Raw genomic sequence first — 56,728 nt, forward strand, 5'->3', positions numbered from 1 at the left:
TACCTTAAGTGGCGAGACCGTTATGAGGAGGTGTTTTAATGTACGCAGTATTAACTACAGGAGGAAAACAATACAGAGTTCAAGAAGGAGACGTATTATTCGTTGAAAAACTTAACGCTGAAGTTGACTCAACAGTTGAATTAACAGAAGTTCTTGCAGTTGCTAAAGACGGAGAAATAAAAGTTGGTGCACCAGTAGTTGAGGGTGCTAAGGTTGTAGCAAAAGTATTAGCTCAAGGAAAAGCTAAGAAAGTTGTTGTATTCAAATACAAAAGAAAGAAAGACTACAGAAGAAAAAATGGTCACAGACAACCTTACACTAAGATCGTTATCGAAAAGATCGAAGCTTAATTTTCTGATATGATTAGAGTTAATTTTCAATCAAAAGAAGATAACATAATTTCCTTCACTATTAAAGGACACGCAATGGAATGCAGAGATGCTATTCTAGCTGGAGAGGCGTACGATATGATATGTAATTCCGTATCAGTATTATCTCAAAGTGCAATCATTGGTTTAGATGAAGTTTTAAAACTTAATGTAAACTATGAAATGAGTGATGGATATTTAAAACTAGATCTGAATGGGTTTACTCAGGAAGAAATAGTTGAAGCTCAAGTTTTACTTAAAACTTTTGAAATGAGCTTAGCGAGTCTAGTCCTAGGACTGGATAGCAGTTTAGGAAAGAAAACGCGTTGTAAATATATAGAGATAATAAAAGAGGAGGTGTAGACTATGTTAAAAATGAACCTTCAATTATTTGCACATAAAAAAGGGGTTGGTAGCTCAAAGAACGGTAGAGATTCTGAAGCTAAAAGACTTGGTGTTAAATGTGCAGATGGACAATTCGTTCTTGCTGGAAACATCTTAGTAAGACAAAGAGGAACAAAGATTCATCCAGGTGCTAACGTAGGTAAAGGTGGAGACGATACTTTATTCGCTAAGATCGATGGTGTTGTTAAATACGAAAGACTTGGAAGAGACAAGAAAAAAGCTTCTGTTTACCCAGTAAACGTAGAAGAAGTTATAGCTGAATAATATATTTGGTTTTATAAAAGCACCCTTACTTAGGGTGCTTTTTGATTAATAATAAAAAATTTTAACTATATGAGAACATAGCATTAAAAAAGCTGTGTTTTTATATTAAAGTAAGGTTATAATATACTAAAAAGGAACATTTTATAGAGAAAGCAAGGTGAAAAAACATGTTTATAGATAAAGCCAAGATATTTGTGAAATCTGGAGATGGTGGTCATGGTTCTGTTTCTTTTAGAAGAGAAAAATACGTTCCACTTGGTGGACCAGATGGTGGAGATGGTGGAAAAGGTGGAGATGTTACTTTTGTAGTAGATCCAGGAATGACAACTCTTTTAGATTTCAAATATAAGAGAAAATTCGTAGCAGGTAGAGGACAAGATGGTCAAGGTTCTAAGTGTTATGGAAGAGATGGTGAAAATTTAACAATAAAGGTTCCAATGGGAACTATAATAAAAGATGCTGAAACTAACAAGGTAATGGCAGACCTTTCTCATATAGATGATACATATACAATCTGTAGAGGAGGAAAAGGTGGTAAGGGAAATTGTAAATTCTGTACACCTACAAGACAGGCGCCAACTTTTGCTGAGCCAGGAATGCCAGGAGAAGAAAGATGGGTTATTTTAGAATTAAAACTATTAGCAGATGTAGGGCTTGTAGGATTCCCTAACGTTGGTAAATCAACATTACTTTCAGTGGTGACTAAGGCTAAACCAAAGATAGCTAACTATCATTTCACAACTTTAAAACCTAATTTAGGAGTTGTTGCTGTACCAGGAATAGAGCCATTTGTTATGGCAGACATACCAGGTATTATAGAAGGAGCTTCAGAAGGGGTAGGTCTTGGATTAGACTTCTTAAGACATATAGAAAGAACAAGACTTTTAATACATGTTGTTGATATTTCAGGAGTTGAAGGAAGAAATGCACTTGAAGACTTCAAGAAAATAAATGAAGAATTAAAAAACTATAGTGTTAAACTTTGGGATAGACCTCAAATAGTAGTAGCAAATAAATGCGATATGTTATTTGATGAAGAAGTTTTTGAAAACTTCAAAGCTGAAGTTAATAAAATGGGATTTGATAAGGTGTTTAAAATGTCAGCAGCTACTTCACAAGGAGTAGATGAAGTAATAAAAGAAGCAGCTAGAATGCTTAAAGATATTCCTATTACTGACTTAGAAATCCCAGAAGATGAAAGATTCATTCCAGAGGATAAGAAGTTTACATATACTATAAATCCAATAGAAGAAGATGGATTAAAGGTTTATGTAATAGAAGGTTCATTTGTAGACAGATTATTATTAGCTGTTAATGTAAATGATCCTGATTCATTAAGATACTTCCATAAAGTTCTTAATAATAAAGGAATATTCCATGAATTAAGAGAAATGGGAATAAAAGATGGAGACATGGTAAGATTAAATGACTTTGAGTTTGAATACTTACTATAATTAATGGAGGATAAATAATGATAACAACAAAACAAAGAGCATATTTAAGAGGATTAGGTGCTAAATTAACTCCTATATTTCAAATAGGGAAAAATGGAATAGAGGATAACTTTTTAAAGCAAGTTGATGATGCTTTAGAAGCAAGGGAAATTTTAAAGATAAATGTTCTTGAAAATAGTGGATTAGAGACAAGAGAAGCTTCAAATTTCATATGTGAAAGATTAGGATGTGAAGGTGTTCAATCTATAGGAAACAAAATAGTTCTTTATAGAGAATCAAAAAATAATCCTAAGATAGAATTACCTAAAAAAGGGAAATAATATGAAAAAAATAGGAGTATTCGGTGGAACTTTTGACCCAATACACATAGGTCATATTTATATAGCTTATGAAGCCTATAAAATATTAGAACTAGACGAAGTTATATTTATGCCAGCAGGTAATCCACCTCATAAGAAGTGGAAAGATGTAACTGATGAAATAATTAGATATGAAATGGTAAAAAAAGCTATAGAGCCATATAGCTTTTTTTCCATAAATAACTATGAAATAGAGAAAAAAGGATTGAGCTTTACTTATGAAACTTTAAGATATTTACATCAAAGTTTTGAAGAAGTAGAGCTCTATTTCATAACCGGAGCAGATTGTCTTATAAATCTAAATTCATGGAAAAATATAAATGAAATTTTTAAATTTAGTAATTTAGTAGTTTTTAATAGACCTGGATTTGATAAAATAGATTTATTAAAGAGGAAAGAAGAGTTCGATAAAGAATATTATACTAATATAGTATATTTAGATTTACTTAATATAGAAATAAGTTCTACACTTATAAGACAAAGAGTTAGAAATTCTTTAGAGGTTAAATTCTTTTTGCCACCAGGTGTAGTGGATATAATAAATAAATATAATTTATATAGGAGAGAGTAACTATGTGGTCATTAGAGGAAATAAATAAATATGTTAAAGAGACTATTAAGGGAAGTAGGTACTCACATACTTTAGGGGTGGTTGAAACTGCTAAAGAACTTGCTAAAATAAATGGTGAAAACATACAAAAGGCAGAATTAGCTGCGTTAATTCATGATGTAGCAAAATATATTCCTGTAGATGAACAAGTGAAAATATTAGAAGAGCATGGTTATGAACTAGATGAAGTAACCTTAAAATCACCTCAAGTTTTACATGGATTTGTTGGTGCTATAGTAGCAAGAGAAAAATTTGGAATAGAAGATGAAATGGTTTTAGATGCTGTAAAATATCATACTTTAGCAAAGAAAAATATGAGTACTTTAGAAAAAATAATATATATAGCTGACTATATTGAACCAGGTAGAGATTTTCCGGGGATTGAAGAGTTAAGAGCAATAACAAGAGAGGATTTAGACAAAGGAGTATTAAGAGGGTTAGAAAATACAATTTTATTTGTAATAAAGCAAGGTAATTTAATACACCCTTTAACTATAGAAGCAAGAAATTTTTTAATAATGCAAAAAAATAATTAAATAATTGGAGAGGATTATATGGGAAATGAAGAAAATAGATTTAAAAAAAGACAAGATAAGAAAAATAGCAATAAAAAAAGTATAGTAAAAAGAATAATTTTAGGTACTTTAGCTTTTATTCTTATTTTTTCAATAAGTGTTTTCGGATATTTTTATTTTAAATATGGTAGTTTTTTAGGGGAAGTTTTTAATATAGTTAAAGATGTAAAACAGGATGTAATAAAGGTTGAAAAACCAATTAATGTACTTTTATTAGGAATGGATATTGGTGATACAAATGATGTGTCAAATAAAGATGCTAAAAGAACAGATACTATAATTTTAGCTAATTTTGATCCTATAACAAAAGAGGCTAATTTAATATCTATACCTAGGGATACTAGAGTTAAAATTGGAGGGAAGTCTCAAAAAATAAATTCTGCTTATCCAATTGGTGGAGAAAAGCTTGTTAAACAGCTTGTTAGTAATATATTAGGAGTTAAGGTTGATTATGTTGTTAAGGTTGATTATGAAGGCTTTAGAGGAATAATAGATGCTATAGGTGGAATTGACATGTATATAGATCAGGATATGAACTATGATGATCCAGGGCAGGATTTACACATACATTTCAATAAAGGAGAAACTGTACATCTAGACGGTAAAAAAGCTGAAGAGTTTTTTAGATGGAGAAAAAATAATGATGGTACAGGATTAGCTAATGGGGATGTTGATAGAATAAAAAATCAACAAAAATTTATGAATGCTGTAATAGATAAAGTCTTATCAGTATCTACTATAACAAAGATAGATAGTATAGCAGAAATTTTAAATAAAAATATAGAAACTAATATTCCTTTAGATGTTACTGTTGCATATGGACTTAAAGGTTTAGAATCTGATAAGAATAATATAAAAATGATGACTTTACCTGGAGAAGGGAAATATGTTGGAAATATTTCTTATTATATTTCTGATGAAAAGGCTACTAAAGAATTAAAGAGTAAATTAAACAGTAGTAATTTAAGTGGAAGAAAAAATGTTATACCTAGTGCTGCTAGAGGAGATTTATCCATAAAAGTTTTAAATTGTACAAAAATAAATGGCTTAGCTGCAAATTTACAAAAACAATTAAATGAAAATGGATATGATAAAGTTGATGTTGGAAATGGAGATCAAAAGGAAAAATCAGAGATTTTGATAAAGGATGAAAGTTCTAGAGTTTTTATGGAAAATGATTTGAAGATAGAGAATATTAAAAAGGGAATTTCATCTAAGTATGATGGAAATGGAACTTATGATGTAATAATATTACTGGGAAAAGACTATAAAAATTTCGGAGAGATGAAATGAGTATTTTAGAAAGTAAAATAACTAAAGAGTATGATAAAAGAAAAATAAGAGAATTTTTAAAAGAAGAGTTAGGGTTATCTTCAAGATTAATAAGAAGTGCAGCCATTGATAAGAGGATTAAAGTAGATGGGGTTTCAGTAAAAATGAATTATATTGTTAAAACTGGTGAAGAGATAAAAATTGAGCTTTCAAAAAAGGAATCTCAAAATATTGAGCCAGAAAAAATGGAGTTAGAAATAGTTTATGAGGATACTGATATATTAGTTTTAAATAAGAAGCCGTTTATGGTTGTGCATCCTACAAGAAGTCATCCTAAGGGAACTTTAGCTAATGGTATATTATATTACTTTAAAGAAAGTAATCAAGATTGTATAGTTAGACTAGTTAGTAGATTAGATATGAACACTTCAGGACTTATAATAATAGGTAAAAATCAATATGCTCATATGGTTTTATCTAATGAAATGAAAACTGATAAATTTCAAAAAAGATATTTAGCAATAGTTCATGGAAATTTAGAAGAAAAAGAAGGAACTATCAATAGACCTATTTATAGACCAGCAGAGGATACTATAAAAAGAGTTATAGATGAAAGAGGTCAAGAGAGTATAACTCATTATAAGGTTATAGAAAGTTATAATGGTGCTGATTTAGTTGAATGTTTATTAGAAACGGGAAGAACACATCAGATAAGAGTACACCTAAGTAGTTTAGGTCACCCTATATTTGGAGATTCTTTATATGGAACAGAGGATGAAGACTTTATATCAAGACAGGCATTACATGCTTATGGATTAGATTTTTATAGTCCAAAGACAAAGAAGCCTTTAAGTTTAAGAGCAGATCTTCCAGAGGATATGAAAGAGTTAATAAATAAATTAAAAAACAAGTAGTTTTAAGCTATAGCTTAAAACTACTTGTTTTTTTAATTATAAAAATATGAATTACGTTTCTTTCTATTTCTTATTCTTTTTATAGTTGATATAAGCCTAATTATAAATAGTATTAAGATGATTAAAAATATTAATCCTATAACACCTAGAGCTATGTAAAATCCACTAAACCCCTTTAACTTAAACATAAGTTTTTCAAACCTTGTATAAGTTATATCATTATTGTTTAAAAGATTTAAAGTTTTATAAGGCGTGTTTCCAATCATAAGTGTTCCAGTAAAAGAATTAGTATTCTTTAGTATGTCAGTACCTCTAGATATAGGTTTATTTGCTTTTACCGAAAAGTCTATGTTAAAAATTTTCTTTATCTCATCTGTAGATAAATCTTTTATTTCAGAGTTTTTAAATGTTTTATAAATATCTTCAGGAGCTACTAGAGATACGGTATTTTTATCATCAATGTAATATTCTTTTACAACATCATCTTTAGAATATAATTTAACTAAAGAAAAATTATCAAAGCCATAATCTAAAAGATTTTTTGTATCTTCATAGTATTGATCCTTATTGTCGTAACCTAATAGAGTAAGGATTAATTTTTTATCTCCTCTTTTTGCTGCACAAGTAAATGTATGTCTTGATTTAGTTGTATATCCTGTTTTGTTACAAAAAATATCTTTATTATAGTATGGACTTGTTGAATGAATAAGTTGATTATTATTATTTGCCCATATAGGTTCTCCACTTACAACACTTTTAGGCATTTCATAAACTGTTTTTTCTGTAATCTCATCAATTATTGAATTTTTTGAAGCTGCATTCATTATTAGAGCTAGATCATAAGGCGTAGTCATATGATCTTCTTCAAAAAGTCCGCTAGCATTAACAAAGTGAGTACTATTAGCACCTAATTCATAAGCACGCTTATTCATAAGCTTTGCAAATTCTTCTTCAGAACCAGAAATATGTTCTGCTAAGGCTATAGCGGCATCATTAGCTGATTGTATTAATAATGCATTAAGTAATTCTTCTACTGTATATTTATCTCCTTCTTGAAGTCCAATTCGAGTTCCTTCAGCTAAAGGAGGATTTTTTCCTATAGTAACAACATCATTTAGTTTAGCTTTTTCTACTGTAAGTAAAGCTGTCATAGTTTTAGTAGTAGATGCAGGAGCGAGTTTTTCATTAGCATTTTTTTCAGCTAATACTTCCCCAGTAGTTCCATCCATAAGAACCATTCCTTCACCCTTAATTTCTGGTACATTACTTTCAGCAAATACATTAGTACTTAAAATTAAAGAGAAGATAAAAGCTATAGATATTATAAAATTAAGTTTTATTTTTAAATTCTTAAACTTTATACTCATAGAGCCTCCAAAATTTTTTATTTTAATTTTAATAATTATTATAACAATAAAAGAGGATATTTTCTATAAATTTGTATTAATATGGTACTTAAAAATAAAGAAAATGTCAATAATCTTAAATAGTATGAGAACTTATTATTTTAAAATTTTATTTTTAATAAATTTATAATAAATGTATATGGAGGGATTATGAAGAGAAAAGAAAAGATTATAGGAAGTTTAATAATTGCTGTAATAGCTATTGGGTTTTTATTTATTGGTTACTCAAAGACAAATGATAAAAAAATAAGTGATAGTGATATGGAAAAGCTATTTTTAAATTCCGAAGAATCAGAAGAGAATAATGAATTAGAAAGTAATACGGAAAAAGAATCAGGTTCAAAGAAAGAAGGTGAAAATAACAATAAAGTAGAAAAAGAGAATAGCATAGAAAGTGTAAAAGAAATTAGTGTAAGTGAAGAAAAAATAGTTGTAGAGATTAAAGGTGAGGTGAAAAAGCCTAATGTATATGAATTAAAAAATGGAAGTAGAATTTATGAGCTTATAGAGGAAGCTGGAGGGCCAACTGATGAAGCAGATTTAAGTAATATAAATAGAGCATTATATTTAAGTGATGGACAATGTATAGTAATCAAAAATATAAATGATGCTGAAAGTGAAGAGGAAAGTTTAAAAGAAAGCTTAAATACTGAAAAACCTAATAGTAATTCTGCTAATTTATCTGAGGCAAAAAGCGAGAAAAGTGGAAGTTCAGTTATAAATATAAATACTGCGTCTAAAGAAACACTTATGACATTAAATGGAATAGGAGAAAGTAAGGCACAGGCTATAATAGATTATAGGGAAGAAAGCGGTGGATTTAAAAGTGTTGATGATATTACAAATGTAAGTGGTATAGGAGAAAAAACATTGGAGAAGATAAAAGATAAAATTTCTATAAAGTAATATGATATAATTAATATTATTATTTAGAAAAGAGGTGGAGTTTTATGATAGAAAAAAGATTAACTGAGCTATCAAAGACTTCTGGCTGAGCAGCCAAAATAGGGCCGGGGGCTCTTTCAGAAATTTTAAGTAAATTACCAAAGATGAATGATAAAAATTTAATTGTTGGAATAGATACATCTGATGATGCAGCAGTATATAAATTAAATGATGAAATGGCAACAATACAAACATTAGATTTCTTTACTCCAATAGTAGATGATCCATATACATTTGGACAGATAGCTGCAGCAAACTCATTAAGTGATGTTTATGCTATGGGAGGGAAACCTATAGTAGCATTAAATATAGTTGGTTTTCCTAATTGCTTAAATATAAATATATTAGGTGAAATACTAAGAGGGGGAGCAGATAAGGTTTTAGAATCTGGGGCTGTAGTAGTAGGAGGACATACAGTTCAAGATGATGAACCTAAGTATGGTTTATCTGTTACAGGAATTGTACATCCAGATAAAGTTCTTAAGAACTATGGATCAGAGACAGGTGATATTTTAATATTAACTAAGCCAATTGGTATTGGTATAGTAAATACAGCTATTAAAGCTGGTATAGCTTCTAAGGAAGCTTATGAAAAAGCAGTAAAAGTAATGGTGTATTTAAATAAGTATGCAGGTGAAATAATAACTGACTATAATATAACATCATGCACGGATATAACAGGATTTTCATTAATAGGTCATGCATATGAAATGGCAAAACCATCTAAAAAAACATTTAGAATCTTTAAAGATGCGATTCCATTTATTAAAGAAGCTAAAGAATATGCTATTATGGGATTAATACCAGCTGGTTGTTATGACAATAAAAGATATTTAGAAGGAAAATATCTTATGAATAATGTTGAAAGTTGGATGGAAGATATATTATTTGATCCTCAAACATCAGGTGGATTATTAATTAGTTGTAAAGAGAAAGATTACATAGACATACTAACTAAATTAGAAAAATTAGAGGTAGAAAGTGCTGTTATAGGACGTGTTGAGGAATTTAATGATGCATATATAGTAGTAGAGTAATTTTTAGGAGGATAACATGACAAAAGAACTTCTTAGAGGATTGCCTAAGATAGACGAAATACTTGGTATTTTTAATGAGGACTTTTTAAATGAAAATGGGAGAGAAACAGTTGTAAGTACTTTGAGAGATATAATAAGTGAAAATAGGAAAGCTATTCTAAATGAAGAGGTAGAGCATGTCCTAACTAAGGAAGAAGTTAAGACTAAATGTGAGAATAGATTATTGAAAAAGAGAGAAAGAAATTTAAAAAGGGTTATTAATGGAACAGGTGTTGTTATTCATACTAATTTAGGAAGATCTCTGTTAAGTAAAGAGGCTGCTGAAGCAGTTAAATTAGCTGCTTCAAGCTATAGCAATCTAGAGTATGATTTAGAAAAAGGGCAAAGAGGATCTAGGTACTCTCTTATAGAAGGTATCATAAAAGAGATTACAGGAGCTGAGTCAGCATTAGTGGTAAATAATAATGCATCTGCCATAATGCTTGTATTAAATTCTCTTTGTGAAAATAAAGAGGTAATTGTTTCTAGAGGAGAACTTGTAGAAATAGGCGGTTCTTTTAGAATTCCAGATGTGATGAATTTTTCAAGAGCTAAGCTTGTGGAAGTTGGAACAACCAATAGAACACATTTATATGATTATGAGAATGCCATAACAGAAGAGACTGGAGCATTTTTAAAAGTGCATAGTTCAAACTTTAAAATAGTAGGGTTTACTAAGCGTATAAGTGCTAATGAGATATGTAACCTAGCAAAGGAAAAGGATATACCTGTAATAGAGGATATTGGAAGTGGTGTTTTAATTGATTTAAGTAAATATGGATTAGAAAAGGAGCCTACAGTTATAGAAAGTTTAGAGGCTGGAGTAGATGTTGTAACATTCTCTGGAGATAAAATGCTTGGTGGAGCACAGGCTGGAATTATTGTAGGCAAAAAGAAATTCATAGATAAAATAAAAAAGAATCAATTAACTAGAGCTCTAAGAGTTGATAAATTTACTTTAGCTGCTTTAGAAATTACTTTAAAACATTACTTAAATGAAAAAGAGGCAATTGAAAAAATACCAACTCTTCATATGATGACTTTAGATTTAAAGGAAATAAAAGAAAGAGCTAATAGACTTTATAAGAATTTAGAAGGTTTAAATAAGTTCTATAAGTTTTCTATAGAAGAAGGTGAATCAACAGTTGGTGGTGGTTCAATGCCAGATAGTAAATTACCTACTTATTTACTTAGAATAGATTCAGATAGCATAAATGAAGTTAAATTAGAAAGAGAACTAAGAGAATATAAAATACCTATAATAACTAGAGTTTATAAAGGTTCGGTTTATATAGATCTTAGAACTATTTTAGAAGATGATTATGAAGTTATATTTAATGCTTTAAAGGAAATAGGTGAAAATAGATGAAACATGTGATTATAGGAACATCAGGGCATATAGATCATGGTAAGACAACTCTTATAAAAGCTTTAACAGGTAGAGAAACTGATAATCTTGATGAGGAAAAGAAAAGAGGTATATCAATTAATTTAGGTTTTACCTTTTTTGATTTGCCTTCAGGAAAAAGAGCAGGAATAATAGATGTTCCAGGGCATGAAAAATTCATAAAAAATATGTTAGCAGGAGCTACATCTCTAGATGTAGTTCTTCTAATTATTGCCATAGATGAAGGAATAATGCCTCAGACAAAGGAACATTTAGAAATATTAGAACTCTTAGAGGTTAAAAAGTGTATAGTAGCCTTAACTAAAAGAGATTTAGTTGATAAAGAATGGGCAGAAATGATAAAAGAAGACATAAAGAATTATTTAAAATCAACTAGTTTTAAGGATGTAACTATGATAGAGGTTTCTTCTAAAACTAAAGAAGGAATTGATGAATTAATATCTGAGATAGATAGTGCTGTAGAAGAAGTAGAGCAAAAAGATAAGGAAGGACATTTTAGATTAGCTGTTGATAGAAGCTTTTCAGTAAGTGGATTTGGAACAGTAGTTACAGGAACTATATTAAGTGGAAGTGTAAAATTAGGTGATTTAGTTCAAATTAATCCAAGTGGAATAGAAGCTAGAGTTAGAAATGTTCAAGTTCATGATGAGAATGTTGAAATAGGAGAAGCAGGTCAAAGATGTGCATTAAACTTATCAGGGGTTACTAAAGAGGAAGTAACTAGAGGAATGGTTGTTTGTACAGCTAATACTATTGAGCCATCTTATATGGTAGATTGTAAGTTTAGATATTTAAAGTCAAATGAAAAAAACTTAGTTAATAGACAGAGAGTAAGAATATATCATGGTACATCAGAGATATTTGGAAGAATAGTTATACTTGATAAAGAAGAAGTAAAGCCAGGTGAAGAGGCGTATATACAATTAAGACTAGAAAGTGAAATATGTGCTCAAAAAGGTGATAACTTAGTTATAAGAAATTATTCTCCTATGACAACCTTAGGTGGAGGTAAAATAATAAATCCTGTAGCTAAAAAAGCTAAAAGATTTAAAGAGGATTATTTAAATGAATTAAAGCTTATGGAAAAGGGAAGTATAGAGGAGATAGTTGAAAATGTAGTATTATCTTTAAGTGAAACCTTCCCAAATTCACAAGAGGTTATAAAAGGACTAGGAAGAAATATAGATGATATAGATTTTATATTGGAAAAGCTTTGTGAAGATAGAAGAATAATTTTAATAGATAATGGCAAATCTAAATTATTTATTCATAATAAATTTTTTACTAAAAAGAGTAATGAGATTTATGGAATTTTAAAAGAATTTCATGAAGAAAATCCACTGAAAGTAGGTATGAATAAAGAAGAACTTAGAAGTAAAAGTTTTTCAAATAAAATTAAGCAAAAAATATTTCAAAGTTTCTTAGAACTTATGAAGGAAAAAGAGATTATAAATGAAGGTAGTAATATAATTTCACTAAAGGATTTTCAGATAAAATTAACAAAAGCTCAAAGTGGAATTAGGGAAAAAATATTAAAAGCTTATTTAGAAAGAGGAATAGTTTCTCCAAAGATAAAAGATATTATAGAAGATAAAAAGTTAGAAAAGGAATATATAAAAATATATAATCTTTTAATTGAAGAGGGAACTTTAATTAAACTTCCAGAAGATGTTGTCATGCACAAGGAAGTATTACAAGGTGTTAAAGATAAAATAATAGAATGGTTAAATAAAAATGGTTCTATTACTTTAGGTGAAACTAAGGAGATTTTAGGAGTTTCAAGAAAGTATTTAGTAGCAATTTTAGAGTATTTAGATAATGAAGAAATAACTAAAAGAGTAGAAGATAAGAGAGTTTTAAGTTAAATAGGGGTTTGCAAGAGAAGTTTGGTTATATAAGCTTCTCTTTCTTATATTCATAATTAAAATGTAATAGTTTTGCCATAATAATACACTATAATTTAAATAGATTTGATTTACATAAGATAATAAATATAGTATATTTAATTAATGTATTTCAGAATAATATTTAATGCTTTTAGGAGGATATTATGGATAATAAGAAATTCACTAAAGAGCAAAAAGATGCTTTAAAAAGTGATGAAACATCAGTAACAAATGAAAAAATGGATTCATATGAAAAAGAAGCAGCAGTATTAGAGAGTATATCATTAGATACTAATACTATGGCTATTGATGAGGAATTTGTTAATAAACAAGACAAAGATAAAAAAGATATTAGTGAAAAAGATGAGAAAAACACTTCTTTCTTTAAAAGAATATTAGAAGGGATTATAGATCAAACAGTAATATTACTACTGTCTTTAGCAGCCTTCTTTATAGTAGATTTACTAATGAGACCTTTTGGTTATAAAATATCACAAGAAGGAAGAATTCCTTTTTATTTTATAATATTTGTTATTATGAACATACTTTATAGAGCTATAATGGAAGGTAGAAAGTTCAAATTAACATTAGGTGAAAAAATTTTTAGAAAATAAATAATTTATTAGTAAGGGAGACAACTAATGAGAAAAGGTAATGAAATAGAATTATTAATAGAGGGAATAGAGTTCCCTGCTAAAGGATTCGGATTTGTAGATGGATTAAAAGTTTATGCTAAAAATACTTTTCCAGGACAAAAAGTATTTGGTAGAGTAACTAAGAAAAGAAAAGAGTATGCAGAAATTAGAGTCTCTGAAGTAAGAGAAAAAGCTAGTTATGAGGAAGAGAAAAAGTGTCCACATTTTGGAGTGTGTGGAGGATGTTCTTCTCAAACAATTCCTTATGAGAAACAGTTAGAGCTTAAGGTTGAACAAGTTAAAGATTTATTTAAAGTGGCCGAAGTTCCAACAGGGGAATTTTTAGGTATAGAAACTAGTCCGATTCAATGGGAATATAGAAACAAGATGGAATACACTTTTGGAGACGAAGAAAAAGGTGGAGAACTTACCCTTGGAATGCATATGAAAGGAAAATCTTTTGGGATAGTAAATGTTGATAAGTGTGTATTGGTTGATGAAGATTTTAGAAGCATACTAGATACGACAGTTAAATATTTTAGAGAAAAAGGATTACCTTTCTATAAAATAATGCCTAGAACAGGGTATTTAAGATACCTAGTATTAAGAAAAAGTGTTAAGACAGAAGAGATTCTTGTGAATTTAGTTACTACAACTCAGATAGATTTTGATTTAACAGAGTTTACTGAGATTATAAAAGGATTAAACTTAAAAGGGAAATTAAAATCAATAATACATACAGAAAGTGATGCTTTATCAGAGGCTGTTATACCAGAGAAAGTAAACATTCTATATGGTGATGATTTTATAACAGAAAATCTTTTAGGATTAAACTTTAAAATATCTCCATTCTCATTCTTCCAAACAAATTCACTAGGTGCTGAAAAGTTATATAGCATAGTTAGAGATTTTATGGGAACTGCTGATAATAAGGTAGTATTTGATCTTTATTGTGGAACAGGAACAATAGGACAAATAGCAGCAGGAAAAGCTTCTAAGGTTGTTGGAATTGAACTTATAGAAGAGGCAGCTAATGCAGCTAATGAGAATGCTAAATTAAATGGATTAAATAACTGTAACTTTATAGCTGGGGATGTAGCAGAAGTTATAAAAACAGTTAAGGATAAACCAGATATAATAATTTTAGATCCACCAAGAAGTGGGGTACATCCAAAGGCATTAGACTACGTTATAAAATTTAATGCTCCACAAATAATATATGTTTCATGTAATCCAAAAACTCTAGTAACTGACTTAAAAGTTTTAAAAGCTAAAGGATATGGAATAGAAAAAACTTTACTTATGGATATGTTCCCTAACACTCCTCACGTTGAGACTGTTGTTAAACTTAAAAAGAACTGAAATGATTAAGTAAGGTTTATATAATTTTTAATATAGAATTTTTCTGTTAAAATTAATATAAGATGAGCTTTTGATTGTAGAAGATTATTATTTTGTATAATTATTAGTTAGATAAATAGACATTGAATTTATATATTTGATGTCTATTTTTTTATATAAGAAGATAATTTTCATTTGTTTTTATGATAAAAATAAGTTTATTTTAAAAAAATATTTGGTATTTATATGTTTATTTTGTATTAAGTTAAAAAATTTTATTTCTATAGATAAGATAAAATATCAAATCACACCTTTAGGTAAGTATAATACCAAAAAGTGCCTTCTTTTTTTTTGATAAATTAGAATTTATAATAAATTTGTGCTAAGGGCAAAGTACATAAACAAAAAATAAATAATATTTAAAGAAAAGATTATAAAATTAAAAAGTATTAATAAAGGAGTGTTTTTTATGCAAAGATTTACTATACCAAGAGATTTATACTTTGGTGAAAATGCTATAGACTATTTAAAAAGTGTTAAAGGGTCAAAAGCTTTAATAGTTATTGGTTCAGAGAGATTGATAAAAGATGGTACAGTTCCTAAAGTTCAAGATAACTTAAAAGAAGCAAATATTGAAACAAGAGTTTTCGTTGGTGTTGAAAATGATCCATCAGTTGCAACAGTAAGAAAAGGTGTTGCAATGATGAATGAATTTAACCCAGATTTAATAATTGGTATTGGTGGGGGTTCACCAATAGATGCAGCTAAAGCTATGTGGATATTTTATGAGTATCCAGAATTTACATTTGAAGAAGCTGCTAAGCCATTTAACTTACCAGAGTTAAGACAAAAAGCTAGATTCATAGCTATACCAACTACTAGTGGTACTGCTACAGAGGTTACGTCATTCTCAGTTATAACTGATAATGAGACTGGAGTTAAATATCCAATCGCAGACTATAACATAACACCAGATGTAGCTGTAGTTGATACTAACTTAGTTCAAACTATGCCTAAAACTTTAGTTGCCAACACTGGTATGGATGCTTTAACTCATGCTGTTGAAGCTTATGTTTCAACAGCTAGAAATCCTATAACAGATGCATTAGCAATGAAATCAATCGAAATGATTGTAGCTAATTTATATGATTCATTTGAAGGAAAAGATCAAGCAAGAAAAGATATGCATATAGCTCAGAACTTAGCTGGAATGGCATTCTCAAATGCTATATTAGGAATAGTTCATTCAATGGCACATAAAACTGGTAAGATATTTGATGTTCCTCACGGATTAGCTAATGCTATATACTTACCAGTAGCTATTCAATTTAATTCTAAAACTGCTATGGGAGCTTATGCTGATATAGCTAGTAGATTAGGATTAGAAGGAAATAATCAAGAAGAATTAGTAGCTTCATTAGTTAGCTTAGTTAAAGATTTAAGAAATAAAATGGGAATGGCTAATTCATTAAAAGAGTTTGGAATTTCAGAAGAAATGTTTAGAGAAAACTTAGATTCAATAGCTGAGACTGCTGTAGCTGATCCTTGTACCGGTACTAACCCAAGAGAAATATCAGTAGAAGAAATGAAAAAGTTATTCGAAGCTGTTTATTATGGAGAAGATATTGATTTCTAACATTTGATTTAAATAGATTAGATAATAATATTATTTTAGAAAGAAGATTATTTTAGGATAATCTTCTTTTTGTCTAAAAGGAGTTGAAAAATTAAAATGGAGAGATTAAAAGAATTACAATTAGAAGCTGATAGATGTTTAGGATGTAAAAATGCAAGATGTAGTAATAAATGTCCAATAAATACACCTATACCTCAGGTAATACAGTTATTTAAAAGTGGAAATATAGAAGAAGCTGGGGAGATATTATTTGAAAATAATCCATTATCATTAGTTTGTTCAATTGTATGTCCTCATGAGAGACAATGTTATGGAAATTGTATTAGAGGAATAAAGGGTGAGTCAGTAAAATTTTATGAAATAGAGAGATACATATCAGAAAAATATCTTGAAAATTTTAGTATAAAACCAGATTATAAATTATATTCAAAAGTTGCTATAGTTGGTGGTGGACCAGCTGGTATAAGTGTTGCTTTTAATCTAGCTTTAAAGGGATATGATGTAACAATTTTTGAAAAGAATCAGAAACTTGGGGGAGTTCTTAGATATGGAATACCAAACTTTAGATTGGACAAATCTATAATTGATTTAATAGAAGGAAAATTAATTCAATTAGGAGTTAAAATAAGAAATAATATATCAGTTTTAGATAATATTAAACTAGAGGATTTATTTAGAGATGGATATGATGCAGTTTTTCTTGGAATAGGTTTAGAAAAGGCTAAATCTATAAAAATGAAAGGTGAAACTAGACATAATGTTCATTATGCAATAGATTATTTAAAAGCACCAGATTCAATTGATTTAGGAAATAATGTAGGAATTATAGGAGCAGGAAATGTTGCTATGGATGCTGCTAGAACTATTAGAAAAACAGGAGCAAATACAACTATTTATTACAGAAGGGATTTTAGTGATATGACAGCAGTGTTAGCAGAAATAAATGATGCTAGAGAAGAAGGAGTTCAATTTAAAGTATTTGAGTCACCGGTAGAAATTGTTGATGAGGGATTAATCACAATAAGTACTAAAAAAGTTGAAGATGATGAATCAAAAATTGTAAATATTGAGGGATCAGAAAAATTAAATAAATTAGATTCAGTAATAATTGCAGTAAGTCAACAAGCTAAAGAGTATTTTCAAGAGGGATTAGATTTTAGTCAGTGGAGATTACTTGAAGTTGATAAAAATGGACAAACATCCATAGAGGGTGTTTTCGCAGCAGGAGATATTGTAAGTGGAGCTAAGACTGTTGTTGAGACGGTTAAAAATAGTAAGATTGTTGCAGAAAATATACATAAATATATTAATAATAAACAAAATAATGTGCATAGAGCTTAAAAAATATAAGACTTATAAATATTAAACATATTTATAAGTCTTAGTTTTTAAAACATTTTTACGAAATCTTTTCCCCATATATCCATTTCCTTTAATATTGGAAGTAGTTTTTTACCCATATCAGTAAGTGAGTATTCTACCATTGGCGGAACTTGGTTATATATTTTTCTGGATACTAATTTATTTTTTTCTAGATCTCTTAGTTGCTGAGTTAACATTTTTTGGCTGATTTCTGGTATTAGAGTTTTGAATTGATTAAATCTAATAACATCGTGTAATCCAAGAGTCCAAATTATAAGTGACTTTCACTTACCACCTATAACTTCTAATGTTACTTCTATCTCGCATCTATAATTATGACAACTAACCTTATTAGTTCTATCTGCTGGCATTAAATCACTCCTTAATAAAATCATATATTATATTATAACAAATAAAATTAACTTTTAAATTATATTATATAAATAATTATTTTGTATTAAAATTATAATTTAGAATATAAAAGAGAAGATATAAATTATAAAATATATGAATAACTTTAAGCTTTATTTATGCCATATCTTTTAATTTTATTATACAAAGCATTTCTACTGATTCCAAGGGCATTAGAAGCTTTAGTTATGTTTCCATCAAAGGTATATAAAGCTTTTTCTATAGCTTCTTTTTCTAAAATTACTAATGGTTTAATTAGATTTTCATCATAACTTTCAGTTGAATTTGATTCGTTAGGTTTAATAGGATTACCTAAATTATCAGTTTTAAGACAATGACATTCATCAAAATTAATTTCGTAAGAAGTAGAACCATTTAGATTTACTATATTTTCAACACAATTTTCAAGCTCTCTTATATTACCAGGCCAACAATAAGAAATCATTTTTTTATAGAGTTTTTGATTTATGTGAGGAATATCTTTATGCAATTTTTGACTTTTTATATGTAAAAAATAGTTTATTAAGATAGGAACATCTCCTAATCTATCCTTTAAAGGAGGAAGATGAAGAGGCATTACATTTAACCTATAGTACAAATCTTCTCTAAAAGTTCCTTTTTTTATTTCTTCTTTTAAATTTTTATTTGTAGCAGCTATAATTCTTACGTTTATAGGTATTTGAGTCTTTCCACCTATTCTTGTTATTACTCCTTCTTGAATAACTCTAAGAAGTGTTACTTGCATCTCTATTGGCATTTCGCATATTTCATCTAAAAATATAGTTCCACCATCTGCTAATTCAAATTTACCAGGTTTTCCACCTTTTTTAGAACCTGTAAATGAGGCTTCTTCATAACCAAAAAGTTCACTTTCTATTAAAGTTTTAGGTATAGCACCACAATTCAATGCAATAAAAGGACCGTTTGACACATTGCTAGCATTATGTATTGATTGAGCAAGTAATTCTTTACCACAACCACTTTCACCAGTAATAAGAACAGTTGATGGACTTTTTGAAATTAGTTCAGCATCTCTTAATACTTTTTTTAACTGTGGACTTTCACCTATTATATCATCAAATGTGTAAGCAGCTTCTTGGTTAGAGTATTTGTTTACGGTACTTATTATCTCTTTTAAGTCTTTTAGTATTAAAAGCCAACCTATAAATATATCTCCATTATTTATAGGACAAATGTCAAGGTTATACTTATTACCATCTAAAGATGTTATAAGTTTATCTTTTTGATTGTTCTTTTTTGAAGTTGAATTATTAATAAATTGGTTTAAGTGAGGGAAAACTGAAAATATGTTTATATTTTCAGTTGCTTTAGATTTACTATGTAAAAAACATTCAGCTTTTTTATTAATAAAATCTATTTTATTTTCTGAGGATATAAGAATTAATCCAAGTGGAATGTTATTTGTTAAATTTTCTAACAAAAATAGTTTTTCCAAATTTATATTCATAATAAAAACTCCTTTTTCAAATAAATTATTACTAACTTATTTGGATTTTATGCAATGATTACTGAAATAATATTAAAATATTAGTTGAAATTAATTTTAACATATTAATTTAAAATATAAAATTAAAAGTAATTGATAAAAATATGGCAAACAATAAAGAAAATGGAATATAAAAAGTGTTAAAAAAGATGACGGTGCTCAAAAAAAATACAGAAATATGAGCAAAATAGTTACTGTTAAGCATAAGAAAAGTATTTTAAATAAATAAAAAATTAACAAACTCAATACTTTCAGCCATAGTAATAAATTTGGCATGAAAATTGCTGTAATATAAAATGCTTGATAAAATGATTGGGATTTTAAAAGTGAAATTTATAACAAATTAAGAAAGGAATTTAATTATGGAAGTAAACAAAAGAAAGTTTCAAAAAGGTCTTATGTTTGGTATTTTAGTTGGTCTTGCTTGGGGACTTGATGGAGTATTAATGGGAAGAGTAGGTATGGATAAAATATTTACAGACAAAGCCTTTGCTTTAGCACAAGGTGTTTCAGAAATAAGTTTTGAGTTCTCACCATTAGTAACTGCATTCTTCCACGAAAGTTTTTGTTTTGTTTGGGTTGCATTAGTTTTAATATTTGGAAAACAATTTAAACATGTATTCCATTTACTATTTAAAACTAAAAAAGGTAAAGCAGCGGCTTTAGCAGCTTTAGTTGGTTCACCAATAGGTATGAGTGCTTACTTATTAGGTATTAAATATGCTACAGCACCATATGCATCAAGTATTTCAGTTATTTATCCTGGAGTAGGAGCGATATTATCATACTTTATACTTAAAGAAAAATTATCACTAAGAGCAGTAATAGGTATAGCAGTTAGTTTATTAGGATCATTCATGTTAGGATTTAATCCTTCAGGTAATGTACCACCAACTTTCTTTAAAGGTATATTATTTGCAGTAGTAGCTGTATTTGGATGGGCTTTAGAAGGGGTTATCATAGGATTTGCTATGAAGCATATAAAAGGTGAAGATCATATACAAGCATCACCACAACAATTTTTATGTTTAAGATATTTTATTTCAATGGTTTCATATGCAGTGATAGTATTACCATTTATAGGTGGATATCCACTAGCAGGTCAAATAGTTTCAAGAGGATTAGTATTTAAGTATGCTGGAATTGCTATATTAGGAGCTATAACTTATCTTTCATGGTATAAAGCTGTTGATTTAATAGGAGCAGCAATGGGTACTGCATTAAATAGTACAGCAGCATTATGGACAATAATATTCAGTGCATTATTATTTGGAGATAAAATAACTCCATCATTAGCAATATGGGGAATAGTAATAGTTTTAGGTGTATTTATATTTGCAATAGATCCAAAAACATTTAGAAAAAAAGAAAATAAATAAACATAATAATTAATAGAGATCAATAAGGGTGTAGAATTTTAATTTTTATTAAATTCTACCCCTTTGATTAATATATAGAGTTTGAAGAATTTTTAACAAAACATCATAAGATGAAAGTTAGTACGATATAGGAGGAATGGCAATGTTAAAAAAAGAAATCGTAGCTAATATGGAGAAGATAGTTGAAAATTGTATGGGAGAAGAAACAGCAGCTTGTGTTGCAACTTGTCCTATGCATACTGACGTTAAAGAATACGTTAGATTAATAAAAGAAGAAAAAGGCGAAGAAGCTATAAAAGTTATAAGAGAAAAATTATTCATACCAGGAACATTAGGAAGAATATGTGCACATCCATGTGAAAAGCAATGTAAATGGAATGAAGGAAAAAGTCCAATGGCAATAGCTTCATTAAAAAGATATGCAGCAGATAACTTTGATAAAGAAGAGAATTGGGATCTTTCAGTAAAAAATAGTAATGGTAAAAAAGTTGCTGTTATAGGTGCTGGCCCTTCAGGATTACAAGCAGCTTTAGATTTAAGAAAAGAAGGATGCGAAGTTACAGTATTTGAAAAACTACCTGTTAGAGGTGGTATGATGAGAGTTGGTATTCCGGCTTATAGATTACCAAGAACAGGATTAGAGCACGAGATAAGTTATTTAGATAAGTTAGGTGTTAACTTTGAATTAAATTGTGAAATAGGAAAAGATGTAGAGCTTAGTGATATTATTGATGACTTTGATAGTGTGGTTGTTGCTGTAGGTAAGCATCAAGGAAGAGTTGATAGAAGTTTAGAAAACTTCGACGCTGAAGGTATATTTAGTGCTGCTGGATATTTAAAAGAAGCATCTTTAACTGGAAATGTAGAAAAGGCTGGCAAAGTAGTATTGGTAGTAGGTGGCGGAGATGTTGCTATGGACTGTGCTAGAACTTCATTAAGAATAAATGGTGTTGAGAAAGTTTACTCAATATGTTTAGAAGATAGCTTTGATAACATGGCATCATCAAATCACGAAATAGAAGGTGCTATAGCAGAAGGAATAAAATTCAATCATGCCCAAGCTATAAAAAATATACATATTGATGAGAATGGAAGAGTTTCAGGAGTAACATTAAAAAAATGTCTTTCAATGTTTGACGAGAATGGAAGATTTTCTCCAAAATTTGATAATGAAGATACAAGTGAAATAGAAGTAGACACAATAGTATTTGCTATAGGTCAAGGTGTTGAGGGAGAATTTGCTAAAGACATACTAGTTCAAAGACCAAACACTACATTTGAATGTGATAAAGAAACATTACAATCATCTTCAAATGAGAAAGTATTTATAGCAGGAGATGCTTCAGGTGAATCAGTAATAGTTATCCAAGCTATGGCTACTGGTAGAAGAGCTGCTCAATCTGTTATAAGATTTTTAAATGGAGAAAGCTTAACAGAAGGCAGAGAGTTAAAGGATACTTGGACTTATGAAACTAAGTTACAAATGCCAACTGATTGGTCAACAATAACTGGTAAGAGAGAAGATATGGAAGAATTAGATCCAGCAGAGAGAATAAAATCATTTGATGAAGTTGCTTTAGGATATACAAAAGAAGAAGCTTTAAGAGAAGCAGATAGATGTAGACAATGTCAATGTAAGCTTTGTATGAAGGAGTGTATAATGCTTAATGACTACACAGATTGTCCAAAAGCTTTATTCAGAGAGTATTTAGAAAAAGGTTATGAAAACATGGATAAGATGATAGCATATTCATGTAATGAATGTAACCAATGTACATTAAAATGTCCAAAAGAGTTAGATTTAAAGGTTAACTTTAGAGCTATGAAAGAAGCATTCTCTGAAGAAAATGGTGGATTAGCACCATTAGAAGCATTAAAAGCAAGTGATGCTACTCAAGAAAAAGAGTGTGCAGAAGAATACTGTACAACAGTTGAAGCAGTTCCAGTTGAGGAAGTGAAAAAAGAGATGAAAGAAGAGAAAAAAGCTAAGAAGAAAACTAAGTATGTATTTGTACCAGGATGTACAGTACCAGCTTATACTCCAAGTGGAGTAGAAAGTGTTTTAAGACACTTAAAGGATTCTTTAGGAGAAGAAAATGTTGGTGCATTACTTCAATGTTGTGGTAAGGTAACTTACTTAATTGGAGAAGAAGAAAAATATGAAGAAAGAAATAAAAAGGCTACAGATATATTAGATGAAATGGGAGCTGAAGTTATAATAACTGTTTGTCCATCATGTTACAAAGTGTTTAGTGAAACAGCTAAGAATCAAAGAGTTATAGCTTACTGGGATTTAATGAGAGATTTAATAGGAATTCCAGCAGAGGCTAAAGGAATAGGAGAAGGTTCAGACGTTATATTTAATATACATGATTCATGTGTAACTAGAGATGTAACTTCACACCATGAAAGTGTAAGATGGATTTTAGACCAGTTAGGATACAATTGGGAAGAAGTTGAAAGAAACGGTAAAAACACTAGATGTTGTGGTGTTGGGGGAATGGTATGTAGCTCAAACCCAGAGTTATACGAGAGAGTATATACTAGAAGAGCTAATGATTTTAACCAAGATAGTATAGTAACTTATTGTGGTTCATGTAGAGGAACTATGGAAGCTGCTGGTAAAGATTCAATACACATTTTAGATCTTATGTTTGGACCAAAATATACTAAAGACCAAGCTAAAAAAAGAGGATATAAATCAGAAGAAGAAATGTGGGCTAATAGATTAGAAACTAAAGAAAGATTAAATAAATTTAAAAAATAGTTTTTTAGAATATTATTAGTAACCTAAATACAAAACACATAAATAGTTTTATTACTATTTATGTGTTTTTGCATTTTATGGAGAATAGTAGAAGTTATTTTTAGTAATTAATATAAGGGAATAATAGTTATCAACACTGAATTTAAAGCTAAGCTACTATTAGCGAAAGTAAAGATATTATTTGTAACATTATTTAAATTATAGAGTAAATTAAAATAAGAGTTAAATTAAAGAGGTGATAAGTCATAGAATCAGTACAATGTCCAAATTTTTTAAGTGAAGATTCTCCTGATTATTTAGTTGAATATAGAGGAAATTTAAAAGAAGAATTAGATAAGGTATCATATGCTTGTGGAGATGTAATTACTGATACATTAGGGGTTATTTCAACTCCTCCACAGTACTTAAAACAGCTAAGAAAGGATGTTCCATCAATTGTTTATATACAAACAAGAGTACCATATGTTTTACAAGAAATATCACCACAAGAAGTTGATAATATACCAACAGTGATAAATAATACTTATTTAGGTCTTGACGGAAGTGAAGTAATAGTTGGTATAGTTGATACTGGAATAGATTATCTGAATAAAGAATTTATGAGGGAAGATGATACATCTAGAATACTTACTATTTGGGATCAAAAGAGTACAAAAAAGCGTAGTGATTCAGTTTATGTAGGATCTATATTTACAAATGAAGATATAAATAGTGCTATTAAAAGTAATATGGATGGAGGAAATCCGTATGATATTGTTGATAGTGTAGATGAAATAGGGCATGGAACTAAGCTGGCTAGTATAATAGGAGCTAGGGGATTTAATAGACTTATTAAAGGAATTGCACCTAATTGTGATTTTGCTATTGTAAAGCTATTAAAATCTCTTAGTTATGAAAAAGAGTTTAAAGAAAATGGAATAGAAGATGTTCCTGTTTATAATGAGGCTGAAATTTTAGCTGGAGTAGAATACCTTAAAAATTTTGCTTTAAATCTCAATAGGCCATTAGTAATTTGTTTAGCAATAGGATGTACTGAGGCAAGTCATGATGGAAGAGGCCTTTTTTCTAGATATTTAACTACAATTGGGTCAATAAGAGGAGTAGCGGTAGTAGCTGGTGTAGGGAATGAAGGTGGAGCAGAAGGACATTCATCTGGAATAATAGAAAGTGAAAACAGTACTGAAAAAGTTGAATTAGTAATCCCGAGAGAAATAAAAAATTTTACTTTAACTTTTTGGATTCAAAGACCTAATATAGTATCCTTAAATATAATGTCTCCTAGTGGAGAAGAATCTTCATTTATAGATGCTAAAATTTCTCTAGAAAGATCATTTAAATTTATATTAACTGATACTAGTGTTAATATTAACTATTATGTTCCTGACACATTTACGGGAAATGAACTTATTTTTATAGAATTTAAAGATATTAAACCTGGAATATGGACTTTTGAGTTAAGGGGCGATTATATAACTAATGGAAGATATGATATATGGTTAGCTCCTAGGTCTTTATTGCCTGAAAATACAAAGTTTCTTAGACCTAATCCATTAAATACATTGATGGTTCCATCTACTGCTAGATATATAATAACTGTTGGATATTATAATAGTCAAACTCAGTCTTTGCTAGCTGAATCTGGCAAGGGATTTAATGTTAATGGATGGATAAACCCAGATATAATTACTGCAGGAAAAGATATTTTGACAATATCTCCTGATAATAGAGTAGTAAAAATGTCAGGAAGCTCTCCAGCAACAGCAATAGTTGTGGGAGTATGTGCTTTATTATTTCAATGGGGAATTATAAACAGAAATGATAGAACAATGAATTCTAGTAAGCTAAGAAGTTATTTAATATATGGTGCTACTAGAACTAAAGGACAAACATATCCTAATGAAGATACTGGCTATGGATACTTAGATTTTTATGAGATATTTAAAAATATAATAGCAGTACCATTAGCCCCTTATAGAAATAGCATAGATAAATCGTATACTGAATATTATTGTGGAAGGTTATTTGTTAGTGTACCTTCATCTTATTATTATGGAGGAGAATAGAATGGAATTTAAGTCTTCAGCTCCAGAAAGCGTGTTTAACAATGAAAATTATATAAATTATTTAGTTCAATATCAAGGTGATATTATAGGTGAGTTTATTGATAAAGAAGGAATATTTGTAACATTAATTAATAATAGATATGCCATAATAACTATTGATAAAAACTTGCAGGAATATGAAAATGATACATCTATGATTAAATATAAAAAAGAAAATGGAAAAGACGTAGAAATTGAGAGCATTACTTATATAAAGAATCCAGAAGGGTATGTTCTTCAGGAAATAAGTCCTTTAGAGGCAGCTAATATTGAATATGTTCAAATAGAGTCATACTTTAATTTAACAGGAAGAGGAGTAATTGTTGGAATTTTAGATACTGGAATAGATTACTTGAATGAAGAGTTAATGGATTCTAATGGAAATACAAGAATTTTAGGGATTTGGGATCAAACAATTCTAAATAATAACGCAGTTAATGATAATTTGCCTTATGGAACCTTTTATTCGGAAGATGATATAAATAGAGCAATAAGATTAAGTAGAGATGGTGGAGATCCTTACACAATAGTTCCATCAAGGGATGAAATTGGTCATGGTACATCAATGGCTGGAATAATTGGAGCATCAGGAAAAAATCCTAATTTAAAGGGAGTTGCACCTGATTGTAAGTTTTTGGTTGTAAAACTATCCCAAGCACTTTATTATAAAAAAGAATATGATATAAATATACCTGTTTATAATATTACTGAATTATTTACTGGAATACAGTTTTTATATTCATATTTCTTAAAGGGATCTAAAAGTATGATTATATATTTACCTTTAGGAACTAATAGAGGAAGTCATAATGGGACAAGTATTTTAGAAGAGTTTTTAGATTCTATACTAATAAGTAGAGGAATTGCAGTTGTTACTGGAGCTGGTAATGAAGGAGCAGCTTTATTACATGGATCTGGAATTATAAAGCCTGATGGACAAGTAACTACTCACGAATTCAATATAGATAAAAATCAAAAAAAGATTATTATTGAAATTTGGATACAAATACCTAGTATTGCTTCTATAGAGATAAATTCACCAACAGGAGGAACAACAGGAATAATTCAACCGTTTTTTGGAAAAGGAACTAGGTATGATTTTACAATTGAACGTACATCAGTATTAATAAGTTATTATATACCTGAAGAAATATATGAAGATTCTTTGATAGTGGTCATATTAGATAATGTTCAACCTGGGACATGGAGTTTTAAGTTTAGAGGACTAAAAGAAATAGAAGGAAGATATGATATATGGTTACCACCAAGAGGAATAAGTAAAGAAACAACTAGGATGATACCTGCTGACCCATATGGAACTTTAACTATTCCAGGAACTAGTTCTTCAGTAATAACTGTAGCAGCATATAATCAATTAAATAATACCTTATTAAATTACTCTGGAAGAGCATTTGAAGATAATTATATCGATATAATAGATGTTGCAGCAGGAGGAAGAAATGCACTTACTATTGCTCCAAATAATAAGACAACACTTGCAAATGGAACAAGTGTTTCATCTGCTATAGTGGCTGGAATTTGCCTTTTGCTTTTCCAATGGGGAATAGTTCAAGGAAATTATCCATATATGTTTTCTCAAACTTTAAAAGCATTTATTGCAAGAGGAACAAGAAAGAGAAAAGGTGATACCTATCCAAATCCAGAGTGGGGATATGGAATAGTTGATATATTTAATATGTTTAATCTCACTAATTAAGTTATTTTTAGTTTATAAAGTTAAGTTTTAAAAATTTATTATCATAGAGAAGAGAAAATAAAAAATGCAATGTAGTATCTCATAGATTTAGCTTGATTCATAATAATTTTCAGATAGATATTAATATAAATCTATCTGAAAATTATTAATAATCTAAATTAGGATAGCAGATAATTTTCTGTAAAACAAAAACTATCTAATTTCTTTAAATTTAGTTATGTTATTTTGAGAATATTGCAGTACACCATTCATTGGTTTGGAATTTTTTTCTTAATTTGAAGCCTTTATTCTCAACTTTTTCTTTAACCCAATCAAAGCTCCATTCAACTAAGCCTGAAACTAAAAGTTTTCCAGTCTTTTCTATGTGTTCTTCAATAAAATCCATAAACATTGCAGTTTCTTCTCCTCCAATATTTATAAATATCCAATCAAATTTTTCATCTAATTTATATTCTTCATCAAGAACATTTCTAACTACTACTTCTATGTTTTCTAGTTCATTTAAAGAAGCATTTAAAAGAACTTCATCTTCCACATCTCTTATATCTACTGCTACTATTCTTGAAGCTCCTTTTACACCAGCAGCTATAGAAAGTATTCCAGAACCTGTTCCTAAATCAAGAAGAGATTTTCCTTCAAAATCTTCTTCAACTATGAATTTTAATATGTCTTGAGTAGTTTCGTGTAATCCAGTTCCAAAGGCACCTTGAGGTGTAAAGAAAATTTCTTTTTTATTTTCAAAGTTATCAGTTGGGGCACATAAAACCCATTGATCATTTAAATGAATTGGATCAATATAAAACTCTTCAAATTCATTTTTTACTTTATCTATTGAAGAAGGAGTTTCTTTAAGTAGTGAAGAAACTTGAGATTTAAAGTTTTCAAAGTCTTCTAGAGTACCGTCGAAGGCAACTTTTAAATCAACAATAACATTTTCTTTTTCTTTATATCCATATCCAAACATATCTGTTGTTATGTCTAGTGGAGACTCATAATAAACATTAAATATATCATTGATTTGAAGTAATTCTATTTTTTCATCAACAAGTTCTTTGGATATTTTATAAGTAAGTATAAACATATATTTGTATCTCCTTATATTAAGTTTTAATTATGTATATAAAGATTATAGCATATTAGAAGTATTGAGAAATTTTATTTAAGATTAAGCTTCCTGTAAAATAAAAATTTAGTTTTATAAAGGGACTAATATTAAAATATATTTTGAAGAAAATAAGAAAATGAAGAGAAAAATTTTAACTGTTTGAGATATTTATAGAAAAAGATTACAATGAGAATATATAGGTTAAATGATTATATAATTTTAACTTGGAGGAATTTTAATGAAAAAAAATGCAGCTCAAAGAGAGTATAAAAAATTATCAGGTCAAATAAATCAAATAGAAAACATAGTAAGACATTCAAAAGCAGGAGCACTTTTTGAACATGAAACAACCTTAAGAAAAAAAATATTGCAATTAAAAGAGATGAAAGATCAGGGACTAAAAGGATATGAGGCTCTTTATGATAGATATGAAGAATTATTGGAAGAGGTAGGAAAGGGAATTCTAGAGAATTATAATAAGAAAAATGATACTAATTTTGATTTTTACGAAGTTTTAAGAAATAATTACAATGTATTTCTTAATTCAGGAATTATGACTCTTCTTGTAAAACATCATATTCCAGAATTAATATCCAAGGAATTTGATGAAAAGTTTCCAGCAAATCCAAAGGATGAATATATTCATACAAGGAGACTTAAAAGAAAGTTCTATTTGCACTTAGGAGAAACTAATACTGGAAAAACCTATACTGCTATGCAAAGGCTTAAAGAAGTTAGAAAAGGAGTATATTTATCTCCACTTAGAATTTTAGCTTTAGAGAACTTTGAAAGATTAAATAATGAGGGAATTAAATGTAATCTTCTTACTGGGGAAGAAGAAATATTATTTGAAGATGCAACACATGTATCGTGTACCATAGAAAAGGCTAATATACATGAAAGATATGATGTGGCAGTTATAGATGAAATTCAAATGATAGATGATTCACAAAGAGGTTATGCTTGGACTAGAGCTTTACTTGGTTTATATTGTACTGAAATACATATATGTGGAGCCTTTAATGCTAAGAATATATTAAAAGAAATTATAAAAGACTGTGGAGATGACTATGAGATTATAGAATATCATAGAGATATTCCACTTATTATAGAAGATGAAAGTTTTCATCCTAAAAATGTTCAAGAGGGAGATGCTTTAGTTTTATTTTCAAAGAAAAAAGTTCTTCAAATGGCTGAGCAGTATTCACAGATGGGAATTAAATGCTCCATAATTTATGGAGATTTACCACCAGAGGTTAGAAAAAAACAGTATGAAGAATTTATAACTGGAAAAAATAAAATTTTAATAACAACTGATGCCATTGGAATGGGGGTAAATCTTCCTATAAAGAGAATTATTTTCTTATCAATAAGTAAGTTTGATGGGGAACAAATGAGAGAATTGACTTCTCAAGAGGTTAAACAAATTGCAGGAAGAGCAGGAAGAAAAGGCATATATGATACTGGATATGTGGCTACTTATAGAGATAATAAGGAATTTATTGAAGAGAGATTAGAGGAAGAGGATATTAGTATAAAAAGAGCAGTTTTAGGACCTTCAGATGCAATATTAGAAATTGACAATCTTCCTTTAAATGAAAAATTAGCTTTATGGAGTACAAAGAAATGTGAAGTTCCATACTATAGAAAAATGGATATAAGTGAATATCTAATAATATTAGAAAGATTAAAATCATATAAACTTCTTGAAGAAATTCAATGGGAGCTTTTAAAAATTCCTTTTGATATATCTAAAGATGACTTAATGAATCAATTTTTAAATTTTGTTGATCAACTATTTATAAATGATCAAGAAGAACTATTTAAACCTAAATGTTACTCAGGAACTTTATACGACTTAGAAACTTATTATCAAATGGTAAATATGTATTATTCTTTTAGTAAAAGATTTAATTTAAATTTTGACTTAGAGTGGATTGAAAATGAAAGGCTTACTGTAAGTGAAGAAATAAACAATATTCTTATGAGAATTTAATAGGTGATTTTATGAAAGTTTTAAATTTAAAAGTAACTTTAAGAGCATCATGGGTACATTCTTTAAAAGAAAAAAGAATGGTGGTTAAAAGCATAGTTCAAAAATTAAAAAATAAATTTAATGTTTCTGTAGGAGAAGTTGGGAAGCAAGATATTCATCAGATTATAGTTATAGGAATTTCTGCTGTTTGCGGAGATCAAAAGCAAGTTGATTCAACCTTAGAGAATCTAATAGATTTTGTAGAAGAAAATACAGATGCAGAAATTATAGACATAGAAAGTGATAACTATATATTTAAATAATTGATTGTGTTTGTTGAAAATGGAAAAGTATATTCCAAAACTATATAAGTATAAGGCTTTTAGGTGAGGGAAAACTAAAATAAAATAAACAAGCGTAGGAGGCGATTAGTATGAATACATACGAAGCACCAGAAAATAACTATATTTTAGTTATGCCTGACGGAAGTGTAGTAGGCTTTGAAGAAAGTGATATGGCACAGGCATACATAAACAGATATTATCAAGAAAAAATAACTTCTTATTGCGATAAAGTAGATTATTCAGAATATGATATGACAGAGTGGAAATCAACAGAGAATATATGTGTAGCTTTAGGAACATATGAAGGTTTATGTATTTTATATAAGCTAGAAGAACTTATAGCTAGTATTCAGCAATCATCAATATTTGAAGATGAAAAAAATGAATTAATAGCAAAATTAAGATGTAGAAATATAGATGTAAATATAAATGATTATCAAATTGATGATATATTATCTAATATTGATGGAGTAATATATCAATAAAAGGATTAAAATTAAATTTAAAAAAATAGGCTTGTATCAAAACCTAATAAAAAAACTTACAAATAATATAAAGAGAATGCTTTTTAAGTTTTTAAAATTTATTTGATACACGCCTTTTTTTATTTTGTTAAAGAGTTTATAACAATTCAATTTGAAAAATGTAGTAAAATTAATTTAACTATGTGGGGAGGTAGGAAGGATGTGGAAGAAAAAATAATAATTGAGGATGAACCAGATATACAAAATATTTTAAGATACTACTTTATGAAAGAAGGATTTAAAGTTAGATGTATTGACAAAGGAAGGCTGGAAATAGGGGGTTTTTGATCCAACACAACATATTTTATGGAGCAATGATGATTTAATCATAGGAGAAAAAGGTAGTATAAAAATATTAAATATAAAAGTTTTAGAGTTAAATCAGTAAAGTTTGTGAGGGGATTTTATGAAAAAAAGAGAGATTTTAGGTGGAGTTTTATTTAGCTTATCCATAATAACATTAATTGTTTTAGTTATGTTTTTTAAAGAAAATACTACTAGTAAATTTATAAATTATGAAGCTACGAAAGAATTTAATAATACTGAATTTAACATTAAAAATGAATTAAATTTTAAGGTAGGAGATGATGATGACTTTTCAGGTGAATTACTTATTAGTGATAAAAAATTATATTTGCAAAAAAGAAATGATGATTATAAAGTTGTGGACAAGTATCAAATAGTATTTGAAAAGGGCGAAGCTAAAAAAATAAAGTGTGATAATTTAAAAGATGAAAGTATAAAAGAGGATATAGATGAAAGAGAATATATTAATGGTTATAGATATGAGGATTTAGGATGTGGAAAAGGGAAGTTTTTTGATTTAGCATATAATAAAGATTTTAAAGTTGATTTAGACAAATTTAATAAGGATGATATGGCTAAAAAAACTTATGGAGAATATAGTCATAGTAGGATAGTTAAAGATAAAATTTTCTTTTTTATTAGGAGAAACCCAGGAAAAATAAATTGGTTTTCAGAGGATCATAGTAGATATAAGGAACTAAGATGGTATAATTTTAATGAAGAAATTTGGGAAAGTGTAAAACTTTCAAAAAATCAACATGTTGAAAGTATTATAGGAATTGTAGATAATAAGGTTTATTTAACTGGAACTGAAGAGTGGGGAAGTCAGTATCCAAGTAAAATTTATAGTGCAGATTTAAAGAAAAAGAAAGTGAAGGAAGAAAAAATTTTAAATAATAATTATGATTCTTATTATGATAGGTACAATTTAAGTGAGGAAAATCTTTTGATGCAGGTTGGTAAAGAAGATGGAGAATATATAAGAAGTATAAATTTAAGAGAAAAAGTTTTTTATGAGCTTTTTAAAAATGAATATCCAGATAGATTAGGGTTAAGGGATATGATATCACCAAGTAAAAATAAAATTTTTTCTATATCAAATGATAATAATAAAAAGGAAGTTAGGGTTACTTTCTTAAGGGATGGAAAACCAGAAGGAACAGTAAATGTTTACGATTTTGAGACTGAAAATAATGAGTATTTACCTCAATTTACTTGGAGTGATTATGGGAAAAATTTAATAATAGCTGAATGCAAAAGGGATAAAATATATAATTTAAAAATTTTAGAATTTAATCAATAAATATATGTATATAAATTGATAAAAAGGACAATATAATAATGTAACGTGGAGGAGATAACTTAAACTTCATTCATAATAAGCCTTTACTTAAATGGATTGAGTTGAATTTATTTAGGTTCTACATACATAATAATTGATTTATCATAATATGTATTGCTAAATAAAGATTTCTGCCGAAAGTTACATTTTAAAAATTTTAGTGTATGGCAAGGTAAGAATTAATTTTCTTACGGAAGTGGCGTAACTAAAATTTTAGAATATTTAATTTTAATCAGAAGAGATAATTACCTTTACTGAACTAACATTAAATATTCTAATAAAAAAGCTCTTTGATGGATTATATTAATCTTAGAGTTTTATCTTAAATAAGGGTATTAGGTAATTTAATTTACATGAGTTTGTTTAAATTATTAGGTATTTTTATTTAAGAGAAGGGATAAGTTGTTTATTTACCAACTTATCCCTTTTTGTTTTTAAAGTTATTTTAAAAGCAATACTCACTTAAAATAGTGGATAAAATAAAAATAGATTAATAAAAAATTTTGGTGATGAAAGTTTTAATATTAATTATTTATAAAATAAATTTTAGGTTTATGATATAGAATATATTTAATAAATACAAATGAGTAGGTGAAATACATGTCAGTAGATAAGAACAGAATAAATCAAGATTTAAAGTTTATTTGTGAAAATATTAAAAAGTTAGAAATATTAAGTAGACTAGGAGAAGAGGAGTTTTTAAAAGACTTTAAAAATGTTGATAGTACAAAGTACTTATTAAGAAGTTCCATTGAAGCGGTTTTAGATTTATCAAACTATGCTGTTGTTTCTAATGGGTGGGATATGCCAGAGAATATTGAAAAAACTTTTAAAGTTCTTAGTGAAAAAAATATAATAAGAGATTTTAAATTTCAAGAGTATATGGAGCTTGTGAATTTAAAGGATAAACTTACCTTTATGTATGCTTCTATAGAAGATGAATTCATATTTAATGAGTTAAAAAAGACAATAATAAAGTTAAAAACTATAAAAAAATCTTTAGATAATTTAAAATGAAAGTATATTTAAAATGAATATTGATTTCTAGACAGAGTTAGAAGTAACTTAATTTTTTATAGTTTTTATTCTTTATTAAGAAATTTTCTTAGCTTTATCTAGAAGTCAATATGGATATTAAGAGATTTATTTCTTACTTTCTAAGAAGCTCAGAGGTTAATATATACGGATTTTTATATCTATTCTTCTTTTTAGTTTTATTTCCTATATTTATACACTTATGAGGACAGTTATTTATACATCCCATACAATCGCAACAATTTCCTTTCCATTTAGGGCGTTCATCTATAATTTCTATATTTTCATTTGGACAGATTTTAGCACAGATTCCACAAGCAGTACAAAATTCATTGGTATTAAAATTCTTATCTTTATTTTTAAAACTATCTTTCCAAAGTTTATATAAAAACAAATTAATTCTAGTATGTTTTTCCTTTAAATCTTTAGATTCTCTATTTAGTATTGAAAGAGCAAAATTTTCTATTTTGAAATTGTTTGAATCAATTACTTTTTTTGCATCTTCTCCTATCTTAGGATTTCTACCAATTCTTATATAATTTGAGTTAAGTAAAAACTTTTCGCCATTAGATAAACTTAAGTTCTTAGTATAGAGCAATTCATTTATCATAGAGAAGGTTATGCCTTTTCCACCACCAGTACATTCAGCTGCAAAAATATATGAATCTTTATTTAATTGCAATTTATAGATAAATTCACTTACCATAGGAGGAAGTCCAGAGGCATAAATAGGATATACAAAGCCTATTGTTTGTGCTTCATATTTGAAATCTTTTTTATAGAAAGCATCTACTATGGAGATTATATCTGCATTCTTTAGATGCTTAGCTATTTCCTTAGCTATGTAAAGTGAATTACCTGAGGTTGAAAAATAAAATATTAAGTTTTTTTTCATATAACATCCATCCTTATAAAAAATAATTCATCATATTCATTTTAATATTAAAAATACATAATTTCTATATAAAGGATAAATATAATTAAATAACAAATAAAATCAAAGTTGACAATTTTGATGGGGATTAATATAATTTGAACTATATTAAAATGGAAAGAGGTTAAGCTAATGAAGAAAAAATTAATGTTATTATTTCTAACAATAAGTATTTTAATGATGGTATTAGTTGGTTGTAGCACTAATAGTAATAACATTCAAAAAAATAGTACTAATAAAGAAAAGATAACAGTAGCAACTTCAGGAACATATTATCCATTTACTTTTTTAGAGGGTGGAGAACTTAAGGGGTTTGAAGTTGATGTATGGAATGAAATAGGAAAGAGGTTGGGATATGATGTTGAGTTTAAAACAGCTTCTTTCAGTGGATTATTTGGAATGCTTGAAAGTGGAAAGGTTAATACAATAGCTAATCAAATAACTATAACTCCAGAAAGAGAAGAAAAGTATTATTTTTCAGAACCATATGTATATAGTGGGGCTCAAATAATAGTTAAAAAAGGCAATGATTCAATTAAATCTTTTGATGATTTAAAGGGGAAAAAAGTTGGAGTTGATCTTGGAAGTAACTATGAGAAAATAGTTAAGGATAAAGATAAAAATAATGAGATAAAAATATTAACCTATCAAAATACAGATGCTGCTTTTAATGAACTTTTACTTGGAAGAATAGATGCTGTAGTAATAGATAGGGTGTCAGCTATAGCTGCCATAAAAGAAAAAGATTTAAATTTACAATTGGCTGGGGAACCAATAGATAAAATAGAAAATGCCTATCCATTTGTTAAGGATGAAAAAGGCAAAGAGATATTACAAAATGTTAATAAAGCTTTAGATGAAATGAAGAAAGATGGAGCTCTTAAGTCTATTTCTGAAAAATGGTTAGGAATGAATGTTAGTGTTCCTAATAACCAAGAACAGAGCAATAACATTATAGATAATAATAAAAATAATAGTATAGGTTTTGATTTCATGTATTCATTAGATTTAATACCTATGTTATTAAAGGCTATTAATGTAACTATATCTTTATCAGTATTTGGTATGATATTAGGATTAATGGTTGGTATAGCTCTTGCAATGATAAGAGTTTATAAAATTCCTGTACTAAAGCAAATAGCTGAGGTTTATATATCATTCTTTAGAGGTACTCCTCTTTTAGTACAATTGTTTTTACTTTATTTTGGAGTACCACAGGTAATACCTTCACTTCAAAATATGAGTGCATTTACTGCGGCATTAATAGGTCTAGGTCTTAATGCATCAGCTTACATAGCAGAAATATTAAGATCATCAATAGATGCTATAGATAAAGGGCAAATGGAAGCGTGTCTATCATTAGGTATGACAAGGGCTCAAGCTTTAAAAAGAGTAGTTTTACCACAAGCATTTAGAATAGCAATACCTCCTTTAGGTAATATATTTGTAGATACAGTAAAAGGATCTTCATTAGCATTTACTTTAGGAGTTGTAGAATTATTAGCTAAGGCTCAAATGGAGGCAGCAGCTAGTTATAAATTCTTTGAAAGTTATGTAGTAGTTGCAATTATGTACTGGATAATCATAGGCTTCTTTAATTATTTACAAAAGATTTTAGAGAAAAAACTTTCAGTTTATTAAGATGGAGGAGGAAGTCATGATAAGGGTTCAAAATCTTAAAAAGAGCTATAAAAATTTAGAAGTTTTAAAAGATGTTAACATTGAAGTTAAACAAGGAGAGGTAGTTGTTATAATAGGACCTTCAGGTTCAGGTAAATCAACTTTCTTGAGATGTTTAAATTATTTAGAATCACCAGATAAGGGAGAAATTCAAGTTGGTGATGTGAAAGTAAATGCTGAAAAAATAAGCAAAAAAGAAATTAATGACTTAAGAAGACAATCAGCAATGGTATTTCAGCATTATAATTTATTCAATAATAAAACAGTTCTACAAAACGTTACGGAAGCATTGATTGTAGTAGAAAAAATTGATAAGAAAAAGGCAGAGGAAATTGCTTTAGAAAATTTAAAGAAGGTAGGTATGGTTGATAAAAAGGATAATTATCCAAATACCTTGTCAGGAGGACAAAAACAAAGGGTTAGTATAGCAAGAGCTATGGCTGTAAATCCAAATGTTACCCTTTTTGATGAACCTACATCAGCCTTAGATCCAGAGTTAGTATCAGAAGTATTAGCTGTTATAAAGGAATTAGCTAAGGAGCATAAAACAATGATAATAGTTACACATGAAATGAGTTTTGCAAGAGATGTAGCAGATAGAGTTGTATTTATGGATGGAGGAATAGTTTTAGAAGAAGGTACTCCAGAGGAAATTTTTAAAAATCCTAAAAATGAAAGAACAAAACAGTTTCTTGAAAGATTTATAGTTAATTAAAAAAACTATAGTGGTATATGAATTTTAGTTATACCACTATAGTTTTTTATTTTATTTCTTTAAATAATTCAAAAGCTTTAGTTTTTGCACCTTCCAATATCTCATTACCATTATCTGTGATACTGTAATATTTTCTTATTTTACCATCTATTAAACTATCTTTTCTTAATAGTAAACCATCTCTTTCCATATTATGAAGTATTGGATATAGAGTTCCTGGGCTCATAGAATATCCATGTTCCCTAAGTTCTTCAATCATTTTTGAACCAAAAAAAGGTTCAACTTTAGCATGATGTAAGATATGGATATGTATAAAACCTAAAAATAATTTTCTTAAAACTTTTTCTTGCATGGGGTCATCTCCTATAAAACAATATATAAATACAATATCGAAAATAGATTATTATCAATGTTTTCTATTATATTATACTATTTAATTCATTCAAATTAAAAGATTAAATATGTGGTATTAAGTTGAAAATTTTATGCAAAATCATGAATTAAGGAGATTAGATTAGTTAAGATAATATATTAAGTGGTATTTCTAATAAATAGCTAATATATTAAATAAAAAGAGTGCAAATGCACTCTTTTTATTGTTTTTTATTCATTATAGCATTTCTTATTTTTTTGAATTGAGGGAAAGCTTTTTTATAAAGTGTGTATATTCCATTATCAACAACAATATCAAATTCTCCTATAAATTCTACGAAGTTTCCGTTAAATCCTTTTTTGAATTTATAAAGTCCATATAATGGATTTTCAGGATTTAAGTCTCCAGAAACACCTCTGAAGTCATATACATCACAACCTAAGTCAATAGAATCACAAATCATTGACCATTGCATAGCAAAGTTAGGCATTGTATCTCTTAATATATTTTCTGAAGCACCATAAAGATACCATGCTTTGTTTCCGTAATATAAGTATATTGACCCAGAAAGGTATATTTCTTGACCCTTGAAAGGTTCTATATCAGATATTTTCTTTTTAAAGCCTTCTATTTGTCTTTCGGCTTCTTTAAGTCTTTTATCTTGGTCATTTAATTTCTTTTCAATTCTTGATTTCTTATCATCATCAGTTTCAGCATCAAGCTTTACTTTAAGTTCTTCTATTTTATTAATAGCCTTAGTTTTAGCCTCTTCTTGCTTGTTTAATTTTTCTGATAATCTATTAAAGTCATTTTCGTAGCTATACTTAACCATGTATAATCTACAATGTGGATATAAGTAATCTATCATGTCCTTAAAATATTCTCTATGTCTTACTAAGAAGTTATCTCTCTTACCAGTTGTAACCATAATTTCATGGAATCTGTCTAATACATCTTCATTTAAAGTTTCTTTATCATAAACTTCAACTGATAATCCTCTTTCCTCAGCAACTTTTATATTATATCTAGTTTTACTAGAGAATTTTTTAAATACAGCTTTCTTAATATCTATTTTATTTCCTTCAGTTGGAAGTGGAAGTCTAAATACAAAGTTTGGTTGTATAGCTTCAAAGTTTTTGCTATCTGTGTTTTTATAACCTAAACTCTTAAGAAAGTTTTTTATTTCAGTACCTTCTGAAAGAGCCTCTTCATTTTCTTTTAAATGAATATCTGGATCTATTGTTATAAAGCTTATATTATTCTTTTTAGCAAATTCTCTTAGATATTCAGTAAATTCTATTAGTAATTTTTTGTTGTTGTAGTCACATGTAAAACTTCTAGGAATATATCCCATATATTTATTTATGTATGGTGCTTTTCTTAAAAGTATAGTAGCTGTAATAACAATATTATTATCATTATCGTAACCTGCTATAAATTTCTTATTCCAATCTTTTTTTAATTCAGCCCAATAAGATGTTTGGAATATGTGACCCTTTCTATCAGATTCATTAAATTTATCAATTTCTGATGAATTTATTTCTACAAATTTATACAATTTAGTTTCCTCCTTAAACTTCATCAGTTCTAAACATATATATACATTAAGACATAATAAGTATATTGTAATATGAAATAATTTTCTGTTCAAGTGTAACATTGCTATTATACAGGAATGTTACTGCTTTACATAAGTTTTGTAAAAAAATAAAGATGTTATATCAAAAGCTCCTAATAAAATTTACAAATTTATTAGGAGATTATAGTCTATCTCTTTATACTATTTGTAAGTTTTATTAAAAGTTATTTTGATATAACATCTTTTTAAGCTTCTAAACTCTTGGTTTCTAAGGTTTCTAAAAGATTTTTATTTAAAGACATTATTAAATAAGATATTATGCTTGCTATAAAAATTACCGTTGTTCCAGGGCTAATTTCAAATAGCATAAGTGAAAATAAAAATATAATTATATTTCCAATAGAAACTACTGGTTTAGTAAATGTTAAAATTACACTAGCTCTTAAAATATCCATTGAACTCATAGAAAATCTTGAGATTAATACAAAAATGTATGTTGTAGTTAATAGCGTTAATACCATTAATAGTATAAATAAACAAATAAAAGGTAAATTGTAGTAAACAGTTGAAAATATTCTTAAGTTAAAACTTAAAAGGAATATTAAAAATAATTCTCCACACCACATTAAGGTAGATTGTTTCCAATTATATTTTAAACCTTTAACAAAGTCACTAAATAAATCTAAATCCTTGTATTTAACTAATTTTCTCATACAGTAAAGTAGTGCTGTAAAACTTGCTCCAAAAGGAATTAGAGAAACTAAAAATAAAGGTAAGTAAGTTGTTATATTACTAAGTCCTACAAATAAGAAGAACAAGATTACAGGTATATTTAATATGGAAAAAAATATATTAAGCATAAAAAACCAAAAGATATAATTAAAAAAAGTAAGCAGTTTTTCAAGATTAAAAAATTCACTCATTTTTATCACTCCATAAAATAATGTAATGGTTTAACTAATTTGTAATTATAGTTTAAGATAAGTAGAAGGTAAAAACAATTTAAATATACATAAAATTTAAATAAAACCATAAAAAATACATAAAAACCATAAAATATCATAATTTGATAAGCTTTTCAGATAGAATAGAATATGATTTAATAAAAATTGACTAAGGTAATATGGGGAAGAGAGGAATTAAATGAAGTTTAGTAAGTCAAATCTTTATAAAAGACTATTTATAACATATACAATAGTAATATTGTCCGTAGTTAGTATTTTATATATTTATTTTTTAAGTAAAACCTCTGAAGAGATTAAGAGAAATACTCTTTATATAAATGATAAAATACTGCAAGATGTAAATGAAACACTAGATTATAATAGTAGAACATCAAGAAGAATAATGAATATGCTCTATGAAGATGAATTTAGGTTAAATGATGTTATAAAGTACTTAAATTTAGATTTAGGTGATTATATAAAAGGAAAATTAGATTATTATAGTGCAAGTGATAAACTTTACTATAATGGTATAGAAAGTTTTGTTAAGAGTTCGTTTCAATTAAATAACTTTTTAAAGAGTATATCTTTTATAAGTTATTCTAGAAATGAAATATCAATTTTTAATAGAAAAGGAGAAATAAAGACATATCCTTTTAATTCAAGTGAACTATTAGATAAAGAAAAGATTGAATATTCAATCTATAATAAAAATGAAGTTAGTATAAGCAGTGAAATAAGAGATTCGGCATCTTTAAAACCAGAAGGAATGCTTATGACCACTTATGATGTAGGGATAATTAGTGATGTATTAAAAAAATATAGGGATACTAATTCAGAGGTTCTTATATTAAATAAAAAAGGAATGGTTTTATATGATTCAGAAAATAAATATGATTACGAATATTACCCATACTTTGATAAGCTTAAAATAGGAAATCATGAAGTTTCATTAGAAGATAATTATTATGTAGATATTTTGCCAGATAATAATGGGTTAATATCTGTAGTTAGAATAAAAGTAAGTAATGCCACGAAAATACCGTTTCTTTTTAAAGTTTCAGCATTTTTAGTTAGTTTATTCTTATTCATAATTGCAGAGTGTGTTCTTTATATAAAATTTAAAAGCTTAAGTAAGAGAATGGATTCTCTTATTTTAGCTATGGAAAAAGTTGAAAAAGGAGATATAGATGTACACATTCCTTTAAGTAATGATAAGGATGAAATAACATTCATTGCAGATAATTTTAATAAAATGTGTGAGAAGTTAAATGATCATATAAAGAAGAGTTATCTAGCAGAATTACACCAAAGAGAAGCTGAGATTGTGGCACTTCAAAATCAGATTAATCCACACTTTCTTTATAATACATTAGAGTCAATAAGGATGAAAGCAATATGTAATGGAGATAAAGAAGTAGGAAAAATGCTTTATAGTTTAGCGTTTTTATTTAGAAGTCAAGTAAAAGGAAATCTTATAGTTTCAATAGATCAGGAAATAAAATACTGTAATAAATACTTGGAACTATTTAAGTTTAGATATGATGATAAGTTTAAGTTCAAAATAGAATGTGAAGAGGATTTATATGATAAGGCAATTGTTAAATTCACGCTTCAACCTTTAATTGAGAACTATTTTGTTCATGGTATAAGGTTAGAAAGAGATGATAATGAATTAAAAATATATATTTATAAACATTTAGAAGATATAGTTGTGGAAGTAATAGAAAATGGTAGGGGAATTCCTAATGAGAAATTAGATGATATAAATAGAAGAATTAGGGAATGTGATCATTCTGGTAAATCAATAGGGATGCTAAATGTTCATGAAAGGATTAAAATTAAATATGGGGAACCTTATGGGTTAATTGTTACTAGTGAAGAGAATAAGGGAACTAATATGATTTTAAGATTCCCGCTTAGAGAGGTGGAGTAGTAATATGTACAAGGTTATGCTAGCTGATGATGAGAATTTAATTTTACAAGGACTTGAGAATATAATTGAATGGGAAGACTTAGGATTAGAAATTGTAAACAAGGCAAGTAATGGGAAGGAAGCCATAGATAAATTTAATGAAAATCCAGTTGATATAGTGGTAACTGATATTAACATGCCACAGGTTACTGGATTAGAGTTATTAAAAGAATTAAAGAAAAGTAATTCTGATGTTAAATTTATAATATTGAGTGGATATGATGATTTTTCTTATGCAAAAAAAGCCATAGAATTAGGTGTTGAAAACTATATACTAAAGCCTATAGATGAAGAAGAGTTAGAAAAAACTTTAAAAAATACAATAAATAAAATAAAACAAGAAAAAGAGGAAAATAAATCAAGTTTAGGAAAAGATAATATACTTATTAAACTAATTAAGGGTAAATTATCTCAAGGTGAAATAGAGGAAAATAAAGAGAGCTTTTATATTAATTTAGATTCAGAAAGATATTCCCTATGCATTATAAATACTATAAGTAGATATGATAGTGAGGAAATGTTACATAATATAGTTAATGTAATAAAAGAAAATACTAAAAATAACTTTGAGATAATATACACTTTAGATGAGGAACTTATTTTAATAAACTCTTGGGATGAAGCCTTAAGTAAAAAAGATATTAAAAAATATTATGGAAAGTTAAAAGAACAAATAATAAATGAGTATGAAATAGATGTATTTTTAAGTGTTGGAGAGCCGGTTTGTAATCTTTATAAAATTAGTTCAAGCTATAAAGAATCCAATAACTTAAAAAAATATGTTCTTACTTTAGGATATAACAAGTGTATAACAACAGAAGATGTTAAAGATATAAATGAAAATAATATAAACTTTAGTTCAGTTTTAGATAAATTAAATAAAAGAATAATTGCTAAAGATATAGAAGGGGCAGAAAAAATTATTGAGGAGACTGTTGAGGATAAAAAGTTAAATCCAAGAAACATATATGATTTATCTGTAAAAATATTATTTTTATTAGATGGTATTGTTGAAGAATTTAAAGTTGAAAAACAATATACGGGAAATAGCTTAGGAGAGGAAATAGTTGCTCTTTGTAGTGAAGATACAAGGGAAGATATTAAAACTTTATTATGCAGTGAGATTAGGGAAGTTGTAGAACTTATGCATCCAACTACTATAAAATATAGTCCTGTAATTCAACAGATAATAAGTTATGTAAATGAAAACTATTATGAAGAGGTAAGCCTTAAGACTTTAGCTCAGAAATATAATATAAATACATCTTATTTAGGACAAGTATTTACAAAAGAAGTTGGATGTTCATTTTCTGAGTATTTAAATAAAACTAAAAATATGAAAGCTAAGGAGCTTATATTAAATACAAATATGAAGATAAATGATATAGCTAAAAAGGTAGGATATCTAGATACTAGTTATTTCTATAGAAAATTTAAGAAGTATTATGGAGTTTGTCCATCAACCTTAAGAAATATAAAAAATTATTAATTATGAATTTATGAAATATTAAGCTGTATTCAAATAGAGGATTTGAATACAGCTTTTTTCTAAAATTTTGTTAAAAAAATAATAATAGAGCAAATAATAATTAAAAGTATTATAATATTTAATTGTAGATATCCTTAAGTTTTATATATTATGTGATAAAAATCACATTTTCCAAAGTTTTGAAATGATAAAATTTAAACAATTAAAGAAAGCTATTATATTAAGAAATATTAGTTTTTATCTATATATTTAGAAATAAATAATAGTTTAAAATAAACTATTTTATTAAATTAAAAGGAAGGTGTTTTATAGTATGTATAAATTAGGAATAATAACTAGTAGTGATAAAGGATATTCAGGAGAAAGAAAGGATGAGAGTGGATTAGTAATAGCTCATATTGCAAAGGAAAAAGGATTTAAGGTAGAAAAATACATAGTTTTACCAGATGAAAGAGAAATGCTTAGAGATGAGATGATAAATATGGCTGATAATCTAAGTGTTGATCTTATACTTACAACTGGTGGTACTGGATTTAGTAAACGAGATGTTACTCCAGAGGCAACTAAAGATGTTATAGAAAAGGAAGCTTTAGGAATACCAGAAGCTATAAGAAGTTATAGTATGACAATAACTAAAAGAGCTATGCTTTCTAGAGCTACCGCTGGTATAAGAAAAGATACTCTTATAGTTAATATGCCTGGAAGTCCAAAAGCTTGTAGAGAAGTTATGGACTACATTTTAGACGATTTAAAACATGGAATAGATATTCTGAAGGGAGACGCTAGAGAATGCGCAAGAAAATAAGCCTACTAATAATGGCAATAGGAATGTTATCATTATTATTTGTAGGATGTACTAATGACAAGGAAGAGAAAACTTTAACAGTTAGTATTGCTGCAAGTCTTCAAAAGCCCATGGAAAAAATTGCGGATAATTTTGAAAAGGAAAATGAAGTAAAGATTCAATATAATGTAGGTGGGTCAGGAACCTTGAAAAAACAAATTAGTGATGGAGCTGATGTAGATTTATTCTTTTCAGCAAACACTAAATATGCTAAAGAACTTATAGATGAAGGGCTTGTAAATAAGAATGAATCTTATAAGATTTTAAACAACCAATTAGTTTTAATTGAAAATAAGAATTACAATAAATTTATAAATTCTTTAGAGGATTTAAAAAATGTAGATGGTAAAATTGCAATTGGTGAAATATCAACAGTTCCAGCAGGACAATATGCTAAAGAAAGTCTAGAAAAAGTAGGAATTTATAAGGATATTGGTGATAAATTAGTTTTTGCTAGAAGTGTAACAAATGTTAAGACATATGTTGAAAATGGGGAAGCTAATTTAGGATTTGTATATAATACAGATGCTTTAGATTTAAAAAATAGCAAGATAGTTTATGAGGTGCCTAATGATTATCATAAACCTATAGAATATGAACTATGTCTATTAAAAAATAGTAAAAATAATAAAGAAGCAAAGAAATTTCTTGAGTACTTAAAAGGTGAAGAAAGTAAAAAAATATTTATTGAATATGGTTTTGAGGTGAACTAAAAAAATGATATGGGAAGCCTTATTAATATCCTTAAAAGTTGTATTAGTATCAGTATTTTTTAGCTGTATTTTAGGAATATTACTTGGCTATTTTATGGTGGAAAAAGATTTTAAGTTTAAATACATTATTGAAACAATAATAATATTTCCTATGTTTTTACCTCCTTCTGCTATAGGGTATTTAATTCTTTTAATATTAGGTAAGAAGGGTGTAATAGGCGCATTTTTATATAATAATTTTGATATGAGTATTATATTTACTTGGATAGGTGCTGTTATAGTAGGTATAGTTGTTTCAATACCTATTATTTATCAGAGTTTAAAGACATCACTACTAAGTGTTAATGAAGACGTGAAAAATGCTGCTAGAGAAATGGGAGCAATAAACTTTAAACTTTATAGACTTATAAGTTTACCTCTTTCTAAAAAAGGATTATATACAGGGATTGTACTTAGTATAGCTAGGGTTTTTGGAGAGTTTGGAGCTACTATTTTAGTTGCAGGGAATATTCAGGGTAAAACTCAAACAATACCTATGGCTATGTATTATGCTATTGAGAATGGTGATTCTGGTTTAGCAAATAATATATTAATACTTATAGTTTTAATATCAGTGATTTTAACTTTTTCTTATAATAAAATAATTAAGAAAATAAAATAAGATTTTTTAAGTTTAGAGAAAAGGAGAGTAGCATATATGAATAATAAACTTACTCATTTTGATAATGAAGGAAATGCAGTTATGGTAGATGTGAGCAATAAAAATGAAACGGAAAGAATAGCTATTGCAACAGGTACTGTAAAGGCATCAAGTGAAACTATAGAATTAATAAAATCAGGTCAAATAGGAAAAGGGGATGTTTTAGGTGTTGCTAGAGTTGCTGGTATAATGGCAATGAAAAATACCAGTAATTTAATACCTATGTGTCATCCTGTTATGATTACAGGATCTAGTATTGATTTTGAAATTGATTCTGAAAGAAATGAAATAATAATAACAGCTACTTCAAAGGTAGTTCATAAAACAGGAGTTGAAATGGAGGCTCTTACAGGAGTATCTATTGCGGCACTTACTATTTATGATATGTGTAAAGCTGTAGATAAAAGAATGGTTATAGGAGATATACATCTAGAAAAAAAACTAGGTGGGAAAAGTGGAGAGTTTAATTTTTAAATTATTAATATGAAAAATTGAGTTAGAGTTTAGTAAACTCTAACTCTTTTTTTATAAAAATGAGTATATAAATTATATATTTTTTGAATTTTCTATTGTTATTGAACTTTTTTAATATTTTTAATTGAAATTTATACAGTAAAACTAAATATTTTCAACTTTTCCCAAAACTCATATAATGATAATATTTTACTGTAAGAAACGTTTACAACAAAAAGGGGGAAGAAGTGTGAAGAGTAAAGCTAAAAAGCTTCCAAAAGAGAAGCTTACAATGAAAGATAGAATGAAACGTTTTAGAAACAATAAAGAATTATTATTACTTACTATACCAGGAGCAATATGGTTTTTAGTATTTGCTTACTTACCAATGTTTGGAGTAATTGTAGCCTTTAAAAGATGGAGAATACATGGAGGATTTTTTGAAAGCTTAATTAATAGTGAATGGGTTGGATTTGATAACTTTAAATTCTTATTCCAAAGTAGTGATGCTTGGTTAATAACTAAAAACACAGTTTTATACAATCTTGTATTTATAATTTTAGGAATAGTACTTCCAGTAACATTAGCAATTTTATTAAATGAGTTATTAAATAAAAAGCTAGCTAAGTTCTATCAAAGTAGTATGTTCTTACCTTATTTCTTGTCATGGGTTGTTGTAAGTTATTGTTTATATGCATTCTTAAGCCCAGAAAAAGGATATGTTAATGGTATTTTAGAATCTATGGGTAGAAAAGGAATTTCATGGTATACAGAACCAAAGTATTGGCCGTTTATAATAATCTTCATGAGCCAATGGAAAGCAGTTGGATACGGAACAGTTGTTTACTTAGCTTCAATATGTGGTATAGATAAGAGCTACTATGAAGCAGCAATGATAGATGGAGCAAGTAAGTTCCAACAAATAAAATATATAACAGTTCCATTATTAAAACCTGTAATGATAATAATGTTTATAACTTCAATTGGTGGTATGTTCAGAGGAGACTTAGGTCTATTCTATCAATTACCAAAGGATTCAGGTGCTTTATATCCAGTAACAAATGTAATAGATACTTATGTATATAGAGGTCTTATGAACTTAGGAGATATAGGTATGAGTTCAGCAGCAAGTTTATATCAATCATTTGTAGGATTAATACTTATTGTAACTTCTAACGCTATAGTAAGAAAAGTAGATGAAGAAAACGCATTCTTCTAAAAAAGGTGGTGTAATGTGTGTTAGAAACTATTAAACAAAAAAGAATTCAGAAAAAAGCGGAGCCAAAAGAAGAGGTAAGCAAGTTTAATGCTGTCTCAAAAAAGAGTAACTTTTTATTAAATGTTTTATTCGTAATATTAGCTTTCTTAGCAATAATGCCATTCATATTTGTTATAGCTATATCATTAACAAATGAGCAATCACTACAAGTAAATGGATATAGATTCATACCAGAAGAGTGGAGTTTTGAAGCTTATAAATATATATTCTCATCAGGTAGCCAAATTTTAACATCATATGGAGTTACAATTATAGTTACAATTCTAGGTACTTTAATTGGACTAGGTATAATGTCAATGTATGGATATGCTTTATCAAGAAAGAGTTTTGCTTATAGAAAAATCTTTACTAAAGTAATATTTATACCAATGTTATTCTCAGGTGGTATGGTTGCTTCATACTTAGTAGTTACAAGATTCTTACAGTTAAAGAATACAATATGGGCACTTATACTTCCAATGTGTGTAAGTTCATTCCACATAATCATTTTAAGAACATTCTTTAAAACATCAGTTCCAGACGCTATTATAGAATCAGCTAAAATAGATGGAGCATCAGAGTGGAGATTATTCTTAAGAATAGTATTACCAATATCTCTTCCTGGTATAGCTACAATAGGATTATTCTTAACTTTAGGATACTGGAATGACTGGTTCAACGCTATGTTATATATTGATGAACCAAATTTAATACCATTACAGTACTTATTAATAAGACTTGAAAACTCAATGGAGTTCTTAGCAAATAATGCAACATCACTTGGTGCAAATGCTATAGAAGCTACTAAGAACATGCCAAGAGATACTGCTAAGATGGCTATAGTTGTTATTTCAACTTTACCAATTATATTTGCTTATCCATTCTTCCAAAGATACTTTGTAAATGGATTAACAATTGGTGCAGTAAAAGAGTAATTAAATAGAATGATATTTTAAAGGGGTTGTATCAATAGCAACTTAAAATAAAACTTATAAATTTTTCATACTATTTATAAGTTTTATTATTTTAAGTTTTGATACAACCTTTTTGTTAAATTTTAATTCTTGTGAAAAATAAAGATAAGGAGAAAATGAGTATGAGATTTATATCAGAAAGAATAAGAAAAACTTATGAAGAAATAGGAAAATATGTTTATTCTAATACTTTAAACATAGACAATTATAAATTTATAGCTGGAAAATATGATAATATAGATGAAATAAAAAATGCACCTAAAGATGGATGGATAAATTTTAAAACAGGAGATCTTTGGGGAGATGAAAGTCATGGATGGTTTAAAGCTTCTGTTAAAGTGCCAGATGAGTTTGCAGGACAAACCATTGCTTTAAGCTTTCATACTTTTTTAGGAGATTGGGATAATACAACAAATCCACAATTTATACTTTATGTAAATGGAGAACATATTCAAGGATTAGATGTAAATCATCAGGAGACAATATTAACTCACAATGCTGTGGCAGGAGAAGTTTATGATATAGATTTGCATGCACATATAGGAAGAATTGAGGGTAAAAAATCAACTTTACATGGTAAGCTAGTAACAATAGACGAAGAAGCTAGAAAATTATACTTTAACTTAAGTGTGCCTCATATAGTAGCAACTAAATTACATGAGGAAGATAAAAGAAGAATAGATATGTTAACTGTGTTAAATGACACAATAAACTTAATTGATTTAAGAAGACCATTTACTAAAGATTACAATGAAAGTCTAAAAATTGCTAATAAATATATAGAAGAGAATTTCTATGATAAAATGTGTGGACACGAAGATATGATAGCAACTTGTGTTGGTCATACTCATATAGATGTAGCTTGGCTTTGGACTGTAACTCAAACAAGGGAAAAGGTTGCAAGAAGTTTCTCAACGGTATTAAAGCTTATGGAAGAATATCCAGAATATATATTTATGTCTTCTCAACCTCAACTTTATAAATTCTTAAAAGAAGATCATCCAAAGGTTTATGAGAAGGTTAAAGAAAAAGTAAGAGAAGGAGTTTGGGAACCAGAAGGAGCTATGTGGCTTGAAGCTGATTGTAATGTAACTTCAGGAGAGTCATTAATAAGACAAATATTACATGGAAAAAGATTCTTTAAGGAGGAATTTAATGTAGATAATGAAATACTTTGGCTTCCAGATGTTTTTGGATATTCAGCAGCTCTTCCTCAAATATTAAAGAAGTCAGATGTTAATTATTTTATGACAACTAAGATTTCATGGAACCAAATTAACAAAATGCCTTATGACACTTTTATGTGGAAAGGGATAGATGGAACAGAAATATTAACTCATTTTATAACTACAACTTATCCAGATCAGGATCCATTTAAGGAAACTATGACAACATACTGTGGTAATATTCATCCAGGATCAATAATGGGAGCATGGAATAGATATCAGCAAAAAAATATAAATAATGATGTTTTAGTTGCCTTTGGATTTGGAGATGGTGGCGGTGGTGCTACTTATGAAATGCTTGAAAATGGAAAGAGGCTTTCAAAGGGAATACCAGGAGCACCTAAGGTTAAAATAGGTAAAGCTAAGGATTACTTTAAAAAATTAGAGGGTACTGTAAAAGATAATAATAAACTTCCAAAGTGGGTTGGAGAATTATATCTTGAGTATCATAGAGGAACTTATACTTCAATGGGAAGAAATAAGAGGGATAATAGAATATGTGAAAATCTATATACTTCAGCAGAAAAATTTAATTCAATAGCTATGTTATTAGGGCAAAAATATCCTTTAGCTGACTTAAATTTTGCTTGGGAAACAATACTTTTAAATCAATTCCATGATATTTTACCAGGTTCATCAATTAAAGAGGTTTATGATGTAACGAATGAAGAATATAAGGATTTAATTGAAAAAGGGAATAATTTTGTAGGTTTAGCTTTAAAGAATATAACATCAGAAATAAATTTAAAAGAAAGAAGTGTTGTTGTATTTAACTCTCTAGGATTTGAAAGAGATGATATAGCTACTTTTGTTGTTCCAGAAGACATAGAAAATCCAGCTGTATTAGATGGAGAGGAAGAAATTATTTGCCAAAGAATAGATGATGGAAAAAAAGCAATTTTCTTTGCTAAAGGAATACCTGCAAATGGATATAAGAGTTTTAAAATAATAGAAGCTATGAATAAGGAGGATGCAGAAAATATTTTTGTAAGTGAGAAAGAAGCTGAAAATGACTTTTTAAGAATTAAATTCAATGAAGAGGGAAATATAGTTTCATTATTTGATAAGAGATCAGATAGAGAAGTATTGAAAGAAGGTGCCTTAGGTAATAGACTTCAAGCTTTCGAAGACAAGCCTATGGAATATAGCAACTGGGATATAGATATATATTATAAAGAAAAAATGTGGAATGTTGATGATGTTCAAAGTATTGAAGTTGTTGAAGAAGGTCCAGTAAGAAGTGCATTGAGGATTGAAAGAAAATTCTTAGAATCTACTATAGTTCAAAATATTTATATTTATAAAGATTTAGATAGAATAGATTTTGATTCATATGTTGATTGGAAAGAGCATGAAGTATTATTAAAAACTTCATTCCCAATAGATTTAAATGCTACAGAGGCTACTTATGAAATTCAATATGGTAATGTTAAGAGACCAACTCATAGCAATACATCATGGGATGAAGCTAGGTTTGAAGTTTGTGGCCAAAAATGGGCTGATCTTTCAGAGGGAGATTTTGGAGTATCATTATTAAATAATTGTAAGTATGGTCATGATATACAAGATGGAGTTATGAGGCTAACTTTATTAAAATCAGGAACACATCCATGGACTGAAACAGATCAAGAGGAGCATTTCTTTACTTATTCTATTTATCCTCATATGGGTACATGGAAAGAGGCTCATACAGTTCAAAAAGCTTATGAATTAAATCAACCTTTATATACAAAGGTTTGTGAAAAACATGAGGGAATATTAGATAATAAGTTATGCTTAGTAAAAGTTAATAAAGATAATATTATGATTGAGGTTATTAAAAAAGCTGAGGATACAGATCATTTAATAATTAGAATGTATGAATTCTTTAATAGTAGAACTAAGGCTACTTTAGAGTTCTCAAAAGAAATACAAGAATCCTTTGAATGCAATTTAATGGAGAGAAATTTAGAAGAAGCTAAATTTAAAGGAGAAAAAATAGAGTTTACTATAGATCCATTTGAAATAAAAACATTTAAGGTGAAATTAAGATAATAAATAAAGAGGCTACACCAAAATTAAGAAAATTAATTCTTGATGTAACCTCTTTTTATGTTTATTTTTATAGTTTAAATCCTAAGTAAATTTCAAATATAGCGATTATAATAAAGTAAACACCTATTATAAGTGGTGTAGCTACTAAGAATGAGATTGGCTCAAATAATATTAATAATCCTAATATTATTAATAATATACAATAAACTGTTGTAGCATTGAAACCAAAAGTTTTATAAGTAAACTCACTAACAAGTAAGAATATACCGTTAACTAATGCCCAAGAACCATAGAATATAATTAACATGTCCATACTTTCTAGTGGAACACAACATAGCATTAAACCAAACAATACTGATACTATACCTTTAAAAATATATAAGCCTTTTCTTGAAGATTTAAAAGCTTTAATTATTGTAAATATACCTGAACCTATTATTAATATACCTGCTATAGTTGTGAAATATAGTAATGAATCTATTGGCTTAATAAAGAATAATATACCTACAATTGCCATTAGAATTCCTTCTAATATACAAAATATCTGTGCACTTTTTTCCATTTTAGTCACTCCTTAATTTTTTTAAAAGTTTGTTATTTAGAGTAAAAAGTTTGTTATTTAGAGATTTAAAAATATTGATACAAATAAATAATAACATTTTTTAAAAAAATGTTATTATTTTTAATTTAACATTTATTTTTAAACATGTATATAAATTTGATAAATTATAATTGAATAGATAGAAAAAATAATAATATTTCTGATGGAAATGTATTCATTAGAAAAAATATGAAATATTTTATATATTCATAATTGTATGAATTTTATATAGAGAAAGTTAAATAAATATAAAAAAACTCCACTATGAAAATGTTTATATGGGCTATATAATAAACTTGTAAACGATGTTAAGAGGCTTGAAAAACAAAGGGTTAAATAGGGGGAAAACATAATGTTAAAATTTAAGAAACTAATAGCTTTAGCAGCTTGTGCAGTGTTAACTACTTCAGTTGCATTAACTGGATGTGGAGCAGACAAAACAGCAAATGCTGGAGAGAGAGAGACAGTAAAACTTACTTGGTACACAATTGGACAAACACCAAAAGACTTAGACATGGTTCAAGAAAAGGCTAATGAGTATTTAAAAGATAAGATTAATGCTACTATTGATATGAAATTTATTGATTACGGTGATTACACTCAAAAAATGGGAGTTATAATAAATTCAGGAGAACCATATGACTTAGCATTTACTTGTTCATGGGCTAACCCATATTTAGAAAATGCTAGAAAAGGAGCTTTCTTAGCAATAGACGATTTATTAGAAAGTAAAGGAAAAGAAATGAAGTCTGTTATAGATAAGAGATTTTGGGAAGGGGCTAAAATAGATGGTAAAACATATGCAGTTCCAAACCAAAAAGAAATAGGAATTGCACCTATGTGGGTATTCACTAAGGAATATGTTGATAAATACAACATACCATATAAAGATATCCATACTTTAGAAGATTTAGAACCATGGTTAAAAGTTATCCATGAAAATGAGCCAGATGTTACACCTTTATATATAACAAAAGGATTTTCAGCACCAGCTTACTTCGATCAATTAGTTGATCCAGTAGGAGTTGAGTATGGAGATGAAAGCTTAACAATTAAAAATATGTTTGAAACAGATAAAATGAAGAGTGAGTTAGAAACTTTACAAAAGTACTATAGTGCTGGATATATAAATGCTGACTCGGCTACAGCTAAGGATGACAAATCAGTTAAGAGATTTGTAACTAAAGCTGATGGACAACCTTATGCTGATGGATTATGGTCAAAGGATTTAGGGTATGAGGTAGTTTCATCACCAATAATGGAGACTCATATTACTAATGGTTCAACTACAGGTTCAATGATAGCTATTTCTAAGACTTCAAAAAATCAAGAAAAAGCTATGGAATTCTTAAATTTATTAAACACTGACGTATATTTAAGAAACTTACTTAACTATGGTATAGAAGATATTCATTATAAAAAAACTGGTGATACTCAAATAAAACTAACTAATAAAGCTAAAGACTACTCAGTTGGATACTATACTTTAGGTAACTTATTCATAACTTATACCTTAGATACTGAACCAGTTGATAAATGGAAAGAATTTGAAGCGTTCAATAATGCATCAGTTGAATCACCTGCTTTAGGATTCAAATTTAACACTGAAAAAGTAAGCAACCAAATAGCTGCTATAAATAACGTTCTTGAAGAGTTTAAGTCAACTATATACAGTGGATCAGTTAATGAAGTTGAATATTTAGATAAAATGAACAATAAATTAAAAGAAGTTGGAATAAATGAAGTAATTTCAGAAATGCAAAGTCAAATAGATGCATGGAAAGCTGAAAATGGAAAATAATATAATTTAAAGATAAGTGTAAACTCTATGCTCAGCATAGAGTTTACTTTTGTAAAAATATAAATAAAAATTCTGAAAGTATTCTTACATAATCTAAGGAATAGATTATAAATATATGTATAGGGGGGAGGATTTTTTATGAAAAAATATGTTGTTATTGATATAGGAGGAACAAGTATAAAGCATGCTTTAATGACTGAAAGTGGAGAGGTTTTAGAAAAAGGAAGCATTAAAACTAAAAGGGATAATATAGATTTATTTATTGAATCAATAGGAGAGATTGTTGATTCATATAAAGAAAAAAATGAAATTTTTGGATTGGCATGTAGTTCGCCAGGTGCTGTAGATGTTAAAACAGGATTTATAGGGGGAGGAAGTGCAATTCCTTGCATACATGGGCCAAATATAAAAGAACTTTTAGAAAAAAGATGTGGTTTAAAAGTTTCTATAGAAAATGATGCGAATTGTGCTGGATTAGCTGAAGGATGGCTTGGCTCAACTAAGGGAGTAGAAAATTATGCATGTATTGTAATTGGTACAGGAATAGGTGGATGTATAGTTATAAATGGAAGAATTTTAAGAGGAAAGCATCTTCATGGTGGAGAATTTGGCTATATGTTTACTAGAGATAGTAAAGGATTAACAGATAGAATTTGGAGTGAAGTTTCCTCTACCAACGCTTTAGTTACAAGGGTATCTAAATTAAAAGGAATAGAAAAATCAGAAATTGATGGAAAGAAAGTTTTTGAAATGGCCGAAAATGGAGATGAAGAAGTTAATAAGGAAATAGAATCATGGTATATGGATCTTGCAAGAGGAATATACAATATTCAATATATAGTTGACCCTGAAAAAATTGTTATTGGTGGAGCTATAAGTGCTAGAGAGGGATTTGATAAGAAAATAAATGAAAAATTATCTTTATTAAAAAGTGATATAGCGACTTTAGATATAAATGTTGAAAAATGTAAATTTCAAAATGATTCAAATTTAATAGGAGCATTATATAACTTTCTTTTTGTTAGCAAATAAATGAAGTTTATTATTTAAAGTTTAAGTTAAAATCATAAAGATAAAAAGGGGATAGTGTTATGGCACAATTAAATTACAGAGAGAATCTAAATATGAAATTTAAAGCTTATAATGGTGGATTAAGAGTTTTTAAAAATTATGAGATTAATGATAATAATGTGTATATTTATTTTTCAAATATGAAAATAACTCTTACTATGTTTGAAAATGATATAGTTAAAGTTTTTATTGGAGATAAATATGAAGAAAGCGTTTCAACTAATGGTGTAATAGATCATTTAGAAAAAGGTAAATTTATAGTAGAAGAGGATTCAAACTTTTTAGTTGTAAAGGGAAAGAACGTTTTAACTTTTGTAAATAAAAATACTACGGAGATAAGTTTTAAAGACTTAGAAGAAAATATTATAAATGAAGACTTTCAACCAAGTTTTAAAGATGAGAAAGGGAATGTGCACATATCAAAGGTAAATGATTGTTTAGCATATTATGGACTTGGAGAAAAGGGTGGAGATTTAAATAAAAAGGGATGTTATACAGAAAACTTTAATACTGATGATCCAGAGACTGATGATGATTCCATAACTTATTATAAAACAATTCCTTTTTATGTTGCTTTAAAAGAAGAAACTACTTATGGAATATTCTTTGATAATAGCTTTAGAAGTTATTTTGATATGGGAAAGGAAATGGGAGATAGAATTTTTTTTGGAGCCATAGGAGGACAAATTCAATATTACTTTATTCCAGGAAAAAATATTAAAGATGTAGTTAAAAATTATACTGCTTTGACAGGAAGAATGGAAATGCCACCTCTTTGGAGCTTAGGATATCAACAATGTAGATTTAGTTATTTTAGCCAAGATGAAGTAAGAGAGTTAGTAAGAACTTTTGAAGAAAAAGATATTCCATTAGATGTAGTTTATTTAGATATAGATTACATGGATGGATTCAGAGTTATGACTTTTAAAACTCC

The 56,728-nt window shown here is 27.9% G+C and carries 49 protein-coding genes and 1 pseudogene; 41 read left to right on the forward strand and 9 right to left on the reverse strand.

Going from position 1 to position 56,728, the window contains the following annotated elements; genetic code table 11:
• The first annotated feature begins 38 nt into the window (after positions 1–38).
• The 9 genes from rplU (at position 39) to Q1J60_RS07820 (ending at position 6,221) form a co-directional block, all read left to right on the forward strand.
• Positions 39–350: a 50S ribosomal protein L21 gene (rplU, locus tag Q1J60_RS07780; RefSeq protein ID WP_003452389.1), complete on the forward strand. Its 312-nt coding sequence runs from the start codon at positions 39–41 to the stop codon at positions 348–350.
• A gap of 9 nt (positions 351–359) precedes the next feature.
• The gene (locus tag Q1J60_RS07785; protein WP_300260458.1) at positions 360–731 is read left to right on the forward strand and encodes a ribosomal-processing cysteine protease Prp; all 372 of its coding nucleotides are present in this window, start codon (positions 360–362) and stop codon (positions 729–731) included.
• Between the two features lie 3 nt (positions 732–734).
• Positions 735–1,037 (forward strand): 50S ribosomal protein L27, encoded by a 303-nt coding sequence (rpmA, locus tag Q1J60_RS07790; RefSeq protein WP_003454907.1) that lies wholly within the window; start codon positions 735–737, stop codon positions 1,035–1,037.
• 167 nt (positions 1,038–1,204) lie between these two features.
• Positions 1,205–2,491, forward strand: coding sequence for a GTPase ObgE (gene obgE / locus Q1J60_RS07795; RefSeq protein WP_300260461.1), 1,287 nt, complete (start codon positions 1,205–1,207; stop codon positions 2,489–2,491).
• Between the two features lie 17 nt (positions 2,492–2,508).
• On the forward strand, positions 2,509–2,811 hold the full coding sequence (yhbY, locus tag Q1J60_RS07800) for a ribosome assembly RNA-binding protein YhbY (protein ID WP_300260464.1): 303 nt from the start codon (positions 2,509–2,511) through the stop codon (positions 2,809–2,811).
• A 1-nt stretch (position 2,812) separates the two neighbouring features.
• On the forward strand, positions 2,813–3,421 hold the full coding sequence (nadD, locus tag Q1J60_RS07805; protein WP_300260468.1) for a nicotinate-nucleotide adenylyltransferase: 609 nt from the start codon (positions 2,813–2,815) through the stop codon (positions 3,419–3,421).
• 2 nt (positions 3,422–3,423) lie between these two features.
• Positions 3,424–3,996: a bis(5'-nucleosyl)-tetraphosphatase (symmetrical) YqeK gene (gene yqeK, locus Q1J60_RS07810; protein WP_300260470.1), complete on the forward strand. Its 573-nt coding sequence runs from the start codon at positions 3,424–3,426 to the stop codon at positions 3,994–3,996.
• Positions 3,997–4,014: 18 nt separating this feature from the next.
• Positions 4,015–5,328 (forward strand): LCP family protein, encoded by a 1,314-nt coding sequence (locus Q1J60_RS07815; RefSeq protein WP_300260473.1) that lies wholly within the window; start codon positions 4,015–4,017, stop codon positions 5,326–5,328.
• Entirely contained in the window at positions 5,325–6,221 is an 897-nt protein-coding gene (locus Q1J60_RS07820; protein ID WP_300260476.1) for an RluA family pseudouridine synthase, read from the forward strand. Before Q1J60_RS07815 ends, Q1J60_RS07820 begins: the two co-directional genes overlap by 4 nt.
• Before the next feature lie 32 nt (positions 6,222–6,253).
• Here the strand turns inward: Q1J60_RS07820 and Q1J60_RS07825 are convergent, their stop codons facing one another.
• Positions 6,254–7,588, reverse strand: a complete 1,335-nt coding sequence (locus Q1J60_RS07825) for a serine hydrolase (protein ID WP_300260478.1) — start codon at positions 7,586–7,588, stop codon at positions 6,254–6,256.
• A gap of 189 nt (positions 7,589–7,777) precedes the next feature.
• Between Q1J60_RS07825 and Q1J60_RS07830 the strand changes: the two genes are divergently transcribed.
• The 8 genes from Q1J60_RS07830 (at position 7,778) to Q1J60_RS07865 (ending at position 17,895) form a co-directional block, all read left to right on the forward strand.
• Positions 7,778–8,533: a ComEA family DNA-binding protein gene (locus Q1J60_RS07830; protein ID WP_300260480.1), complete on the forward strand. Its 756-nt coding sequence runs from the start codon at positions 7,778–7,780 to the stop codon at positions 8,531–8,533.
• Positions 8,534–8,577: 44 nt separating this feature from the next.
• On the forward strand, positions 8,578–9,609 hold the full coding sequence (gene selD / locus Q1J60_RS07835) for a selenide, water dikinase SelD (protein WP_300260483.1): 1,032 nt from the start codon (positions 8,578–8,580) through the stop codon (positions 9,607–9,609).
• 16 nt (positions 9,610–9,625) lie between these two features.
• Positions 9,626–11,017: an L-seryl-tRNA(Sec) selenium transferase gene (selA, locus tag Q1J60_RS07840; protein ID WP_300260486.1), complete on the forward strand. Its 1,392-nt coding sequence runs from the start codon at positions 9,626–9,628 to the stop codon at positions 11,015–11,017.
• Complete coding sequence (selB, locus tag Q1J60_RS07845) at positions 11,014–12,921, forward strand: selenocysteine-specific translation elongation factor (protein ID WP_300260489.1); 1,908 nt, start codon at positions 11,014–11,016, stop codon at positions 12,919–12,921. The genes selA and selB overlap by 4 nt, the downstream gene beginning before the upstream one ends.
• A 185-nt stretch (positions 12,922–13,106) precedes the next feature.
• The gene (locus tag Q1J60_RS07850; protein ID WP_300260492.1) at positions 13,107–13,556 is read left to right on the forward strand and encodes an RDD family protein; all 450 of its coding nucleotides are present in this window, start codon (positions 13,107–13,109) and stop codon (positions 13,554–13,556) included.
• Between the two features lie 27 nt (positions 13,557–13,583).
• A complete protein-coding gene (rlmD, locus tag Q1J60_RS07855; RefSeq protein WP_300260495.1) occupies positions 13,584–14,939 on the forward strand; it encodes a 23S rRNA (uracil(1939)-C(5))-methyltransferase RlmD in 1,356 nt (451 codons plus the stop codon).
• A 448-nt stretch (positions 14,940–15,387) separates the two neighbouring features.
• Positions 15,388–16,554 carry an iron-containing alcohol dehydrogenase gene (locus tag Q1J60_RS07860; RefSeq protein WP_300260498.1) on the forward strand — a complete coding sequence of 389 codons (1,167 nt, stop codon included), beginning with the start codon at positions 15,388–15,390 and terminating at the stop codon, positions 16,552–16,554.
• A gap of 96 nt (positions 16,555–16,650) precedes the next feature.
• On the forward strand, positions 16,651–17,895 hold the full coding sequence (locus Q1J60_RS07865; protein WP_300260500.1) for an NAD(P)-dependent oxidoreductase: 1,245 nt from the start codon (positions 16,651–16,653) through the stop codon (positions 17,893–17,895).
• 47 nt (positions 17,896–17,942) lie between these two features.
• Here Q1J60_RS07865 and Q1J60_RS07870 read toward each other — a convergent pair.
• Positions 17,943–18,287 (reverse strand): annotated as a pseudogene (locus Q1J60_RS07870) (winged helix-turn-helix transcriptional regulator).
• A gap of 146 nt (positions 18,288–18,433) precedes the next feature.
• A complete protein-coding gene (locus Q1J60_RS07875; RefSeq protein ID WP_300260502.1) occupies positions 18,434–19,795 on the reverse strand; it encodes a sigma-54 interaction domain-containing protein in 1,362 nt (453 codons plus the stop codon).
• Between the two features lie 401 nt (positions 19,796–20,196).
• Here Q1J60_RS07875 and Q1J60_RS07880 point away from each other — a divergent pair, with 401 nt between their 5' ends.
• The 4 genes from Q1J60_RS07880 to Q1J60_RS07895 all read left to right on the forward strand — a co-directional run bounded on the left by Q1J60_RS07880 (position 20,197) and on the right by Q1J60_RS07895 (position 27,799).
• The gene (locus Q1J60_RS07880; RefSeq protein WP_300260504.1) at positions 20,197–21,213 is read left to right on the forward strand and encodes a DMT family transporter; all 1,017 of its coding nucleotides are present in this window, start codon (positions 20,197–20,199) and stop codon (positions 21,211–21,213) included.
• Between the two features lie 142 nt (positions 21,214–21,355).
• Entirely contained in the window at positions 21,356–23,980 is a 2,625-nt protein-coding gene (locus Q1J60_RS07885; RefSeq protein ID WP_300260507.1) for an FAD-dependent oxidoreductase, read from the forward strand.
• Positions 23,981–24,225: 245 nt separating this feature from the next.
• Positions 24,226–26,043, forward strand: coding sequence for a S8 family peptidase (locus tag Q1J60_RS07890; protein ID WP_300260580.1), 1,818 nt, complete (start codon positions 24,226–24,228; stop codon positions 26,041–26,043).
• Between the two features lies 1 nt (position 26,044).
• Positions 26,045–27,799 (forward strand): S8 family peptidase, encoded by a 1,755-nt coding sequence (locus Q1J60_RS07895; RefSeq protein ID WP_300260509.1) that lies wholly within the window; start codon positions 26,045–26,047, stop codon positions 27,797–27,799.
• 220 nt (positions 27,800–28,019) lie between these two features.
• On the opposite strand, the gene Q1J60_RS07900 is transcribed toward Q1J60_RS07895, so the two are convergent.
• Positions 28,020–28,880 (reverse strand): 50S ribosomal protein L11 methyltransferase, encoded by an 861-nt coding sequence (locus tag Q1J60_RS07900; RefSeq protein WP_300260512.1) that lies wholly within the window; start codon positions 28,878–28,880, stop codon positions 28,020–28,022.
• Positions 28,881–29,142: 262 nt separating this feature from the next.
• Here Q1J60_RS07900 and Q1J60_RS07905 point away from each other — a divergent pair, with 262 nt between their 5' ends.
• The 6 genes from Q1J60_RS07905 to hepT all read left to right on the forward strand — a co-directional run bounded on the left by Q1J60_RS07905 (position 29,143) and on the right by hepT (position 34,412).
• A complete protein-coding gene (locus Q1J60_RS07905; protein ID WP_300260514.1) occupies positions 29,143–30,900 on the forward strand; it encodes an SUV3 family DEAD/DEAH box RNA helicase in 1,758 nt (585 codons plus the stop codon).
• A gap of 11 nt (positions 30,901–30,911) precedes the next feature.
• On the forward strand, positions 30,912–31,202 hold the full coding sequence (locus tag Q1J60_RS07910) for a DUF503 domain-containing protein (RefSeq protein WP_300260517.1): 291 nt from the start codon (positions 30,912–30,914) through the stop codon (positions 31,200–31,202).
• Between the two features lie 110 nt (positions 31,203–31,312).
• Positions 31,313–31,708, forward strand: a complete 396-nt coding sequence (locus Q1J60_RS07915; RefSeq protein ID WP_300260520.1) for a hypothetical protein — start codon at positions 31,313–31,315, stop codon at positions 31,706–31,708.
• A gap of 201 nt (positions 31,709–31,909) precedes the next feature.
• On the forward strand, positions 31,910–32,035 hold the full coding sequence (locus tag Q1J60_RS07920; protein WP_300260523.1) for a response regulator: 126 nt from the start codon (positions 31,910–31,912) through the stop codon (positions 32,033–32,035).
• Between the two features lie 118 nt (positions 32,036–32,153).
• The gene (locus tag Q1J60_RS07925; protein ID WP_300260526.1) at positions 32,154–33,356 is read left to right on the forward strand and encodes a hypothetical protein; all 1,203 of its coding nucleotides are present in this window, start codon (positions 32,154–32,156) and stop codon (positions 33,354–33,356) included.
• A 639-nt stretch (positions 33,357–33,995) separates the two neighbouring features.
• Positions 33,996–34,412: a type VII toxin-antitoxin system HepT family RNase toxin gene (hepT, locus tag Q1J60_RS07930; protein ID WP_300260528.1), complete on the forward strand. Its 417-nt coding sequence runs from the start codon at positions 33,996–33,998 to the stop codon at positions 34,410–34,412.
• A gap of 133 nt (positions 34,413–34,545) precedes the next feature.
• Here hepT and Q1J60_RS07935 read toward each other — a convergent pair whose 3' ends face one another.
• Positions 34,546–35,325 carry an EFR1 family ferrodoxin gene (locus Q1J60_RS07935; RefSeq protein ID WP_300260531.1) on the reverse strand — a complete coding sequence of 260 codons (780 nt, stop codon included), beginning with the start codon at positions 35,323–35,325 and terminating at the stop codon, positions 34,546–34,548.
• A gap of 171 nt (positions 35,326–35,496) precedes the next feature.
• Between Q1J60_RS07935 and Q1J60_RS07940 the strand changes: the two genes are divergently transcribed.
• Complete coding sequence (locus tag Q1J60_RS07940; RefSeq protein WP_300260534.1) at positions 35,497–37,005, forward strand: ABC transporter permease subunit; 1,509 nt, start codon at positions 35,497–35,499, stop codon at positions 37,003–37,005.
• Between the two features lie 16 nt (positions 37,006–37,021).
• The gene (locus tag Q1J60_RS07945) at positions 37,022–37,759 is read left to right on the forward strand and encodes an amino acid ABC transporter ATP-binding protein (protein ID WP_300260537.1); all 738 of its coding nucleotides are present in this window, start codon (positions 37,022–37,024) and stop codon (positions 37,757–37,759) included.
• 46 nt (positions 37,760–37,805) lie between these two features.
• On the opposite strand, the gene Q1J60_RS07950 is transcribed toward Q1J60_RS07945, so the two are convergent.
• From Q1J60_RS07950 to Q1J60_RS07960, 3 genes are all read right to left on the reverse strand, one after another.
• Positions 37,806–38,111: a PadR family transcriptional regulator gene (locus tag Q1J60_RS07950; RefSeq protein WP_300260540.1), complete on the reverse strand. Its 306-nt coding sequence runs from the start codon at positions 38,109–38,111 to the stop codon at positions 37,806–37,808.
• Between the two features lie 241 nt (positions 38,112–38,352).
• Positions 38,353–39,690 (reverse strand): lipid II:glycine glycyltransferase FemX, encoded by a 1,338-nt coding sequence (locus Q1J60_RS07955; protein WP_300260543.1) that lies wholly within the window; start codon positions 39,688–39,690, stop codon positions 38,353–38,355.
• A 266-nt stretch (positions 39,691–39,956) separates the two neighbouring features.
• Positions 39,957–40,634 carry a DUF624 domain-containing protein gene (locus Q1J60_RS07960; RefSeq protein WP_300260545.1) on the reverse strand — a complete coding sequence of 226 codons (678 nt, stop codon included), beginning with the start codon at positions 40,632–40,634 and terminating at the stop codon, positions 39,957–39,959.
• A gap of 220 nt (positions 40,635–40,854) precedes the next feature.
• Here Q1J60_RS07960 and Q1J60_RS07965 point away from each other — a divergent pair, with 220 nt between their 5' ends.
• From Q1J60_RS07965 to Q1J60_RS08005, 9 genes are all read left to right on the forward strand, one after another.
• Complete coding sequence (locus tag Q1J60_RS07965; RefSeq protein WP_300260548.1) at positions 40,855–42,591, forward strand: sensor histidine kinase; 1,737 nt, start codon at positions 40,855–40,857, stop codon at positions 42,589–42,591.
• Positions 42,592–42,595: 4 nt separating this feature from the next.
• Positions 42,596–44,119 (forward strand): response regulator transcription factor, encoded by a 1,524-nt coding sequence (locus Q1J60_RS07970; RefSeq protein WP_300260550.1) that lies wholly within the window; start codon positions 42,596–42,598, stop codon positions 44,117–44,119.
• A gap of 313 nt (positions 44,120–44,432) precedes the next feature.
• On the forward strand, positions 44,433–44,924 hold the full coding sequence (locus tag Q1J60_RS07975; protein ID WP_300260553.1) for a MogA/MoaB family molybdenum cofactor biosynthesis protein: 492 nt from the start codon (positions 44,433–44,435) through the stop codon (positions 44,922–44,924).
• Positions 44,909–45,676, forward strand: a complete 768-nt coding sequence (gene modA / locus Q1J60_RS07980) for a molybdate ABC transporter substrate-binding protein (RefSeq protein ID WP_300260556.1) — start codon at positions 44,909–44,911, stop codon at positions 45,674–45,676. The genes Q1J60_RS07975 and modA overlap by 16 nt, the downstream gene beginning before the upstream one ends.
• Positions 45,677–45,680: 4 nt before the next feature.
• Entirely contained in the window at positions 45,681–46,337 is a 657-nt protein-coding gene (modB, locus tag Q1J60_RS07985) for a molybdate ABC transporter permease subunit (RefSeq protein WP_300260559.1), read from the forward strand.
• Between the two features lie 36 nt (positions 46,338–46,373).
• A complete protein-coding gene (gene moaC, locus Q1J60_RS07990; protein WP_300260562.1) occupies positions 46,374–46,850 on the forward strand; it encodes a cyclic pyranopterin monophosphate synthase MoaC in 477 nt (158 codons plus the stop codon).
• 229 nt (positions 46,851–47,079) lie between these two features.
• The gene (locus Q1J60_RS07995; RefSeq protein WP_300260564.1) at positions 47,080–48,048 is read left to right on the forward strand and encodes an ABC transporter permease; all 969 of its coding nucleotides are present in this window, start codon (positions 47,080–47,082) and stop codon (positions 48,046–48,048) included.
• A gap of 17 nt (positions 48,049–48,065) precedes the next feature.
• A complete protein-coding gene (locus tag Q1J60_RS08000; protein ID WP_300260565.1) occupies positions 48,066–49,022 on the forward strand; it encodes a carbohydrate ABC transporter permease in 957 nt (318 codons plus the stop codon).
• 161 nt (positions 49,023–49,183) lie between these two features.
• Positions 49,184–52,321: an alpha-mannosidase gene (locus Q1J60_RS08005; protein WP_300260567.1), complete on the forward strand. Its 3,138-nt coding sequence runs from the start codon at positions 49,184–49,186 to the stop codon at positions 52,319–52,321.
• A 67-nt stretch (positions 52,322–52,388) separates the two neighbouring features.
• Here Q1J60_RS08005 and Q1J60_RS08010 read toward each other — a convergent pair whose 3' ends face one another.
• Positions 52,389–52,883: an HdeD family acid-resistance protein gene (locus tag Q1J60_RS08010; protein WP_300260569.1), complete on the reverse strand. Its 495-nt coding sequence runs from the start codon at positions 52,881–52,883 to the stop codon at positions 52,389–52,391.
• A gap of 391 nt (positions 52,884–53,274) precedes the next feature.
• On the opposite strand from Q1J60_RS08010, the gene Q1J60_RS08015 reads away from it, so the two are divergent.
• The 3 genes from Q1J60_RS08015 to Q1J60_RS08025 form a co-directional block, all read left to right on the forward strand.
• A complete protein-coding gene (locus Q1J60_RS08015) occupies positions 53,275–54,723 on the forward strand; it encodes an ABC transporter substrate-binding protein (RefSeq protein WP_300260572.1) in 1,449 nt (482 codons plus the stop codon).
• 138 nt (positions 54,724–54,861) lie between these two features.
• Positions 54,862–55,755 carry an ROK family protein gene (locus Q1J60_RS08020; protein ID WP_300260574.1) on the forward strand — a complete coding sequence of 298 codons (894 nt, stop codon included), beginning with the start codon at positions 54,862–54,864 and terminating at the stop codon, positions 55,753–55,755.
• Positions 55,756–55,814: 59 nt separating this feature from the next.
• A partial coding sequence (locus Q1J60_RS08025; RefSeq protein WP_300260577.1) for a TIM-barrel domain-containing protein occupies positions 55,815–56,728 on the forward strand: 914 nt, incomplete at its 3' end.

Source organism: Clostridium sp., from assembly GCF_029258205.1.
In the GTDB taxonomy this organism is placed as follows: domain Bacteria; phylum Bacillota; class Clostridia; order Clostridiales; family Clostridiaceae; genus Sarcina.

Excerpts from the sequence above, each read along its gene's own strand:
- rplU (WP_003452389.1), top strand. The coding sequence starts at position 39 with ATGTACGCAGTATTAACTACAGGAGGAAAACAATACAGAGTTCAAGAA.
- Q1J60_RS07785 (WP_300260458.1), top strand. The coding sequence starts at position 360 with ATGATTAGAGTTAATTTTCAATCAAAAGAAGATAACATAATTTCCTTC.
- rpmA (WP_003454907.1), top strand. The coding sequence starts at position 735 with ATGTTAAAAATGAACCTTCAATTATTTGCACATAAAAAAGGGGTTGGT.
- obgE (WP_300260461.1), top strand. The coding sequence starts at position 1,205 with ATGTTTATAGATAAAGCCAAGATATTTGTGAAATCTGGAGATGGTGGT.
- yhbY (WP_300260464.1), top strand. The coding sequence starts at position 2,509 with ATGATAACAACAAAACAAAGAGCATATTTAAGAGGATTAGGTGCTAAA.
- nadD (WP_300260468.1), top strand. The coding sequence starts at position 2,813 with ATGAAAAAAATAGGAGTATTCGGTGGAACTTTTGACCCAATACACATA.
- yqeK (WP_300260470.1), top strand. The coding sequence starts at position 3,424 with ATGTGGTCATTAGAGGAAATAAATAAATATGTTAAAGAGACTATTAAG.
- Q1J60_RS07815 (WP_300260473.1), top strand. The coding sequence starts at position 4,015 with ATGGGAAATGAAGAAAATAGATTTAAAAAAAGACAAGATAAGAAAAAT.
- Q1J60_RS07820 (WP_300260476.1), top strand. The coding sequence starts at position 5,325 with ATGAGTATTTTAGAAAGTAAAATAACTAAAGAGTATGATAAAAGAAAA.
- Q1J60_RS07825 (WP_300260478.1), bottom strand. The coding sequence starts at position 7,588 with ATGAGTATAAAGTTTAAGAATTTAAAAATAAAACTTAATTTTATAATA.
- Q1J60_RS07830 (WP_300260480.1), top strand. The coding sequence starts at position 7,778 with ATGAAGAGAAAAGAAAAGATTATAGGAAGTTTAATAATTGCTGTAATA.
- selA (WP_300260486.1), top strand. The coding sequence starts at position 9,626 with ATGACAAAAGAACTTCTTAGAGGATTGCCTAAGATAGACGAAATACTT.
- selB (WP_300260489.1), top strand. The coding sequence starts at position 11,014 with ATGAAACATGTGATTATAGGAACATCAGGGCATATAGATCATGGTAAG.
- Q1J60_RS07850 (WP_300260492.1), top strand. The coding sequence starts at position 13,107 with ATGGATAATAAGAAATTCACTAAAGAGCAAAAAGATGCTTTAAAAAGT.
- rlmD (WP_300260495.1), top strand. The coding sequence starts at position 13,584 with ATGAGAAAAGGTAATGAAATAGAATTATTAATAGAGGGAATAGAGTTC.
- Q1J60_RS07860 (WP_300260498.1), top strand. The coding sequence starts at position 15,388 with ATGCAAAGATTTACTATACCAAGAGATTTATACTTTGGTGAAAATGCT.
- Q1J60_RS07865 (WP_300260500.1), top strand. The coding sequence starts at position 16,651 with ATGGAGAGATTAAAAGAATTACAATTAGAAGCTGATAGATGTTTAGGA.
- Q1J60_RS07875 (WP_300260502.1), bottom strand. The coding sequence starts at position 19,795 with ATGAATATAAATTTGGAAAAACTATTTTTGTTAGAAAATTTAACAAAT.
- Q1J60_RS07880 (WP_300260504.1), top strand. The coding sequence starts at position 20,197 with ATGGAAGTAAACAAAAGAAAGTTTCAAAAAGGTCTTATGTTTGGTATT.
- Q1J60_RS07885 (WP_300260507.1), top strand. The coding sequence starts at position 21,356 with ATGTTAAAAAAAGAAATCGTAGCTAATATGGAGAAGATAGTTGAAAAT.
- Q1J60_RS07895 (WP_300260509.1), top strand. The coding sequence starts at position 26,045 with ATGGAATTTAAGTCTTCAGCTCCAGAAAGCGTGTTTAACAATGAAAAT.
- Q1J60_RS07900 (WP_300260512.1), bottom strand. The coding sequence starts at position 28,880 with ATGTTTATACTTACTTATAAAATATCCAAAGAACTTGTTGATGAAAAA.
- Q1J60_RS07905 (WP_300260514.1), top strand. The coding sequence starts at position 29,143 with ATGAAAAAAAATGCAGCTCAAAGAGAGTATAAAAAATTATCAGGTCAA.
- Q1J60_RS07910 (WP_300260517.1), top strand. The coding sequence starts at position 30,912 with ATGAAAGTTTTAAATTTAAAAGTAACTTTAAGAGCATCATGGGTACAT.
- Q1J60_RS07915 (WP_300260520.1), top strand. The coding sequence starts at position 31,313 with ATGAATACATACGAAGCACCAGAAAATAACTATATTTTAGTTATGCCT.
- Q1J60_RS07925 (WP_300260526.1), top strand. The coding sequence starts at position 32,154 with ATGAAAAAAAGAGAGATTTTAGGTGGAGTTTTATTTAGCTTATCCATA.
- hepT (WP_300260528.1), top strand. The coding sequence starts at position 33,996 with ATGTCAGTAGATAAGAACAGAATAAATCAAGATTTAAAGTTTATTTGT.
- Q1J60_RS07935 (WP_300260531.1), bottom strand. The coding sequence starts at position 35,325 with ATGAAAAAAAACTTAATATTTTATTTTTCAACCTCAGGTAATTCACTT.
- Q1J60_RS07940 (WP_300260534.1), top strand. The coding sequence starts at position 35,497 with ATGAAGAAAAAATTAATGTTATTATTTCTAACAATAAGTATTTTAATG.
- Q1J60_RS07945 (WP_300260537.1), top strand. The coding sequence starts at position 37,022 with ATGATAAGGGTTCAAAATCTTAAAAAGAGCTATAAAAATTTAGAAGTT.
- Q1J60_RS07950 (WP_300260540.1), bottom strand. The coding sequence starts at position 38,111 with ATGCAAGAAAAAGTTTTAAGAAAATTATTTTTAGGTTTTATACATATC.
- Q1J60_RS07960 (WP_300260545.1), bottom strand. The coding sequence starts at position 40,634 with ATGAGTGAATTTTTTAATCTTGAAAAACTGCTTACTTTTTTTAATTAT.
- Q1J60_RS07965 (WP_300260548.1), top strand. The coding sequence starts at position 40,855 with ATGAAGTTTAGTAAGTCAAATCTTTATAAAAGACTATTTATAACATAT.
- Q1J60_RS07970 (WP_300260550.1), top strand. The coding sequence starts at position 42,596 with ATGTACAAGGTTATGCTAGCTGATGATGAGAATTTAATTTTACAAGGA.
- Q1J60_RS07975 (WP_300260553.1), top strand. The coding sequence starts at position 44,433 with ATGTATAAATTAGGAATAATAACTAGTAGTGATAAAGGATATTCAGGA.
- modA (WP_300260556.1), top strand. The coding sequence starts at position 44,909 with ATGCGCAAGAAAATAAGCCTACTAATAATGGCAATAGGAATGTTATCA.
- modB (WP_300260559.1), top strand. The coding sequence starts at position 45,681 with ATGATATGGGAAGCCTTATTAATATCCTTAAAAGTTGTATTAGTATCA.
- moaC (WP_300260562.1), top strand. The coding sequence starts at position 46,374 with ATGAATAATAAACTTACTCATTTTGATAATGAAGGAAATGCAGTTATG.
- Q1J60_RS08005 (WP_300260567.1), top strand. The coding sequence starts at position 49,184 with ATGAGATTTATATCAGAAAGAATAAGAAAAACTTATGAAGAAATAGGA.
- Q1J60_RS08010 (WP_300260569.1), bottom strand. The coding sequence starts at position 52,883 with ATGGAAAAAAGTGCACAGATATTTTGTATATTAGAAGGAATTCTAATG.
- Q1J60_RS08015 (WP_300260572.1), top strand. The coding sequence starts at position 53,275 with ATGTTAAAATTTAAGAAACTAATAGCTTTAGCAGCTTGTGCAGTGTTA.
- Q1J60_RS08020 (WP_300260574.1), top strand. The coding sequence starts at position 54,862 with ATGAAAAAATATGTTGTTATTGATATAGGAGGAACAAGTATAAAGCAT.